A 53,947-nucleotide genomic window follows, 5' to 3' on the forward strand; every position below is an offset into this window, starting at 1 on the left:
CCAGGCCGACTCGGGCATCACCAAGCTCGAAGACCTTGCCGGCAAGAAGATCGTCGTCGGCCGCGGCACCACGGGCGAGACCTTCATCAAGACTGCCGTGCCGACCGCCGAACTGATCTATGTCGACCAGTTCGCGCCCGATGGCGTGCTGCAGTTGCAGCAGAAGCGCGTCGACGCCGCAATCGAAGACAGCTCGCTCCTCGACTACCTCGCCACCAAGAACCCCACCCTCGTGACGCTGCCGGGCCTCTACTCGAACGACCCGATCGGTATCGCCGTCGCCAAGGGCGATCCGGAGTTCGTGCGCTGGCTCGACATGTTCGTGTCCGATTACATCCAGTCGGGCGCGTATTCGGCCAACTACAAGAAGTGGTGGGGCGAGACCGCCAACCCGCCTGAGCTGATCGCGCTCTGGTAAGAACGGGCTGGGGCGGCGCCATCTCCCTTCGCCGCCGCTCAAGCCGACTGCCGGGCCGTCCCCCAAGACGGCCCGGAACCTTTTCAGCTCGTCTTCCGCGGCACAAACCGCGTCGGGATCAGCACCGGTGGCTGGCCTGGAACGAACGCCGTGGGGTCGGCGAGAAACCGCACCATCTGGCGCACGTAATCGGCCTTGTCGTAGCCGATGGACGAGATCGGGTAGGCATCGAAATCGGTCAGCGACAGGTTGTCGAAGCCGTAGAGCCGGAAGCGGGTCGGGCGGTTGCCGGGGAAGTCCTCGCGGCAAACATCGAGAATGCCCATCGCCATGGCGTCGGAGGTGCAGAACACTGCATCGGGGCACTCGAAGCCAACCACCGCGGGCGCCGCCGCGTGCCCGCTCTGATAGGAATAATCGCCCTGGACGGTCTGCACGAGTTCGATGCCATGCTTCTGGAACGCCGCGAGATAGGACGCGATGCGCGCCTGTTCGACCAGCGAGGAGGCACGGCCGGTGACCAGCGCCGCGGTCTTCACCCGATTGCGGGCCGCGTCCGCGATGGCCTGCTCGATGCCGACCGCTTCATCGGGGATGATAGCTGGCGACAGCTTGTCGTGGCGGCCGTTGAGCATCACCACCTGGTCGGAGCGGAACATCTTCCGCACCGTCTCGGCATCGGCGAAATCGGAAAACACCAGCGCCGCGTCGACGTGATAGGCGACGCCCTGGCGCAGGAACTCCTCGACCTTGTCGACCGAGCCGACGCGAATGAGGATCACCTGCTTGCCGATGGCCTGGGTCTCGGCCAGCAACAGGTCGAACAGGTCGAGATCGGAGAGATCGTGGATGTGATTGACCACCACCGCGATCAGGTTGACCGTCTTGGTGGTGAGGCTCTGCGCCAGGAGGTTCACCCGGTAGCCGAGTTCGGCCGCCGCCTGCAGCACCCGCTCGCGCTTTTCCGCGGAGACCGGGCGCTTCTCGGTCGACAGGGCGCGCGAGGCGACAGCGCGCGATACACCCGCCAGCGCTGCGACATCGTCGATCGTAGGGTTCGCCGGGCGGCTCTGTTCAACCATTGCGCGTCATCGCACCTTTCACGCTGGCCGAGTCGGCCGGGTACTACGAAGGTAGATGCCTGCTCCTTAGAAAGCACTCAACCCCGATGATTATCTGCTTCGATATTGGCGGCTCCGGCATCAAGGGCGCCGTCGCTACCAGTCCGTCCGAGTTGACCCCGCTCGGCCGCGTGCCGACACCGCTCGACGACTTCGGCGCCTTCGCCACCGCGATCCGCGGCGTCGCCAACAGTTCGGGGGCGCCGACCGATGCGCCGGTGGCAATTTCGATCACCGGCGTGGTCGATCCGGCCGATGGTGTCATCACCTGCGCCAACATCCCCTGCATCGATGGCCGGCGGTTCGCAGCCGAACTCAGCGAGCAACTCGGCCGCCCGGTGTTCGTCGCCAATGACGCCGACTGCTTCGCACTGGCCGAGGCCATCGAAGGCGCCGGCCGCGGCCACCGCATCGTCTTCGGCGCCATCCTCGGTACCGGAGTCGGCGGCGGAATCGTCATCGATGGACGCATCGTCAACGGTGCGGGTGGCTTTGCCGGCGAGTGGGGGCACGGCCCGGTGGCCGCCACCTCGGCGGGCAACCCGCCGGTCAATATTCCGCGTTTCCCCTGCGGTTGCGGCCAGATCGGCTGCGTCGACACGATCGGCGCGGCGCGCGGCATGGAACGGCTGCACAAGCACCTCCACGGCATCGAGCTCCCGAGCACCGTTATCGTCGAGGCCTGGCGCGCCAGCGACGCCAAGGCTGCGCGCACCATCGAGGTGCAGATCGACCTGCTCGCCGGTCCGCTGGCTTTGGTGATCAACGTGGTCGGCGCCGGCATCGTCCCGGTGGGTGGTGGGCTCGGCAAGGTGCCGGAGTTCATCGCGCTTCTCGACACCGCAGTGCGCCAGCGCATCCTGCGCCGGCTCAGTGAACCGCTGGTGGTGCCCTCGCGACTCACGGTAGAGCCCGGCCTCGTCGGTGCCGCCATCCTCGGTTTCACGGAGAACGCCTCGTGAGCGCCCGCCTGCTCGAAGTCTGTGTCGCCGATCCGCAAAGCCTGATCGCAGCTGTGGCCGGTGGCGGCGACCGGATCGAGCTCTGCTCTGCCCTCGAACTGGGCGGGCTCACGCCGTCCCCCGGCCTGATGCGGCTTGCCGCCGATGCGCCGATTCCGGTCTACGCCATCGTCCGCCCCCGCAGCGGCGATTTCGTCTGCGACGATGCCGATGTCGACGCCATGCTGGCGGACATCGACGCCATCCGCGCCGCTGGCCTTGCCGGCGTGGTGCTGGGCGCCTCGCGTCCCAATGGCGAGCTCGACGTAACAGTGCTGGCGCGGCTGATGGACCAGGCCGAGGGCCTCGGCTCCACGCTGCACCGCGCCATCGACCTGGTACCGGACTTCGCCGAGGCGACCGAAGCAGCGGTGGCTCTAAAGTTCGAGCGCATCCTCACCTCCGGCGGCGTGCACGTCGCGCTCGACGGCATCGACAACATCGCAATCGCCCACGCCACCGCCCGTGGCCGCATCCACATCATGGCCGGCTCAGGCCTCACCCCCGCCAATGTCGGCGCGCTACTGGCCGCGGTCCCGGTCGACGAAGTCCACAGCTCCTGCGCCTCACCGGGCCCGGCATCCAGCGCTCCGGCCGTGCGCCTGGGCTTCGCCGCGGAGACGCGCCGGCGAACCGATCCAGCAGTGGTCAGGGCATTCAAGGCGGCGATGTCGGCTTAGCCGAACAGCAGGATACCCCACAGCCCGATGGCGCCGACGAAGATCCGCCAGTAGGCGAAAATCGCGAAGCCGTGCCGCGAGATATAGTCGAGCAGATACCGCACCACGAAGAACGCGACGATGAAGGCCGCGGCAAAGCCGATGATCACCGCGGCGCCTAGTTCGGCCGTGATGAACTCGCGGCTCTTGTAGAGGTCGTAGAGAAACGCCCCGCCCATGATCGGCATGGCGATGAAGAAGGTGAACTCGGCCGCCGAGCGCTTGTCGGTGCCGAGCAGCAGCGCGCCGACGATGGTCGAGCCGGAGCGCGAGACGCCCGGGATCAGCGCCAGCATCTGGAACAGCCCGATATAGAGGCAGAGCAGCGGCGGGTAGTTGTAGATATCTGTGTACTTCGGCGTCAGCTTCAGCTGGTCGACATAGAGCAGCACGATGCCGCCGACGATCAGCGACACGCAGAACACCACCGGCGTCTCGTAGATCACCGTCTTGATGAAATCGTGCAGCAGCACGCCGGCAATCGCCGCCGGAAACGACGCTAGGATAACGCCGAGGATAAAGCGCAGAGCCCCGGGTTTCCGGGCGATTGCGTCCTTGGCGATCTGCAGCAGGCGCTGGAAATACACCACGACGATCGCGAGGATCGCGCCGAGCTGGATCAGCACCTCGAACACCCGCCCCGGACTCTGGAAGCCGAGGAAGTGTCCAGCGAGCAGGATGTGGGCGGTCGATGAGACCGGTAGGAATTCGGTAAGGCCCTCGATAATCCCTAGGATCAGCGGCACAAAAAGACCTTGATCGGCGTTCATCTGATCCCCTAACTCATCCCACCCGGCGGGGCGGCGCGGGCGGCATCTAGCCCGATTTGCCCGGCCCCGCCAAGGATCGGCAAGGACCCTTTTCCCGCATGCCAAGGTTGCTGCAGCACAGGCTCGACCCCTCCTCCCGCCTCGCCCGGCTGATGTTCGCCGAATACGGCGTCGGCATCGACCTCGAAGACATCAAGCCGTGGACACGCGAGCCCGCGCTGCTCGAGCTCAACCCCGCGGCAACCGTGCCGATCCTCGCCGAGAACGGCGAGCCGCCGGTGGTGGGGACACTCGCAGTGGTCCACGCCATCGAGGAGCGCTACGCGCCGACTGCGGTCGCGGGGCTGTTCCCCTCACAGCCGGCGCTGCGCAATGAGATGTGGCGGCTGCTCGAATGGGTGCTGGTCAAGCTCAACGACGAAGTGACCCGCTACGTGCTCGAGGAAAAGATCGTCAAGCGCGACCAGCGCGGCATGACGCCCGAGCCGGGCGTGCTGCGCGTCGCGAAGGCCAACCTCGCCGAGCACCTGCACTACTTCAACTGGCTGTTCGCCACCCGCCACTGGATCGCCGGCGACACCATGACGCTCGCCGACTTCGCGCTGGCCGCCCACCTCTCCAGCCTCGATTACCTGGGCGACGTACAGTGGGACAGCTCAGCCGAAACCCGGCAGTGGTACGCCCGCATCAAGTCGCGGCCAGCGTTCCGGACGCTACTCAACGACCGTGTGGCCGGCATGCCGGCGGCGACCGGGTATGCGGACTTGGATTTCTGACGCTGCCTCTGACTGTGCTACACCGCGCAGCGTGACAGACACAAAGCTCCTCGCCGAACTCCGCGACCGCGCCAAGGCCCTGGGCTTCGATGCGTTCGGCGTGGCGCGTGCCGATGCGCGGCCAGACCTGCCGGGAAAGCTCGACACCGCCCTCGCCCGCGAGTGGCACGGCGAGATGGCGTGGATGGCCGAGACCGCCGAGCGGCGCGGCGCGCCGGAGGCGCTGTGGCCCGAGGCGAGGTCGGTGGTGATGCTGGGCATGAACTACGGGCCGGACAGCGACCCGATGGCCGACCTCAAGCACCGTTCGCTGGGCAATATCTCCGTCTACGCTCGCAACCGCGACTATCACGACATCATCAAGGGCAAGCTCAAGGAACTGGCGGGGCTGCTGAACCGGCGCACCGGAGCCGAGGTGAAGGTGTTCGTCGATACGGCACCGGTGATGGAGAAGCCGCTTGGGGAGGCCGCGGGGATCGGCTGGCAGGGCAAGCACACCGTGCTGGTCAGCCGCGAATACGGCTCATGGCTGTTCCTCGGCGCCATCTTCACCAGCGCCGAACTGCCCGCCGACGCGCCGCATCCCGAAAGCTGCGGCAATTGCCGGCGCTGCCTCGATGTCTGCCCCACCAACGCCTTCCCCGCGCCGTTCCAGCTCGATGCGCGCCGCTGCCTCAGCTACCTCAACATCGAACATCCGGGCCCGATCCCGCTCGAGTTCCGCGCCCCGATGGGCAACCGCATCTATGGCTGCGACGATTGCCTCGCCGTCTGCCCGTGGAACAAGTTCGCGTCCGAAACGCACGAGATGAAGCTCCGCGCTCGCGACGAGCTCAAATCCCCCGCGCTCGCGGACCTCGTGCAACTCGACGATCCCGGCTTCCGCGCCCTGTTCGCCGGCTCCCCCGTCAAGCGCATCGGCCATGCGCGGTTCCTGCGCAACGTGCTCATCGCCGTCGGCAATTCCGGCGACCCCACACTCATCCCGCTGGCCGAAGCCCGTCTTGCCGATCCCGAGCCGCTGATCCGTGGCGCGGCCGTGTGGGCGGTGCGCAGGCTTGTGGCGAAAGATCGCGCGGATGCTCTGGCGCTTGCGTTTTTGCCCGATGAAGGCGACACCACCGTCCAGGCAGAGTGGAGCGCGGTCGTCCAGCCGGCGCGTGCGAATTAGAGTTCTAGAGAATGCGCCTGTTCTTTTTTGGCATGGGTTATTCGTCGCGCGCCACGGCGCGGGCATTGCACCTGCTGGCTGACCCCGCAATCCCGGTCGCCGGCACGACGCGCAGCACCGAAGCCGCCGAGTCGATGGCCGACTCGGCCTATCGCATCCACGTGTTCGACGGCGAAGTGCCCGGCACGACGCTCAGCGAAGATCTCCGCCAGGCGACGCACGTCATTCTGTCGATCCCGCCCGACGAGCGCGGCGATCCGGCGCTGAACCTCCATCGCGCCGATCTCGATGCGGCACCCAACCTCGAGTGGATCGGCTATTTCTCCACCGTCGGCGTCTATGGCGATTTCGGCGGCGAATGGATCGACGAGGACGCGCCGACCCGGCCGCAGAACGTCCGCTCGAAGCAGCGCGTCGAGGCCGAGGAGGCCTGGCGCGCCTACGCCAAAGAGCGCGGCGTGCCGCTGTTCATAGAGCGGCTGGCCGGCATCTATGGCCCCGGCCGGTCGGCCTTCGACAAGCTGCGTGAGGGGACAGCGCGGCGCATCGTCAAGCGGGGCCAGGTGTTCAACCGCATCCACGTCGCCGACATCGGCCGCATCACCGCACGCGCTGCACTGAGCGACCTCGATGGTACCTTCAATCTCGCCGATACCGAGCCCGCCCCGCCGCAGGATCTCGTCACGTACGCCGCCCACGTTATGGGCATCGAGCCACCGGCCGAAGTCCCATACGAGACCGCCGAGATGACGCCGATGGCGCGGAGCTTCTACTCCGACAACAAGCGCGTCTCGTCGAAGCGGGTGCTCGAAGCGCTGGGCGCCGATCTCCTCTATCCGACCTACCGCGAAGGTCTCGACGCCATCTGGAAGGGCCGCGCATGAGTGCTCCAAAGCCTGCCGCTCTACCCCAGCCGATCGTGCTCGATGGCCGCTACGCGCGGCTAGAGCCGATAGACGTGCGCCATGCCGCCGACCTGTTCGAGGCGACCGTGCCCGACCGGTTCGAGTATCTGTCGCAACATCCGCCGGTCGATGCGGCGGGGGCGTCCAGCTGGATCGAAAGCCTCGCCGGCTCGTCGGAACGGATCTATTTCGCGGTCGTCGACAAGGCGACCGGCCGTGCCGAGGGGCGCTTCGCGCTGATGGGGATCGTGCCGGAGCACGCCGTCATCGAGTTCGGCGGCGTCTACTGGGGTCCCCGGATCGCGCGGACACGTATCTCGACCGAGGCCCTCTACGTCACGGCCCGCCACATCTTCGAAGACCTCGGCTATCGCCGCTTCGAGTGGAAATGCAACGACCGGAACGAGCCTTCGAAGCGCGCCGCCCTGCGCTTCGGCTTCACCTACGAAGGCCTGTTCCGCCAGCACATGATCATGAAGGGCGAGAACCGCGACACCGCCTGGTTCTCGATGATCGACACCGAGTGGCCGGCCCGCAAGGCCGAGTTCGACCGCTGGCTTGACCCGGCGAACTTCGATGCGGATGGCCAACAGAAAACGGCGCTGCGCTTCTAGCCCGGCAGGCTGTCGCCCGGGAAACTCCGCCCCGAATACACCTCGAAGGTCAGCCAACCGGCTTTCACCGCGGGATCGTCGGCCATCAGCGCCTGCGTCTCCTCGATGCTGGTGGTGAACAGCCCCAGGCCGGCCATGTCCGTCTCACCCGCCAGCGGCACGACGATGGCGAGCTGCCCGGCGGCGCGCATGGCGAAGTTTCGGCGGGCGTGCTCCCAGACGATGCTGCGGTCGCCGTCCGCTTGATAGTTCGGCCCCTTCTTCAGGACCAGCACGCTGTAGGCGTGCGATTTGGCCAGCATTTCGCGCATGTAGTCGTCGGTGATCTCGGTCATGGTCCCCTCCTAAAGCTCCAGTTCCAGCTGCTCAGGCGGCGCCGTGAGTTCGCGCTCCACCGCCGCGCGCAGCAGTTCCAAATCCGCTTCGCGGCTCAACCGGTGATCCCCATCCGGCACCAGCGTGAAGGTCACCGGGTCGGTCAGCAAGTGCTGCACCAGCCGCATCGCGTGCTCGCGCGGTACATCGGGGTCCTTGCCGCCCTGGAGGATCGTCACGGGGGCGCCGACATCGATGCCGCGTCCGAACATCAGGTGATGCTGGTTGCCGTCCTCGATCAGCTTGGCCGTATAGGGATAGGGCTCATCCGAGTATTTCGACGGCCGCTGCACGATGCCGTCGCGCTTCAGCGCCGCCAGTTCGGCCTTGCTCATCCGCTTGGTCATCAGCTCGGCCGTCGCGTCCACCGCTGGCGCGATGAGGATCAGCGCCTTGACCCGGTCGCCCCCGCCCCGCCGGCGCAGTTCGCGCGCCATCAGCAGCGCCAGCCAGCCACCGAGCGATGAGCCCACGATCACCTGCGGTCCGGTCGTGGTCGCGAACACCGCGAGCGACTCCTCGAGCCAGCGCGTGATCGTGCCATCGAGGAAATTCCCGCCCGACTGGCCGTTGCCGGAATGGTCGAAACGGGTCACCGCGATGCCCCGCTCGGCGCCGAAGGCATCGAGCATAGAGGCCTTGGTGCCGGTCATCTCCGAGCGGTAGCCATTGAGCCAGAAGATGCCCGGCGTGCTGCCCGGCCGTCTCAGGACAGCGATGTGGCGCAAGTCCGTACCCTCACCGACCTCGACAAACTCCACCGATTCCACCTATGAGCCTTCCAGCAACCGATATTTCGCTGCTGCCTTTTGCCTGCCAGTTCACCTTGCGGCAACAGTTTGTCGCGAAAGCACGCCCGGCGCATGTTTCTTGTCCGGCGCGGTGTTGACTTATGCCTGTCCCGGCACGATTTTAGCGGTGATTTCCCGCCGCTCCGGTAACAATCGAAGGAACGCCTGCCATTCGTCGTCCCATGAGACCCGTTGCGCCCCAGAAAGATGGGCCGCAGTCTAACGAAGATATCTCCTCCCCCGACGTTCAGCTGATCGATGGCGAGGGCGCCAACCGCGGCGTCGTACGCACTCGCGAAGCTTTGACCGAAGCGCAGGAGCAGGGACTCGATCTCGTCATCATTTCCCCGAACTCGGTCCCCCCCGTCGCCAAGATGCTCGATCTCGGCCGCTTCAAATATGCAGCCCAGAAAAAGGCCGCCGAAGCGCGCAAGAAGCAGAAGGTGATCGAGGTCAAGGAAATCCAGCTGCGTCCGAACATCGATACGCACGATTACGAGACCAAGATGAAGGCGGTGCACCGGTTCCTCGAAGAGGGTGACCGGGTGAAGGTGACGATGCGCTTCCGCGGTCGCGAAATGGCGCACCAGGAACTGGGCATGCAGCTCTTGGTCAAGGTGCAGGCCGAACTCGAAGCCAAGGCGAAGGTCGAATCCTCGCCCCGCTCCGAAGGCCGCCAGATGGTCATGGTGCTGGCGCCGAAGTAACGGCGACAGCGATAGGGTTTGAAAGGGCGGTCCTCGGGCCGCCCTTTTCATTTCTTAGATTTCCGGAATTCTTTCCTGCTTTCCCGAAAGCTGTTTCCCTGGCGGGCGCGGCGGATTTCCCGGTCCGTTAAGCGTTTTCACCTAGCATCTTGCTCCGGCTGGTCGAGGGATGGACCGGGTGGGGGGATCGATAGATGCTGCAGCGGCTGAGCATTACGCAGAAGATTTATGGCGCATTCGGCGCGCTGGTGTTGCTCCTGGGCTTCCTGAGCGTTGCCGGCTATTTTGGGGTCCAGGCCGTGGCCGGGATCTTTGCCGACTATCGCCTCGCGGCGCACCAGTCGCTGGCCACCGGCCAGATCGTCAAGGAGATCGAGGCGCTGCGCATGGCGGCACTCCGCTACCGCGCCGACCGCACCACCGACACCGCCGCCGCGTTCGACGCGCGGCTGGGCAAGCTCAGCATCGACAAGGACGAGACAGCCGCCGAGTTCGCCGGCGACGAAGCGGCCAGTGCGCTGATCGCCAATGTGCGCTCGGTGGTGGGCTCCTACGGCAAGGCGTTCACGGCGGTGGTCACGCTCGACACCAGCCGGCAGGCCATCGTCGCCGAGATGACCGAAAAGGCGAAGGCCGCACGCGGGCTGCTCGACGAGCTCACCGCCTACGCATCCTCCACCAACGACCTGAGTTCGGTGAAGCAGACAGCCGATATCGGCGCCAATGTCCTCGGCATGCTGGGTGCAGTGGATCGCTACATGCTGGGCGGCAACGACGCCGACTTCGCACAGATCGGCGAAGCCGGCACCAAGGCCGCCGACCTCGCCAACGAGCTCGCGGTTTTCATCTTCACGCCCGAGCCGCAGGCCAAGGCCTATGCCACCGCAACGGCAATCACCGACTACCTGGCGTTGGCCGAAAAGGTGAAGGCCGCAACCGATGAACGCAAGGACGTGGAAGCCACGCAGCTCGATGCGACGGGGCTCCGGCTCGGCGCCGAACTCGAGAATCTGCAGGCCGGCATCGTGGCGCGACAGGACAAGCTCGGCGAAACCAGCACCAGCAGCACCGGCGCTACCCAGACCGTCCTCATGGCGGTCGGTGCGGCTGCCGTGCTGCTCGGCATCGCCATGGCGGTACTGATCGGCCGCTGGCTCTCGGGCACCATCCGGCTGATGGCCGAGGACATGCAGCGCATCGCCAATGGCGACCTCGACACCGAGATCGCGGCCGGTGGGCAGCGGCATGAGCTGGGCCGCATGGCACAGGCGCTGCAGGTGTTCCGCACCAATGGCCTCGCCATCCGCAGCATGGACGAGCAGAAGGCGCTGAAGGCCCTGCACGACGATGAACAGCGGGCGGCGAGCGCGGTGCTGCAGGCCGAAGTCGAGCGCGTCGTCGCCTCGGCGCTGGCCGGCGATTTCTCCGACCGGGTGAACGATGCCGCCACGGCCGCCGATACATCCGGTATCGCCAGCAGCCTCAACCAGGTGATGGCAACGGTGGAGCGCGGCGTCGGCGAGACCGCCGAAGTGCTCGATGCCTTTGCCCACGCCGATCTCAGCCGCCGGATGACCGGCGAATTCGCCGGCGCGTTCGGGCGGCTCAAGGCCAGCGCCAACGTCGCAGCCGAAAAGTTCTCGGACGTGGTGCGCCAGCTGCAGGGTGCCTCGCGCAACCTCCGCAACGCCACCGGCGAAATCCTCGCCGGTGCCAACGATCTGTCGCAGCGCACCAGCAGCCAGGCCTCGACCATCCAGGAGACCTCGGCGGCGATCAGCCAGCTGCAGGGCGCCGTGGCGGACAATGCCAAGAAGGCCGATCAGGTGGCGAGCCAGACCCAGACAGCGTCGCGCATGGCCGACGAGGGCGGCAAGGTGATGACCGAGGCGACCGGCGCCATGGAGCGGATCACCCAGTCCTCGGCCAAGATTTCCAACATCATCGGGCTGATCGACGACATCGCCTTCCAGACCAACCTCCTCGCGCTCAACGCCTCGGTGGAGGCAGCGCGTGCCGGTGAAGCCGGCAAGGGTTTTGCCGTGGTGGCCATCGAGGTGCGGCGCCTGGCGCAATCGGCGGCGCAGGCTTCGTCCGACGTGAAGCAACTGGTGGACGAAAGCGCCCAGCAGGTACGGGGCGGCACGCGTCTCGTCGAGGAGGCGTCGGCGAAGCTCTCGGCCATCCTCGCCGCAGTGCGTGAAAACAGCACGCTGGTGACCAGCATCTCGGAAGCGACGCGCGACCAGGCGACGGCCATCACCGATGTCAGCTCCGCCATCCGCAAGATGGACGAGATGACCCAGCACAATGCCGCCCTGGTCGAAGAGACCAATGCGGCGATCGAACAGACCGAGGCGCAGGCGGTCGAGCTCGACCACATCGTCGAGAGTTTTACGCTGAGCGGGGCGACGCGGATGCGGCAGGCGGCTTAGGGCCGACTTCCCCAAACCCCAGCCGCCGCGACCAGCGCCCAGCCCAAGATCAGCCCACCGCCCCCGATCGGCGCGGCCATCGGAAACAGCGCACCACCCAGCATCGACCGCGCCGCCAGATCCCCGGCGAACACCGCCAGCCCGATCAGCAGCACCACCCCGGCGGCTACCGCCACGCGGTTGAATGCCATCAAACTCAGCCCGATCAGCACGGGCGCATGCAGCAGCAGGAAGTTCGCCGCGATGCCCAGATTGTCGTCGGCCGAATGGCTGGCACGCGCCGCCGCGGCGACACCGAGCGCTCCGCACAGCCCCGCGGCAACCAGCAGCAGGCGCGACGCCATCCCGTTCCCAGCCATCGAAAATCTCCCCGCGCGCGAGACTCACAGCCCGCATCGGCGCCAGAGTACCTGCCCTCGCGCACAAACAGAAAGGCCGGGATCGCTCCCGGCCTTCTTCGTCTGCTGCACTAGATGCGATGTCAGGCGGCGAGCTTGAGCCAAGTCGGCGCAATGCCGGTGCCCTGGCCGAGGCCGTAGCCGAAGCGGATGTTCAGCATGCCGACCGGCTCGACCAGCCGGGCGCCATCGAGGCCGCCAACCTTCTCGACCGCAAAGCCAGAGGCCTTGACCAGATCGGCCACGGCGTCGACCGCGGCGGCGTCATTGCCGGCGAGGAACACCGGCACGTTGGCGGTGGCACTGACCGGGGTGTCGAACAGGCTGGCGAAGATCGTGTTGTAGCCCTTCACGACCTTGGCCGAGGGAGCCGCAGCCTGCAGCTCTTCGGCGGCCGACGTAGTGTGGCCGATGGCAAGGCCGGAGAAATCCGCCTTCACCGGGTTGGAGATGTCGACGACGACCTTGCCGGCGAGCGGGAGCTTGCCGATCAGGTCCAGCGCCGCGCCGTAGGGCAGAGCGAGGACGACGATGTCGGCGGCCAGCACGGCGGCCTTGTAGTCGGTGACGGTGGCGCCGACCGAGGCGGCGAACTCAGTGGCGGCGGCCGGGTTGGAGACCCCCAGCACCAACTGGGTCTTGCCGCTCAGGCGCTTGGCGAGGCCCTTGCCCATATTGCCGAGGCCGAGAATTGCGGTGGTGGTCATCTGGAAAGCTCCATCCTGCGATTGCGATGACCCCTATCTATGCGGTGACGCGCAGGTATAGAATTGCAGCAGTTTGCGCTTCACTCTTGCATCGAGGTATCGAATGGCCGAGCTCACCAACCTCGAAACCTTCGTCGCGGCGGTGAAGTCGGGCAGCTTTGCCGGCGCGGCGCGGCTGCTGTCGATCTCCCCGGCCATGGTCGGTCGCCGCATCCAGGCGTTGGAGGAACATCACGGCGCCCGGCTGATCGAGCGCACCACCCGGGCTCAACGGCTGACCGAACTGGGCGAGAGCTTCTTCGCCCAGGCCGAGGCGGTACTCGAAGCCGTCGCGGAACTCGACGACCTCACCCGCACCGAGCCGGGCAAGCTCTCGGGCCGCATCCGCGCTACCGGCCCCGCGACCCTCGGCATCCACCGGCTGGCAGGGATCATCGCCAAGTTCTGCGACGACAACCCGGCGGTGACCGTGGAGCTCAGCCTCAACGACCGCCGCGCCGACCTCATCGCCGAGGGGTATGACGTGGCGATCCGCGTGGGCGAGTTGCAGGCCTCGGCGATGATCGCGCGCCGCATCGGCACCTACCGTTTCCGCTGCGTCGCCTCCCCCGCCTACACCACGGCGTTCGGCCTGCCGGCGACGCCGGAGGAACTGCGGCACCACCGCTGCATCCTCAATCTGAACATGAGCCCGCGCAACCGCTGGCCCTTCATCGGGCCGGGCGGCGCCTCGGTCATCGCCGAGGTCGAGGGCGGGCTGCAGATCGACAATGGCGAGGCGCAGCTGGCGGCCGCGCTGGAAGGCGCCGGCATCGTCTACCTGCCGGTCGACCTGGTCACCGAGCCGCTGCGCGCCGGCCGGTTGGTGGAGATCCTGCCGCACTGGCAGCGGATGACCCTGCCAATCCATCTGATCTATCCATCGCGCCGCCTGGTGCCGCGCCGATTGAGCACCTTCATGGAAGCAGTCGCCAACGGCCTCAAGGGCTAAGCGATCCACGATATACAGACGTCACACAACGATTAACTTTACGAGCTAACCACTTGCGCATCCGGGTTTTCCCAATACTGGCGCGATGGACGGCATTATCGTAAAATGCCCGCATGAGTGTGGCAGTGAGTACCGTTTCGGCGTCCGAATACCTGCGCGACATCCTTTCGCGCGAGGCGGTCGATCGGCAACCGGGGTCGCCCCTGGTGCGGATCGACGCCAAGATCGCGGCCCTCTGCAATGCCTGGGGCAGCCGCCACATCGCCGACGTGGCGCCGGGCGGCGGCTTCGCCAGGTCCACCGCCAATCGCAGCGGCATCAATGTCGATTACGTGGTGTGGATCCATACCCAGTCTGAACGCCGCATCGCCGAAATCTACGAGTCGATGTTCTCGGCATTCCAGCGGCTCGGCCTCTCCCCGATCCGCCGCAACGTCACCATTGCGCTCAATGTCGGCAATGTCGTCGTCGACCTGCTGCCAGCCAAGCGCCTGTCGATGATCTCGGAAATCCACGAGATCTATTCGGCTCGTCGCAACGCAGCGATCACCACCAATCTCCACCAGCACGCGCTCGATAGCCGCGATGCCGAGCGCGAAGAAGAAGTGCGGATCCTCAAGCTCTGGCGCGACCAGAACGGGCTGGATTTCCCGTCCTACTATCTCGAACTCGCCACTTACGCGGCGCTCCGCCGTCGACCGGTGGGCGCACTGGCCGACAATGTCTGGGCCGTGCTGGGCTTTCTCGAACGGCTGCTGGTGCCGCGCGCCATGCTCGACCCGGCGAATGCCGCCAATATCGTCTCGGACGAACTCACCGCTCCGCAGAAGCGCACCGTCGCACTCGCCGCCGCAGCAGCCCGCAGCGGCCGCCCGTGGTCGGAGATCGTGCGGTAGCACCACCGGCGTCATTCCCGCGAAGGCGGGAGCCCAGTGGATATCTCAACCGCGGCATCGCACTAGGTTCCCGCCTTCGCGGGAATGACAGCGGCGAGGGGGGCCAGCAACCCTGCCTTAAGTCACAACACGCTATGATAGTGCCTCACCCCTCGGGGAGGAGGCCGTGTTCGACCACAAGGAAACTCTGTTTCACGTTGCGAGCCAGCTGGCCCGCCGTCTCGCCAACCACCTGCGCGAGACGCTGGAGCCATTCGGCCTTCATCCGGCGCAGTTCACTGCGCTCAGCGAAATCGCCGGGCGTGAAGGGCTGACCCAGGCGGAACTGGTCACCCGGCTCGACCTCGAGCAGCCCGGCGTCGCCCGCACCCTCACCGGGCTCGAAGCCGAAGGCTGGATCGAGAAAGCCACGATCGGCAAGGGCCGGGCCCAGGGCCTCTACCTCAGCGAGAAGGCCAAGACCGTGCTGCCGCAAGCCGCCGCTGCAGCCGCGGTGGCCGACCGGCAGGCCCTCAAGAGCCTCAGCAAGACCGAAGCCGCGCACCTGATCGACGGGTTGAGCGAACTCGCCGCAGCCAACCGCGGCTAGTTCTGCGCCGCAACGACGAGCGGCTTCGGCGCGTCGACTGCATCGGGCCGCGGCAGCAGCACCAGCACCGCCAGCGCGGCCAGCCAAATGGCACCGCGCAAGTGCGCCTTGGTGATCGGCAATCGCTGTGGCTCCGCGGACTTTACCGCGAATAGATCGGTCATGAGACGCTCCTTGGGAACGCGCCTCTTGCCGGCGCTTGCCAGCGATCACTGCAAACCGATATTACGCGCTGATGACGTCCGGCCCGGACTCCCCTTGCGTGTCCACCGGTTTCCCCCTATACACCCGCCTTCTCGACGGGCCGCCCGGCCAAAAGGCATGCCGTGGCGATCCCGAATGCAGGCTCCTAGAGCCGCCTCTAACCAGGACAGCAAAATGCCAAAGATGAAGACTAAATCGGGCGCCAAGAAGCGCTTCAAGATGACTGCGACCGGCCGCGTCAAGGCAGGCGTCGCAGGCAAGCGGCACCGGCTCATGAGCCACGACGCCGACTACATTCGCTCGCATCGGGGGACCAAGATCCTCAAGAAGGGCGATGAGTCGTTGGTCAAGTGGTACATGCCGTATAACCGTTAAGGAGCGCCGATAGATGTCACGCGTTAAAAGAGGCGTTACCGCCCACGCCCGTCACAAGAAGGTTCTTAAGGCCGCTTCCGGTTTTTACGGTCGCCGCAAGAACACCATCCGTACCGCCAAGGCCGCCGTCGACAAGGCCGGCCAGTACGCGTACCGCGATCGCCGCGTCAAGAAGCGCAACTTCCGCGCGCTCTGGATCCAGCGCATCAACGCCGCCGTGCGCGATCACGGGCTGACCTACGGTCGATTTATCGACGGCCTCAGCAAGGCTGAGATCGCCGTCGACCGCAAAGTGCTCTCCGATCTCGCGATCACCGAGCCCGCAGCGTTCGCCGTGCTGGTTGAGCAGGCCAAGAAGGCTCTGGGGTATCTCGGCAAGATCGAGACGACCACCCACGAGCGTATTTCGGCCTAAGCGTCTAGCCCCGGAAAGTTGCAAGACTTTCCGGATCAAGGCTAAGAGCCAGTAAGACTTCTCGCCTTTTCTGAGGCCCTAAGCTAAGCCTTGCGCCGCCCCGAAACCGGGGATGGCGCGGGGCTTTTTCATTTGGCCCTGAAACACAACCTGGAAATTCCCCGATGTCTCTCGACGCTCAGATCGCCACCCTCCGCGCCGAAATCGCCGCCGCTACCGCTGCGGCCAGCGACGAAACCCAGATCGAAGCCGTGCGCGTCGGCGCCCTGGGCAAGAAGGGCTCGGTCTCCGCCCTCCTCGCTACCCTCGGCGGCATCGCGCCGGAAGAGCGCAAGTCTGCCGGCGCCGCCATCAACGGGCTGAAGACGGAAGTGACGGCACTGATCGAAGCGCGGGCCGCGGATCTCGCGAAAGCCGCGCTCGATGCCCGCCTCGCGTCCGAGCGCGTCGACGTCACCCTGCCGGTTCGCGCCGCGCCGACCACCGAAGGCCGCATCCATCCGGTCAGCCAGGTGATCGACGAGATCACCGCGATCTTCTCGGACATGGGTTTCTCGATCGCCGAAGGTCCCGATATCGAGACCGACTGGTACAACTTCACCGCGCTCAACTTCCCCGAGGGGCACCCCGCGCGCGAGATGCACGACACCTTCTTCATGGCGCCGTCGCCGGATGGAGTGAAGCGCGTGCTCCGCACCCACACCTCGCCGGTGCAGATCCGCACCATGCTCAAGGGCAACGAGAAGCCCGCCGCGCCCTACCTCACCCCGGCGATCGATCCGCCGATCCGCGTGGTGATGCCGGGCCGCACATACCGGCACGACTCGGACCAGACGCACACACCGATGTTCCATCAGGTCGAGGGCCTCGTCATCGACAAGTCGAGCCATATCGGCCAGCTGCGCTGGGTGCTCGAGGAGTTCCTCAAGGCCTTCTTCGAGGTCGACAACGTGACGCTCCGCTTCCGGCCGAGCTTCTTCCCGTTCACCGAGCCGTCGATGGAAGTCGATGTGCAGTGCGACCGCTCGGGCGCCGAGGTGAAGATCGGCGAAGGCAGTGATTGGCTGGAAATCCTCGGCTGCGGCATGGTGCACCCGAACGTCTTGCGCAATTGCGGGCTCGACCCCGATGTCTACCAGGGCTTCGCCTGGGGCATGGGCATCGATCGCATGGCCATGCTGAAATACGGCATGAACGACCTCCGCGCCTTCTTCGACGCCGACAAGCGCTGGCTCGATCACTACGGCTTCCGCCCGCTCGACCTGCCGACGCTGTTCGGGGGGCTGAGCAGCTGATGTCTGCCAACCCCGCGGCATCGTTGCGCGAGCGCGTGGTGCGCGTCCTGCACCGCGAGATCGATGCGATCCTCGCCCCCGCTGGCTACATCCAGGCCGGTGGGAGCTGGAACCGCACGACAGCGTTTGCCCGCGCCTGGGTCGAGATCCAGCGCAGCAGCTCGGGCCTCGCCTGCTACATCAACCTCGGCCGTTTCCAGCGCCTGCTCAAATGGGAGTGGGTGCCGCCCGGCTACTACTCTTCCGGCTGGCGCATCGGCGACTTCACCGACAGCACTGAAGAGCACAATGGCCTCGATGCCCTGCCCTATGCCGAGCTCGACGGCGACAGCCCGCTGCGCAAAAAGGTGATGACGCTGCTCGCCGAGCGGGCACTGCCCTTCCTCAAGGCGTCGCACAGCCCGTTCGGCTCTTCGATGCTCCCTCCCCGCCGCGCCGCACTCCGGAAGGGTCGATCATGAGGTGGGCCAAACGATCGCTGCTCGCCCTCGCGGCCATGATGATCTGCTCCCCGGTTCTGGCCGAGGAGGTGGTCGTCTGCACGCCGGAGTACTATTACAATTCCAGCGAAACCCCACCGGTCATCGTCCCGATCGACGCGCCGCGGGCGGCCGGATCACGCGTCACGCGCATCGACCTCGAGACCGGCGACTACGCGGAGCATTTCATCGGCTCTGACAGCGATGTCCTTCGGACCGGCAGCCTCACGGTCGTCAATCCCGGCTCATTACGGGAGCGGATCGACTTCGTGGCGCTCGACCCCGCTACGGCGCTCCTCCTCCACATCAGCCTGATCGACGAGGGCCTGCCCTTCGTTCGCGTCGACGAGGAGGGCACGGTGGCCTCGGGCCACTGCAGCTACGCATCCGATATGGTGCAGAAGTGAGCCTCCAGCCCCCCATAGCGCCCGGCGCGTCGGACCTCTGCACGTTCGTCGTCACCGACATCGAGTCCGACGGGCATAACCCCCTCGAAAGCTCGATGCTGAGCTTTGCCTCGGTGGCGGTCGATATCTCGGGCAAGGTGCTGTCGGAGTTCGAGGCGGTGCTGACGCCGCGCACCGACCGCAAGGCAGATCCCGACACCCTGGCGTGGTGGGAGACGCAGCCCGAGGCGTGGAAGCACGCGACCGAGAACCCGGAAGACCCCGCGTCGGTGATGCCGCGCTACGCGAACTGGGTGGAGACGCTGCCCGGCTTCCGGGTCTTTGCGGCGGCGCCGATGATCTTCGACGGGCTGTGGATGGACCACTACCTCTCCACCTTCGCTAGCACCCGCGTGCTCGGCGGGCCCTACAAGAGCCGGCAGATCTTTCGCGGCGGTGGGGTCTGCCTCTACACCATGGCAGGCACGCTGCGCGGCGCCGAATACACCAAATGGGGCATGCAGCGCGTGCCGCCCGCCTGGTACGGCCACATCGAGCACACCCACCGCGCCATCGACGATGCGCGCGGCTTCGCCAACGTCCTCGCCAAACTTTTCGAGATCAGCGGGTCCCTGCCCAAGATCGAAGCGACCGAAAGCATCTACAAATGAAGTTCACCCTCGACTGGCTGAAAGATCACCTCGACACCGATGCGACTGCCGAGGACATCGGCAAGGCGCTGACAATGATCGGGCTCGAGGTCGAAGAGATCGTCGACCCCTCGGAAAAGCTCCGGCCCTTCGTCGTCGCACATGTGGTCGAGGCCAAGCCGCACCCGAACTCGGACCACCTCAAGGTCTGCAAGGTCGATGCCGGCACCGGTGAGCTGATCGATGTCGTCTGCGGCGCGCCCAATGCCGTCACCGGCATGAAGTCGGTGTTCGCCTTCCCCGACACCTACATCCCGGGCAAGGATTTCACCCTGAAGGCCGGCGTCGTCATCCGGGGCGAGAAGTCGAACGGCATGCTGTGTTCGGCGGCCGAGCTCGAGCTTTCGAACGACCATGACGGTATCATCCGGCTGCCGGACGATGCGCCGATCGGGGTCGCCTATGTCGACTACGCCAAGCTCGGTGGCGCGGTGATCGACATCTCGATCACCCCCAACCGCGGCGACGCCACCGGCGTCTACGGCATCGCCCGCGATCTCGCGGCGTTCGGCGCCGGCACGCTCAAATCCACCGACATGTCGCCGGTGCCGTCGAAGGGCCCGAGCCCGATCCCGCCGCTGCCGCATCAGTTCTCGGCTGATGAGCCCAAGGCGATCCGCAAGTTCGCCGGCCGCTACTTCAAGGGCATCAAGAACGGCCCGTCGCCCGATTGGCTGCAGCAGCGCCTGCGCGCCGTCGGCCTCCGCCCCATCAACACCGTGGTCGATATCACCAACCTCGTCTCGCTCGGCTGGGGCCGGCCGCTCCATGCCTATGACGCCGACAAGGTCACCGGCGAGATGGTGCTGCGCAACGCCCGTTCCGGCGAAGTGCTCGATGCGCTCGACAACAAGCACTACCCGCTCGACGAGACCATGACGGTGATCGCCGACGATCTCGGCCCGCTGTGCCTCGGTGGTGTCATCGGCGGGTATCGCTCCGGCTGCACCGACGAGACGGTCAATGTGTTCATGGAATGCGCCAGCTGGGATCCGGACCTGATCGCGCAGGTCGGCCGCAAGACCGGCATCGTCTCCGACGCCCGCTATCGCCTCGAGCGCTCGGTCGATCCGGCGCTCACTGAACCCGGCCTCGAGCTCGCCACCCGGCTGATGCTGGAGCTGGTCGGCGGCGAAGCCATGGAGCCGGCGATCTCCGGCGAAGACGTGTTCCCCAACACCGTCGTCGATTTCCCGCTCAGCGAAGTCGAGCGCCTCACCGGCCTCGAGACTTCGGCCAGCGAGATCGAAGCGATCCTCACCCGCCTCGGCTTCAAGCTCGACGGCGCCGGCCTCACCCGCACCGTGCATGTCCCCTCGTGGCGGCCCGACGTCACCATGAAGGCCGACCTCGCCGAGGAAGTGATGCGCATGGTCGGCGTCGACAACGTCCCCACCGATCCGCTGCCGCGGCTCAACCACGTCGCGCCGCGCATGCTGACGACGCTGCAGAACCGCCGCCGCCTCGCCCGCCGCACCCTTGCGGCCCGCGGCCTCGACGAAGCGGTGACCTGGTCGTTCATCCCAGAAGCCGAGGCGGTGCGCTTCGGCGGCGGCGCGGCCGAGCTGAAGCTCGCCAACCCGATCGCGTCCGAACTCACCGACATGCGGCCCTCGCTGCTACCGGGCCTACTCGGCGCGGCGCAGCGCAACACCAATCGCGGCCTGAGCGAGCTGAAACTGTTCGAAGTCGGCCAGGTGTTCCACTCGGTGCAGCCTGAGGGGCAGCGCACCTATGCCTCGGGCATCCGGCTCGGCGGCTCGCGCCACTGGCAGTCGGCGAACGGCAAGGTCTCTGTATTCGACGCCAAGTCGGACATCGCAGCGCTGCTCGACGCCATGGGCCATGACATCGACAAGCTGCAGCTAGTGGCCGAGCCTGCGTCCTGGAGCCATCCCGGCCGCGGCGGCCGCGTCCAGCTCGGGCCGAAACTCACCATCGGCTGGTTCGGCGAGATCCACCCGACCGAACTCGAAAAGTTCGACCTCACCGGCCCGATCGCGGCGTTCGAGCTCGATCTCGACGCCATCCCCGAGCCGCGCAAGAAGCCGACCCGCTCCAAGCCGGCGCTGAAGCTCAGCGACCTGATGCCGCTGAGCCGTGATTTCGCCTTCCTCGTCGACCGTACTGTCCCGGCTGCAACGATCCTCCGCGCCGCCAAGAACGCCGACAAAACGCTGATCACTGAAGTCTCGGTGTTCGACGTGTTCGAGGGCAAGGGCATCGCCGACGACAAGAAGTCGGTCGGCATTGCGGTGACGCTGCAGCCCACCGACAAGACGCTGACCGACGAAGAGATCGAAAAGGTCGCGGCCAATGTCGTCGCGGCGGTGACCAAGGCAACGGGCGGCGTACTCCGCACCTAGGAAATGCAATGACGGCTGACGGCAAACGCGAAACGATCGGCGACACAGCCCCGCAAGGGCTTGATGTCGCCGACTTGCCGCTGGCGCCGCTCAGCCCCGCCGCGGCCAGCGAAGCGCTACTGCGCCGGGCCATGCTGGTGGTCGCCATCGGCGTCTCCTGCATCCTCGGCTACTTCACCACCTTCGCGCTGCTGGCCATCGCGCTCGCGGTGTTCGCCTACTTCGCTGCGCGGCAAAAGACGCTGCAGATCCCCTTCGACCTGCCGGCCAAGCTGTTCCTCGGCGCCTTCACGCTGCTGTTCATCAGCGCCGTGGTGACCATGCGGCAGCCGTCCGACCTCTTACAGACGCTCAACTTCTCGGCCATGCTGCTCTATGCGCCGCTGGCACTGCTGTTCCGCCGTGCCGCCGGGCCGGCCAATAGCCGCAAGCTCGCCGACTTCGCGCTGTTCGGCACGGCCGCCGGCCTGCTGATGGCGCTCTACTTCAACTATGTGGAGGGGATGGAGCGGGCTGGGCTCGGCTCGCCGATCACCGATCCGATCCGGCTCTCCAACACCGCGCTGCTGCTCGGCTTCTTCGCCATGATCGGTGCCGCGGCCGCCACCGGCCGGCAGCGCTTCATCTACCTGCTGGGTCCGTTGATGGCGCTGGCCGTGATCTTTGCCTCGGGCTCGCGTGCCGCGCTCGTCGCCTTCCCGGTGCTGCTGTTCGTCGCGGCGCTGCTGCTCGTGCGGCATAAGCTGCTGGCTGCGGTAGTCAGCGTCGCCGTGCTCTCCGGGTTCGGCCTCATCGCCTATTTCGCCGATCTTGCCGGCGCCCGCTCATCGTCGATGTTCGATATCCTCGGCCGGTTGGCGGGCGGCGACAATCCCGCCGATCTGGGCACGGCCATCCGCTTCGTCCTCTACCGGGCCGGCACGTCGGCCTTCCTCGATGCCCCGCTTTTCGGCCATGGCTGGGGCCAGCTGATGACGGCGATCGTCCCCTACCTGGCGGTCTACGAGCTGGTGCACGCCCAGCTGCCACACCTTCACAACGACGCGCTGAACTTCGCCGTTGCTTCGGGGCTGTTCGGGCTCGCGGTCTACCTGCTGCTGTTGGTGCTCCCGATTATCAGCTGCCTCTTCAGCCCGCACGACAGCCAGTATCGCACCCGGCTCTACGGCTGCAGCCTGCTCTCGGTCAGCTACCTGGTGCTGGGCCTCCCCGACACCATGCTGAGCTTCCCGTTGCACAACACGCTGTATGTCGTGCTGACGGCCGTGCTGCTGAACTACTGCAGGGACGAGCGGGCTTAGCTGCTGCCAGCCACAACCACCGGGCTCATCTCCCCCTAGGCGGGGGAGCAAGCGAAAACTTGGGCTTAGCGCAGCTAAGTCCTTAGTTTTCGCCAGAGAGGGGGTGCGGAGCCATCGTGCCCTCCACGTTCCCCTCTCTTGCGAGATCGAGTTCCAGGCCTTGGACGACCTCTCCCCTCAAGGGAGAGGTAATCAGCGCCCCGGACGACTATCGATCATCCCGCCCTTGGCGGCCGCGTCGATCGCTGCGATCTCCTCGGCCGACAGCTCCAGGTTGTCGATCACACCGAGACAATCCTTGAGCTGCTCGAGCGTCCGCACCCCGATCAGCGCCGAGGTCACTTCCTTCTTCCGCAGCACCCAGGCCAGCGCCAGCTGCACCATGGTTTGCTTCCGCGCCTTGGCGATCTCGCCGAGCTTGTCGACGGCCTCGAGAATGCGCGGCTCCAGCCGGTTGGCCGAGAGCGAGTAGTTCTCCGAAGCGCGAGTGCCGCTCAGATTGCCCTTCAGGTTGTTGTACTTGCCCGACAGGATGCCCTGCTGCAGCGGCGAGAAGGCGATGATGCCGACGCCCTCGTCGGCGCAGGCGGCCATCGTCCCGTCTTCCTCGATCCAGCGGTTGAGGATCGAATAGTTCGGCTGATGGATCAGGCAGGGCACGCCCATATCCCCAAGGATCCGCACCGCCTCGCGCGTCTGCTTCTCGGGGTACATCGAGATACCGACATAGAGCGTCTTGCCCTGCCGGTAGAGCTGCGCCAGCGCGCCCATCGTCTCCTCGAGCGGCGTCTCGGAATCGTAGCGGTGCGAGTAGAAGATGTCGAAGTAGTCGAGCCCCATGCGCTTGAGGCTCTGGTCGGCGGACGCGATGACGTACTTGCGCGAACCGCGGTCGCCATAGGGGCCTTCCCACATGGTCCAGCCGGCCTTGGACGAAATGATCATCTCATCGCGATAGGGGCGGAAATCGCGCGCCATCACGTCGCCGAACAGCTCTTCGGCGGCACCCGGCGGGGGCCCGTAATTGTTGGCGAGGTCGAAATGGGTGATGCCCTTGTCGAAGGCATAGCTCAGGATCTCGAAGGCGCTGGGATAGTCGCGCGTGCCCCCGAAATTCTGCCACAGCCCCAGGCTGATCACCGGCAGCTTCAGGCCCGAGCGTCCGGTGTAACGATATTGCATGTCGCCATAGCGAGCGTCGCTGGCCCGATAGGTCATCTCATCCTCCGAATTTAGCCGATTTGCTCGTTGCAGCCGCCGGATGCTACACCCGCCGCGATGTCCGAGCTTTTAGAAACCGCCGCCAATCTGTTCGAACGCCTGAACCGTTTCAAGGTGCTGGCGCTGTACAAGTTTGCTGATTTCAAAGATTGCGCCGAGCTGAAGCCGGAGCTGGCGCTGTTCTGCTGCGCGCGCGGCATCCGCGGCACCTTCATCCTCGCCCCCGAAGGCATCAACGGCACCGTCGCCGGCATACCCGCCGCAATCGACGAGCTGATGGCGTGGTTCGAAACCGCCCCACTGTGGGCCGGACGCCTCGCCGGCGCGGAAGCGAAATTCTCCGCCGCCAGCGAGATGCCATTCCTCCGCATGAAGGTCCGGCTGAAGCCCGAGATCGTCACCCTGCGCGCCCCCGAGGCCGACCCCAACCGACAGGTCGGCACCTATGTCGAAGCAGGAGACTGGAACAGCCTGATCAGCCGCAACGACGTGACGCTAATCGACACGCGCAACGACTACGAAGTGAAGCTCGGCACTTTCGCCAACGCCCGCGATCCCAAGACGCAAAGCTTCACCGAGTTCAAGGACTACGTGGCCAAGCTCGATCCGGCGCAGCATCCGAAGGTCGCGATGTTCTGCACCGGCGGCATCCGCTGCGAGAAGGCCTCGAGCTACCTGATGTCGAAGGGGTTCAAGGAGGTGTTTCACCTCAAGGGCGGCATCCTCAAGTACCTCGAAACCGTCCCCGAAACCGAAAGCCGATTCAACGGCGAGTGCTTCGTGTTCGACGAGCGCGTCTCGGTGGTGCACGGCCTCAAGGAAGGCGAAGCCCTCCTCTGCCGCGCCTGCCGCAACCCGATGATGCCCGACGAGGCCGTCGGCTCGCTGTGCCGCGAATGCGCGGAGGCCGCTCCCGCCGGAGCGACGGAACGCGAGCGGCAGATGGAACTGGCCCGGGCGAGGGGAGAGGCGCATCTCGGCGATGACGCGGCGGCCACCGCGGCGCGGAACAAGGCAGCGAAGCTGGCACGGCGGAGGCAGTCGGCCGACTGAGAAATAAGGGCTCCGCTCACCCCTACCCATCCTCCCCCGTCAGAGGGGGAGGTGCCGCATCCAGTTTGACACGCTATCCAGCCAATATCACCGGCCAGCACCCTCCCCTTGACGGGCAGGACTGGGGTGGGTGCGAGGAGCGCGGATGCACAAGGCGCACGATCGTTGGCTCCTATTGGTCAGCCACACTGACATATTCTTATTGACAAGCGCCCTCAGCACTATCAGCATATCCAATGTGAAAGCCTCATCCGAGGCCGCAGGGCACAGTTCTCATAAGCCGAGCCGATCCATGGACCTCGACCAGATCAAGACGTTTGACCGGATCGCGCAGGACCTGAGCTTCACCAAAGCCGCGGCCAAGCTCAACGTCACGCAGGCCACGGTGTCGATGCGCATGCGGGCGCTCGAGGACCTGCTCGGCGTGCCGCTGTTCCATCGCGGCCGCAACATCGCGCTCACCGACCAGGGCATGACGTTCCTTCCCTATGCCCGCCGCATCCTCCAGGCTGCGCAGGAGGCGAAGGAAGCGCTGCGCCGGGTCGAGCGCGGCCGCGTCTCCATCGGTTCGCTGCGCAGCCTCGTCTCACCGCTGGTCACCGAATCTCTGCTGCGCTTCCAGCAGAAATACCCCTCGGTCGACGTAGTGATCCACGAGGGCCGCCAGAGCCAGATCGCCGCCATGCTGCGCGAGCGCGACATCGAGCTCGGCATCCTCTGCTGGCCCAATCTCGATCCGCTGATCACCGATCTCGTGCCGCTGCTGGTCATGCGCGAACGCGTGCCGATGGTGACGACGCCGCAGATCGCCGCCGAACTGGGGCTCGAACCCAAGATCGAGGACGTGCTGAAGCGCGTGCCGCGGCTCATTTCGATCAACTGGTGGCAGGTCTTCCCCGACGCCGCGCTGGCGCTGTTCCGCCGCGCCCCGGTGTCGGTGGAACTGCCCACGGGCCCCGCCCGCCGCATCGCCATCCGTGGCGAGGGCGTCGGCTTCTTCGTCTACTCGGCCGTCGCCGACGACATCGCCGCCGGCCGCCTCACCGAAATCACGCCATCCGACGTCGACCCGGTGCACCGCGACATCGCCATGGTGGTCCGCAACGCCTCGGTGCTCGACCGCGAGATGCTGCGCGACTTCGCGGTGGAGATCGCCGCCGAATGCACCAGGAACGGCACGATCCTCGAATCGACGCTGCTGCCGCCAGAGGCGGCAAACGCGGCCTGACGGCTTGCCGGCAGCGAGGCCGGCACTACCCCACGCTCGGTCCCTCCCCGCAAGGGTGGGACGTGCGCAGCAAGGCTCGGCATGGTCCGACTTGCACCCGCCGCAAGCCTCCGCTCTAGTGACGTCATGACCGAGGCGCGCGACTTACAGCATGAGCTGTTCGATATGTTGATGGAGAGCCAGTATTGGTCCCCATCGCAGATGCAGGCGTATCAGCGTGGCCAGATCGAGCAGTTGCTCAGGCACGCCAAGACCCAGGTGCCATTTTACGAGAATCGGCTCGATGCAGTGTTTGCGCGAGACGGCTCCATCGACTGGGACAAATGGACCGAGTTGCCGATCGTCAAGCGCTCGGATCTGATCGATCATCGTGACGCCATGCAGGCCAAGTTGTTGCCGCGAGGACATGGTCCCGTCGGGACCATCCAATCGTCGGGATCGACAGGTCATCCGGTCACGACCACCCTCACCAAACTCACCAAGATAAGTTCAGATGCGGCGCGCTGGCGGGCCAATGTCTGGGCTGGGCTCGACTTCAGCCAAGTGATGTGCCTCCGCAATGGCGTCGAGACAGACGTCGTGCCGCCAGATGGAGTCGAAGAAGGGTTTTGGGGGCCGCCTTGGGATCCAGCGGCCAGGCGTGGACGCATCTTCCGCATGACCAGGAAGTGGTCCAGCGCGGATCAGCTCGACTTCGTTATCCGCACCGGTGCACCCTATGTTGCGATCGGCAGCACGAAGGTTGGTCGTATCCTTGGCCTCGAGGCCCTACAGCGCGGCCTACGTCCAGCGGTTTCACATATACTCGTCAACGGTGAACCCGTTGATAGTGAGGATCGCGACGTGTGTCGCCGCGCCTTCGGGGCCGAGATCGTTGACCTCTACAGTTCGAAGGAGGGGGCGCACATGGCGCACCCCTGCCCCGTCGGCCATGGCTACCATGTGTGCGCGGAGCGCGTTCTGATCGAGATCGTGGACGCAGTGGGACGACCGGTCCCACCAGGTGTGAGCGGACGCGTCGTCATCACACCGTTCTACAACACCGCCCAGCCGCTGATCCGTTACGATCAGGGCGACATGGCTACATTTGGGCCGCCATGCGACTGCGGTCGCAACCTGCCGGTGTTGCATTCGCTGGATGGAAGGGTGGTTCACATGTTCAGGCACCCAGATGGCCGGAGGCGCACCCGCGGCTTCCCCGAGAAATACCATCAGACACTGGACGCCCGGATGTGGCAGTTCGCCCAGGTTGGCCCACTTGACTTCGAAATCCGCTACGTCCCTGTCGATCCCGATCGGCGCGGAAACGAAGCCGAAGTGGCCACTGCCTTCCGGGAGTGGTTCTTCGACGACGCCAAGATCGTGTTCAAGCGCCTCGACGCCATCCCATTGACAGCGTCGGGGAAATACATGGAGTACCTCTACGAGGCAGACGAGACGCCAGCGCGCTAGCTAAGCTCAGGCGGGAGGCATCTCGCGGCACACAGATGCCTCGAAGTCCCACCAGAAGCCGGCGTTCTGGCATGCCACTTCTGTGTCGAAGTCCTCGGGCACCGGATCGTGCTCCGCCGTAACCAAATCCCCAGCCGCGCTGAACAGATCCAGCGCGCGGTTCGGCGGGTCGTCCTGGCGGTGGCGGTCGATGAGGCTCTTGTCCGGGTCGCCGAGGTAGCCCTTGATGCCGACGCGGAAGCTGTAGGCGCCGGTGTCGTAGGCGCGCACTTCGCCGACGCCGGAGAGCGGCAGGCCAAAGCCGGTGAACTGGTATTCCGTCGCGAGCTTCAGCGACTCGCGGCCGAGGATCGAGGCGGCACCGAGGCTGACGCGCCAATCGTCGGTCGGGTAATAGGCAATGTCGCCGATGGCGAAGAAGCCGTTCTCATCCGGCATCAGCACGTCGTCATAGTCGATCGCTGCCCAGCCGGCCCAGCCTTCGAGGCTGATGCGGTCGAGATAGAGTTCCGCCTCGGGGCCGATTGCCGCGAGGCGCGAGCCATCGGCCACCACCACGCCGGCGGTGACGCCGAGCAGGTAGGACGAAGGATCGCGGGTGAAGGCGTGGAGCGCACCGCCTGCCAGCCACTCACCGTCGATGTTGCCGACGGCGACGTCGCCCTGCACGCCGAAGCGCTCGCCGATCGGCACCGATACCGACGCGGCCGCGCGGAACGTAGCGCTCGCCGGGTCGCTGATGCCGCCGAAATCAATTTCCAGCTTGCCGTTGATGTCCGAAACCGCCGGCAGCACCAGGTCGACATACTGGTCGGCAATCGGCTCGGGCGAGAGAATCAGGTCGGCGGCGTTTGCCGCAAAACCAAACGGAATCGAAAACACGCTGGCGAGCAGCGCTGCTTTAGTCGCTCGTACAACTGACATGGTCCGCCCTCAACAACTGCGCTAAAGATTTGCATTGCCCATGAAAACTGGCAAGACGGCTGTCGCTTTTACTCAGATATTTCATCCAGTGCGTTGCCGAATTGCTGCAGGCCGACAACGATAGCGGCCTATCCAACGCCCCGCAGGCCCGCTAGAACGGGCGCCGTGCAGGGTGGTGCGCATGGTTAAACGCAGTTTCGAATTCGTCATCTGTGGTGGCGGGTCGGCGGCATCGGTTGCGGCGATGCGGCTGGTGCGCGACTTCGATCTCTCGGTCCTGGTGCTGGAGCGCGGTCCGCGTTCGACCAACCGGATCATGGCGATGCCGGCCGGCTACATGAAGTACCTGGCGCAGGACACGTTCCTCGAGATGCATAAGACGGTGCCACAGCCACAGCTCGGCGGCCGGGCACCGATCGTGCCGGTGGCCAAGGCGCTCGGCGGCGGCAGCTCGGTCAACGCCATGGTCTACATGCGCGGCCAGAAGGAAGACTATGACGGCTGGGCGGCCGGGCTCGGAAACGCCACTGAGTGGTCGTACTCGGACATGCTCGGGCATTTCAAAGGCCTCGAGCGCAACGCCCGCTTCAATGACCACTATCACGGCATCTCGGGGGACCTCCGCGTCTCGGACCCGGGCCACATCTCCGACACCACCGAGGATTTCCTGCTCGCCGTGCAGGGGCTCGGCCACCGCTACAACCCCGATTTCAACGGCGAGCGGCAGAACGGGGTGGGCATCATGCAGCACACCTACGGGCAGTGGGGGCGCTACAAGGAGCGATCGGACGGCAAGAAAGCGTTCCTCGATCCGCTGACGCACGACAAGCGGCTGACCATCGTCACCGATGCCCAGGTCAATCGCATCCTCATCAAGAACGGTCGCGCCGTCGGCGTCGCCTATACCCACGATGGCGATGAGCACGAGGCGTATGCGGCGCGCGAGGTGCTGGTCGCCTCCGGCACCTACAACTCGGCCAAGCTGATGATGCTGAGTGGCATCGGGCCGGCCGATCACCTCGCCGATTTCCAGATCCCGGTGGTCGCCGACTTGCCCGGCGTGGGTTCGAACCTGCAGGATCACCACGAGGTCCCGGTGATCGCGACGACCAAGGGCAAGTCGGGCTATTTCGGCGAGGACAGGGGCTGGCCGATGGTTCGCAACGGCCTGCAATACATGCTGTTCAACTCGGGGCCAGTCACCACCACGGGCATCGAATCCTGCCTGTTCTACGATCCGGATGGCGGCGAGCGCCCCACCATCCAGCTCTATTGCGCGCCGATCGTCTATCAGGATCGCGACGTGGCGAAGGCCAAACCCACCTGGGGCGTCACCTTCACCTCGTGCCTCTTGCGCCCCAAGGCCCGCGGCAGCGTACGCCTGCGATCGGCCGATCCCGGCGCCCAGCCGCTGGTCAACTGCAACTTCTTCGGCGATCCCGATGATCTGCGCCTGACGCTCAAATCGATGCGTTTCGCGCGCAATATCCTCGAGACCGAGCCGTTCCTGTCGAAGATCAAGGAAGAGATCCTGCCTGGGCCCGGCGTCACCGACGACGACGGCCTGACCCGCTTCGCGCAGGAAACGGTGAAGACCAACTACCACCCGTCGGGCTCGCTGAAGATGGGGCGCGACGACGATCCGATGGCCGTGGTAGATGCCCGGCTCAAGGTCCGCGGCATCGAGGGCCTCAGGGTCATCGATTGCTCGATCATCCCCGCCATCCCTTCGGCCAATACCAATGCCATTGCCATGGCGATCGGCTCGAAGGCCGCCACCCTGATCGCAGAGGACTACGGCCATTGATCGAGACGGTTGAACTGCCCGAGATGGTCGCCATCGGCATCCTGGTCGAGGCGCACTGGAACGACCTGCCCCGCGCGATCCCCGCCGCGTGGACCCGATTGTTCGAGACCGATACCGGCGCCACCTCGTTCCTCGAAGTGTCGATCTCGCGTGAGCATGGCGTCTATCGCGAGCTGGTCGGCTATCTCGCAGCCAAGAAGACCGAGGTGCCCGAGGGCATGACGCGCCTCGTCATCCCGGCGCAGCGGTACCTCCGCATCACGCATGACGGCCCGCTGGTCGATATCGCGGCCGGGTTCGAGAAGCTTTATGCCCACGCCGCCGTGGCCGGCCTCAACGCCACCGACTACAAGCTCGATTTCGGCTATGCGCCCGGCCTGCCGCCGGGCCGGCATGAGCTGCACGTGGCGCTCGAACCGGAACCGCTGCGGATCGCTTAAGCCCCGGTTCAGCCACCATTGCGTAACAAGGCCATCCAGCAGCGTTTTCGAGGCACCCGATGTACCAGCCACCAGCCTTCCGCGAGACCGACGTTCCCACCCAGCACGCCTTCATCGCGGCGCACCCGCTCGGGCTGCTGATTTCGAACGGCGACGGCCTCCTCGCCAACCCGATCCCGTTCCTGATCTATCCGGAGGAAGGGCCGTTCGGCACACTGCGCTGCCACATGTCGCGCGGCAACGCGCAATGGAAAGCACTGCTCGACGCGCCGCAGGCGCTCGTCGTGTTCCAGGGCGCCGAGCACTACATCACCCCTAGCTGGTATCCGCAGAAGGCCGTGGACGGCAAAGTCGTGCCGACCTGGAACTACGCCATCGTGCAGGCTCGCGGCGCCGCCCGGGTGATCGAGGATGCGGCATGGCTCCACGCCAACGTCTCCGCCCTCACCGATCAGCACGAGGGCCGTCGCGCCAAGCCCTGGGCGGTCAGCGATGCGCCCGATGCCTTCATTGCCGGCCAGCTCAAGGGCATCGTCGGCATCGAGATCGAGATTTCGGCGATCGAGGCCAAGTTCAAAGCCAGCCAGAACCGACCGGAACTCGACCGGGTCGGCGTCGCCCACGGGCTTGCATCGGAAGCCGATGCACAGGCGCCGGCGATGCGCGAGCTGGTGAAGGCGCGCGGCGGCGTCTGAGCCGACCGGCCGCACTTGCGCTTCGGCGTCGCGGCCTCCACCTAGGGCCTTTCCATAGCGAAAGCCCCCGCACGATGACGAGTTTACCCGCGCGCCGCAGGGCACTGATGCTAGTCAATCCCAATGCACGGCGCGGCACCGAATCCCTCGATGCCGTGGCGGCGCGGCTCGAGGCCGGCGGCATCGACGTGGCGATCGAGCGGTTCAGCTCGCCCGGCGAGGTTGCAGCCGATATCGTCCGGCGCCGGCACGAGGCCGACCTCGCCATCGTCTGCGGTGGTGATGGCACCATCAACGCCGCGGCCAATGGCGTCGTCGCGGCGGGCCTGCCGATGGGCATCCTGCCGATGGGCACCGCCAACGATCTTGCCCGCACGCTAGAAATCCCGACCCAGCTCGACCTCGCCGCCGATATCATCATCGCCGGCAACCAGCGCCGGGTGGACCTCGGCGACGTCAACGGCCATCCGTTCTTCAACGTCGCGACCATCGGCGCCGATCTCGCCATGGGGCTCAGTGCGGAGACCAAGCGCCGCTGGGGTCGGCTCGGCTATGCCATCGGCGCGCTCAAGGTGTTGATGCAGGCCCGTCCGTTCAGCGCCACCATCATCAACCGCGAAGGCACCTCGCAGGTCAAAACCTACCAGATCGCCGTCGGCAACGGCCGGCACTATGGGGGCGGCACGGTGATCGAGCAGGATGCCAGCATCGAGGACGGCACGCTCGACCTCTATAGCCTCGAGATCGACAATGTCTGGAAGCTGGCGCTGATGCTGCGCGCCTTCCGCTCCGGCACGCATGGCGCGTGGGAGGAAGTGCGCACGGCCCGCTGCATCGAGTTCGACATCCGCACCAAAAAGCCGCGGCCGGTAAATCTCGACGGCGATATCGTCACCCAGACCCCGGCCCACTTCCGCATCCGGCCCGGCGCGATCACGGTGTTCGCGCCACCTGGCTAGGGTGTTTGTCGCGCGCGCCGGCGGTGCTATTATCGCCGCAGCCGGAGCCTCCGCTGGCCCCGGCGTGATGACGGGAGGCCTCGTATGCAAGGTATCCGCCACGAAAATCTCGACCACGGGCTCGAGACCCAGCACGAGTTGCATCTGCTGCCATGGCCGTTCCTGGTCGCGCTGTTTGCCGTGCTGTTCTTTGTGGTTTTCTTCGTCGTCGCCAACTGAGCGACGCGCATAGCCGGCGGCCCGGGCTCCGAGGCCGCCGCCGGACTCAAGCGCTGCCGATGATAATTCCGGCGGCAAAGACCAGTGCGCCACCCACCACCACCTGCAATGCCGCGCGCCAGAACGGAGTCTGCATGTAGCGGTTCTGGATGAAGGCGATGGCCCAGAGTTCGATCACCACCACTGCCGCCGCGACGCCGGTCGCGGTCCAGAAATGCGGGATCAGGTAGGGCATCGCGTGCCCCAGCCCGCCCAGCGTCGTCATTGCCCCGGTGACCACGCCGCGCGTCAACGGCGAGCCGCGCCCGGTGAGCTTGCCGTCATCGGCCGCCGCCTCGGTAAAGCCCATCGAGATGCCGGCGCCCACCGCTGCCGCGAGGCCGACGAGGAAGGTGGCCCAGGTGTTGCCGGTGGCGAAGGCCGCGGCGAACACCGGCGCCAGGGTCGACACCGAGCCGTCCATCAGCCCGGCCAGCCCGGGCTGCACATAGGTCAGGAGGAACTGCCGGTGCTCTTCGCTCTTTTCCGCCGCCCGCTCCTCTGCCCCCAGCGCCTGCTCCTCCAGCTTTCCGGCGAGGTTGGCATGCTCGCGCTCCTCTACCGCGAGGTCGCCGAGGAGTTTTCGCACCTCGACGTCGGTCGTCCGCCCGGCCGCCTCGGTGTAGAAGCGCGATGCCGCCGCCTCCATCTCGAACGCCATCTGGCGCACCGCCTCTAGGCTCATGGTCTCCATCAGCCAGACGGGCTTGCGCTCGATGAAGCCGCGCACATGCTCGCGCCGGATCGGCACGAGGCGCGAGCCGAACTTTTGCACGTAGAGGTCGAGCAGCCGGCGCCGATGCCCGTCCTCCTCCACCGCCATGCCCTCGAACACCTTGGCGGTGGCGGGATAGCGCGAGGCGAAGCGCTCGGCGATCTCGGCATAGATCGCCCCATCCTCCTCCTCGGCGGCAACCGCCAACGAGAGGATCTCGCGTTCGTCCAGCGAGCTGAAGTCACGCCGGTTGGGATGCAGAAGTCGTGCAAACATAATGCTCTAGCCGCTTAGTTTAGAACTATTCTAATGCCTGATCACTGGCCGGACAAGCCTGGTGCATTCCCTTCGCTGATGTCGAGCAAAGGCGTATCCTTGGTTGCCGCGGTCTAACGTCGCGCGCCGGACCGCGAAGCGGCGAAGTCCGGCCAACACGTGATAGCGGAGGAATGATCATGCTCCTGAAATTGAGCCTCGCACTCGGCCTCTCACTTGGCTTCTTGGTCGCCGGCACGCTCTCTGCCTCGGCCCAGACCGCCACCGAAGCCTGGCGGCTGGGTGGCTTCAAGACGCCGGAATCAGTGATCTTCGACAAAGCCAACAACCGCCTGATCATCGACAATATCGGGGCCTTCGGGCCGGATGGCGGCACCGACGGCTATCTCTCCATCGTTTCGCCGGAGGGCAAGCTGGTGACCGAGCAATGGGTCACCGGGCTTTCCGATCCCAAGGGCATGGCGATCATCGGCGACAGCCTGTTCGTCGCCGACACCACCGGCCTCGTCGAGGTCAAGCTCTCGGACGGCTCGATCGTCGCCACGCACCCGCTCGAGGGGGCGATGATGGCCAACGACGTCGCCACCGACGGCACCGTCATCTATGTCAGCGACACCTTCGGGCAGGCCATCTTCCGAGTGGAAGGCGGCAAGGCCGAGAAATGGCTCGCCGACGAGAAACTGATGTCGCCCAACGGGCTGTTCATCGATGGCGGCCAGTTGCTGGTCGGCGGCCTCGGCTCCGGCCTCAAGGAGGACTTCTCGGTCACCACCAAGGGCGGCCTGCTCTCGGTCGATCCGGCCACCAAGACCCTCACGCCTTCCGCCGGCGCCACCGAGCTCAGCATGACGGACGGCGTTGCCAAAGTCGGCGACGCCATCATCTTCGACGACAACCCGTCGGGCACCATCTACCGCTACGCCGACGGCAAGGCGACACCGATCACCACCCTCGTTGCCGGAGCCGCCGACCTCTGGGCCGAAGGCAACATGCTCTATGTGCCTCTGATGCAGACGGGTGAGCTAGTGGCGCTGAAGCTGGAGTAAGCGACTGCGCGGGGGATGGGCTGGTGCGTGTCCCGCACCAGCGTCTCCCCCGCTACAGAGCCCCTCACCCCTCTCGCCGCTTCACCTGCGCCACATATCCCTCCGCCGAGTCCGGCACCTCGGCCCGCAGCCACTCACGGAACAGCCGTACCTTCTTCGGCTCGCGCCGCCCCTCGGCGACGATCAGCCAATAGCCCAGCTCGCTCTCCACCGACACATCGAACGGCCGCACCAGCCGCCCGTCGCTCACTGCGTCGGCCGACATCATGTCGACCGCCATCAGCACGCCCTGCTCCGATATCGCCGCATCGAACGCCAGCGCCGGATCGTCATAGCGCGGTCCCGCCAGTTCGATCGGCGGCGTGCCGGCGGCCGCGAACCACGGCTCCCAGGGCAGCATCGAGGCGGTGTCGCGGATCAGCGGCACCTTCGCCAGATCGGCCGGCGAGCGCAGCAGCTTCGCCAAAGGCGGCGCCGCCACCGGGCTGTAGCGCGCGCCGCCCACCAGCTCCGCCTTCAGCCCGGCCCATTTCCCGCGGCCGAAACGGATGCCGACGTCGATGTCGGAGTGCACGAGGTCGATCATGTTGCCGGTCACCACCAGCCGTATCTCGATCTCCGGGTGCAGCTTGTTGAACTTGGCGATCCGCCAGATCAGCCAGCGCGACGCGAACACGCTGCCCACGGTCAGCGTCAGCACGTTCTCATTGCCGGCCCTGAGGCTGCCGACCGCATCGGCCAGCGCCGTGAAGCCGCTCGACAGCTGCGGCAGGATCTGGCGCAGCGCGGCGGTCGGCTTCAGCCCCTGCGGCGTCCGCTCGAACAGCTCGAGCCCCAGCCGCTCCTCGGCCCGCCGCAAGTGCTGGCTCACCGCACCGGGGGTAACGCCAAGCTCCTCGGCAGCCGGCGCCAATGCCCCGCGCCGCGCCACGATCTCGATGGCACGGACGGCATTGAGCGGAATCGAGAATGGATTTGCCATATAGTTTTTCTACACCCCGGACCAAGTCTTGTCGATTGGCGCGGGCCGCTTCATGGCTCATAACACGGTCACACCCTCAGGAAAGGAGGCTTGGAAATGTACAAAATGTTCATCAGCATGCGTATCTGGCTGGCGCGCTTCTTCGAGGTGGAGGCCGTCGCCGATCAGCGCAGCGACCCGCTCAGCAGCATGAGCCCGACCGAACTGGCCGACTTGCCGGTGTATCATCCGAGGCTCGACGACTGCATCGGCGCCTGAGGCGCCCCGAAGCCTGACAACCCAGTTCATGACGCGTTCAGCGGCCGGTCACTAGATCGGCCGCCCTAGCCGTTTCCGATAACGGCAATTCCCGATCCGGGAGAGAAGAGATGAAGATGAAAGACCTGTTTTCGAAGCTGCGTAGCCGTTCGCCCAACAAACCCAAGACCCGCGACTGGTCCAATAGCTGGACGCCACGCGACTGGGCCGACCTGCCCACGCACCATCCCCGCCGCGAAGACGACGCGCTCTAGGCTGTGCGATGAGCGCCGCCCCGCCCATCCTCATCCGACCGGCGCGGCTGGCCGACGCGCTGGCGATCGCCGCGCTGCACCACGTCTCGGTGCACGCGCTGGCCGCGCCGTTCTATCCGCGCGAAGTGCTGGAGCGCTGGAGTCCGCCGGTAACGCTGGCGAGCGCCGAGCAGCGCTATCGCGAGAGCCAGGAAGATGGCGGCCTGACACTGCTGGCCGAGCGCGGCGGCGAGCTGGTCGGCTTCGGCATCGTCATGCCGGAAGCGGGTGAAATCCTCGCCTGCTACGTGGCGCCCGACGCGGCGCGGCAAGGCATCGGCCGAAAGCTGCTCGCCGCCATGGAAACGGCGGCCGCGGCGCAGGGCGTGCATGACCTGCGCATCCGCGCCTCGCTCAATGCCAAAAGCTTCTACTCGGCCTTCGGCTACCACGTCAGCGGCCGCGCCGAATACCAGTTCGAGGACGGCACGCCGATGGTGGTGGCCTACATGCGCAAGGACAACTCGCCGCTGGTGTGAGGTTAAGTCGGGAGCAGCAATTGCCCCAGCGTGTACTCGATCCAGTCTGCGTATTGCTCCGGCGTAAGGCCCTCGATCCCGGTCAGCATCAGGAACAACTCCGGGCTCGCCAGGCGCCAGATCTGCGCCAGGGCCTGAGCCTCAGTCATGCCATCCCGCAACGGCCCGTGTGCAACCAGCGCCTTCGCCACCAGCGCAAGGTTCTCGCGCCGCCCGGCATGGATGGCGTCGTACACCTTCGCCACCTCGGGATCGGACTGCGCCGCGACACGCATCACCGCCACGATCTCGGCCACTGCGGAGAGCACTTGCGCGATATCGCGTGAGAACAGCCGCAGCACGGCAGCCTGGTCGGGAGCGGCAGCGACGGCCCGCGGCCCTGCCTGCTCGACCAGCGGCGTCGCCGGATCGCCGCGACGCACCGCCGCCTGGATCACCCCGAGCAACAGTGCGGATTTGTTGCCGAAGACCGCATAGACGCTTTCCGCCGATACCCCCGCCTGGCGGGCCACCGCCGCGATCGTCGTGCCCTGCCATCCCTTCGCGACGAACAGTTCTCGCGCTGCGGCCACCATAGCCCCACGCGTATCGGCCGCCTGCTGCTGGCGCAGGCGCGACTGGTATTTCCTGCGAGGTTCAACCGGCTCGATCAATTGGATACGTCATCGCTATATTGACTACAGTGCCACTGTATGTAATTACTCCCCCATCGTCGAGAGGAGCACTCATCCTATGCCTGGCCTCGGCTATCTATCCACCACCGGACAAGTGCTTTCCCTGCTGCTTGTGGGCCTGTTGGCCGGTAGCATGTACGGAATCTGGTTCGGCTACGATGTCACCCGCTATTCCCCCACGACCTTTGTCGAGGTCCACCAGGGCGCGGTGCGCGGCCTCAACACGCTCTTGCCGCTGATGGGCCTCGCGGCGATCGTGCTGCTGGTGGTTCTCGCGGTGCTGTCGCGACAGCGGCCGATGGTGCTGGCGCTTTACGCCACGGCGGCCCTCGGCCTCATCGTCGCCGGGCTCATCACCCGCTTCCTCAACCAGCCGATCAACGACACCGTCATGGGCTGGTCGGCCACCACCCTGCCCGCCGACTGGGAGCAGCTGCGCAACAGCTGGTGGAGCTGGCACGCGGCCAGGCTGGGCGCGACGATCGTAGCGCTGCTGCTGCTGATTGCGGCCGTGTTCACCGACCGCAGCGCCTGATGGGGCGAACAACGGTACTGGAACTCGTTCTCTCCCACCCACCCCGCCGAAGGCCGAGGCCCATCCTGAGGTCTCTCCGCGTTCAGTGAGAGTGGCGGCCGCGATGACGTCCTGGGTGACGAAGGTTCACTCGCACATCCGCGCCGTGCAGGTCTTGCCGTGGCACCCGAGATCCACATGCAGGTGGTCGTGATGCTCTGCGTTGGCCTCCGGCCCGAGTACCGTGGTGAAGTGCGCGCAGGCGGAATCGTGGGCGAAGCGCAGTAGCCGGCCTTCCGAAGACAGCGCATCGGTCCAACCGCCCTCGACGGTGACGAAGCGGCCGTCCTCCAGCTTGAAGCCGACCACATCGAGCGCATCGGCGAGGGCGTGGAAGCTGAGGTTGCCGCCGCTACCATTGTTGACGTTGCGGCACATGTACGACGTGCCGACCACCACTTCGGCGATCCGCGTATTCTCCTTGGCGAGCGCGTAGCTGTCGATCTGTTCGATCCAGCCCGATAGCGCCGACGCGACGCCGCAATCGGTCTGGACGCCGCCCGACACCGGCACCATCCGTCCGTTCGCCAGCACTCCCGTGACCGAGAGGGGCGACTGCATCCCACACTGCGCTTCCGAGATCGGCGGCAACGCCTTGGCCTCGACCCGGCCGAGCAGCACCGCCGGACAAGCGGTCTGGTAGACGCGCGGCGGGGCGACGGGGTCCGCAGGCACGTTCGCCTTAGTGATATGGATATCGGGGTCGATCGGCGGCCCGACGACCACGGCGGCGGGCCCTTTCTCCGGCTGATCCGGCTTGTCGGCCGGCGCCGCGGGGCGGTGCCGCGGCAACTTCACGGCCGGCTTGGCGGAGAACTCGGCGGGCCGCGGCTTGGGCAGGGGAACGGCCGTGCCGGCCCCTTCTTGGGCCAGGGCGGCAAAGCACGAGGTCGCGAGGAGGATGGCAAGGATGAACCGCATGAAGCCCGAACGCGGCGACCCCGCATCAGGTTGCGCGGTCGATCCGCAGGGTGAAGCAGTTATTGGTGGCCGAGCGCATGTGGACATAGGCGACATCGGGCCGTTCGAGGATCGCCTGCGCCTCAGCCTCAATGCGATCACTCCCCACCACGATACCGGTTCCGTAGACGATCCTGTCGTCTCTGCCATAGCCGCGCAAGATGCGTCCGCTCCTGCCATGCCTCTCGCGCTCAGGCAGCCCCTCGGCCGGCGAGTAGGCTGGGCATTCCTCGGCATGGATGAACACCGGTCCCACCTCGGCATAGGGCTGCGGCCCCGGAAACGGCCTATAGCCCAGAACCAGATACGCCTCGCCGGCCCCGACATTTTCGAGGCAATGGCGGCAGGGCACCCCATCACCATCCGAAACCCGCCGCTCCGGCACCTGCCCATTGGCATCCGGAGCCCCGGCCCGATAGGCGGCAGCGAGGTGAGAGGGCATTCCTGAAAACAACAGCGTCATGGTGGTTCTCCTCGGCTCTGATGGCCGGAAAGAACCATGCGCCCGGGCCAAGACGCGACCCGGATTGACGGTCTCAGGTCCGCGAACTAGCGCAGGCTGAACGGCGGATAGACATCCGTGACGAGCAGGAAGGCATAGGCCCAGACCCGCGCTGCCCACCTGCCGACGCCGACGACGAAGTCGAACATGCCGCGCGGGTAGTTTCCGGTGAACAGGATCGCGAACCACGCCACGATCGTCGCCAGCAGCACGACGACGCCGAGCACCGCCAGCACGATGTAGTGGGGGATGGCCAGCAGCCATTTGACCAGCGGCAACCACCGGTTGAGCTTTTCCGCCTCGGGATAGTCGACCTCGAGATGAACGGACTGGGCATCGACGGTGGAGGGGTACTTGTCGGTCAGGAGGAACAGATAGGCGCCGACCCGCGAGCTGAAGCGCGCCAGTTCCACCGCAAAGTCGAACCACCAGCGCGGATATCGCTGCCGGAACACCAGCATCAGCACAGTGGCAAGGAACAAGCCCGCAGTGATGCCGCCGCCCGCCGATCGCACCGCCTGGCCGGCCGCGTCATAGTAGTAGTAGCCGCCGCTGTCGGAGAGGAGGCCGAGGACGATCGCGATCGGGATCACCCAGATCAACCGGAAGAACGTGGTCAGCCGGTCCATGGGACCGGGGTAATCGACCTCCAAACGTGCCGCGTAGTCGCTGCCATCTGCCATTGTCCGTCCCCCGCCTGATGTGGACGCGCCCCCGCGCCGCGCGCGCATCCTAGCATGCTCGAGGGGAGCAGGGCGACATCAACTCCCGAGGGCTGCGACTTAGTCTGGCCGCCGGAACTCCATGATCCAGTTGGTCTCCCAGCTGGCGCCGCCATCGTAGGAGAAGGCCTGGCTCCAGCGCGGCGTTTGGGTATCGGTGCCGCTCCAGTCGAACAGCACCTTTACCGGCCGGCCGTCATCCATGTCGTCGCCGGCGAAGGTGCCGCGACCGTTCTCGAAGCGGCCGAACACCGGCGGCTCCAGCACGCCCTTGGCCGAGTTGATCCAGTAGATCGCCCACTCGTCCCGCTCGGGGTTGTAGATGCGCAAGGTCATGCCGCGGAAACCCTTGGTCGGGAAATCGCTCTCGTCCACCGACACCATGCCGCCCAGCATCAGCTGCGCGGTCTCGTACGAGGTGAACACGTCCCACTCGGTGGAGCCGACGCCCCGCTGCTTCAGCCGCCGGTTGGTCACCACCCAGTCGCCGTGGTTGAAGGCAAAGCCCTGCTGCGTCTCGCTAGCCATCCGTCATCTCCCCGCCGCCGCCCGATCGCGACGACACGGGAACAGCAATACCGCAGACTCCCGCCACCCGATGTCAGGCTTTGGCCCTCAGCCGCAGCTGTCGAGCACCTTGGTGATCGCCGCCGACGAGCCGTCTGCCCCGAAATCGTTGCTGTCGAAGAATGCGTGCTTCCCCTGCGCATCGGTCCGCACATAGGCGACGCGGATGTTGCCCTTGGCGCGCTGCGCGATCCGAGCCCACTGCCGCGCCACCGGACCACGGACGATCACCGAGCTGCCGTCGCTGTGGATCAGCGGCATGTCTTGGGCAAAACTGGTGGCCCCGGCTGGCGGATCGGGGGTGATCGCGAGGCTCATCGCACGCGCCCCGCTCACCTGCTTATGCGGGGCCCGCACCCAGAATCCCATCGCCAGGTCGCCGCCGCGGCAGGCGAACTGAAACTGCGCGTCGCCATTGTCGAAATAGGCGATCGGGGTGCCGCCGTCCTCGTAGGCCCACTCTGCGGCACCGGCAGCCGTCGCCAGCAGCAGCACCAGCGCCGTCGAAAACACTCTGAGCATACGCATCCCCTGAAACACCGGCGATGTGTAGTCGACTCGCCGCGCGCCTCGCAAGCGCGACGCCCCCGCGTTAACCCTGCGCCTCCCGCACTGTTAACCCCCGATAAACCATCTTTGCCCGCCGCCGCCCGTCTGCTATCAGCCGGACATGTCCGTGCCCCTCGACCATATTCGCAATTTCTCCATCGTCGCCCATATCGACCATGGCAAGTCCACGCTGGCCGACCGGCTGATCCAGCTGACGGGCGGCCTCGAGCTGCGCGAGATGAAGGAGCAGGTGCTCGACTCGATGGATATCGAGCGCGAGCGCGGCATCACCATCAAGGCGCAGACCGTCCGGCTGAGCTACAAGCACACCGACGGCGAGACCTACGTCCTCAACCTGATCGACACGCCGGGCCACGTCGACTTCGCCTACGAAGTGTCGCGCTCGCTGGCCGCCGTCGAGGGTTCGCTCCTGGTCGTCGATGCCAGCCAGGGCGTCGAGGCGCAGACGCTCGCCAATGTCTACCACGCCATGGATGCCAACCATGAGCTGGTGGTGGTGCTCAACAAGATCGACCTGCCCGCCGCCGAGCCCGAGCGCATCAAGCAGCAGATCGAGGACGTCATCGGCATCGATGCCTCAGACGCAGTGGAGATTTCCGCCAAGTCCGGGCTCAACATCGACAAGGTACTGGCGGCCATCGTCGAGCGCCTGCCGGCGCCGAAGGGCGACATCAACGCGCCGCTGAAGGCGCTGCTGGTCGACAGCTGGTACGACACCTATCTCGGCGTCGTCGTGCTGATCCGCGTCATCGATGGCACGGTGAAGAAGGGCCAGAAGATCCGCATGATGAATGCCAACGCGGCCTACGAGCTCGACCGCGTCGGCGTGTTCACCCCGAAACTCGTCGATATCGGCGAACTCGGCCCCGGCGAGATCGGCTTTTTCACCGCCTCGATCAAGGAAGTGGCCGATACCAATGTCGGCGACACCATCACCGACGATCGGCGCCCCACCGCCAGCGCCTTCCCCGGCTTCCGCCCGGCGCAGCCGGTGGTGTTCTGCGGCCTCTTCCCGGTCGACGCCTCGGATTTCGAGGAACTGCGCGCCGCCATGGGCAAGCTCCGGCTCAACGACGCCAGCTTCAGCTACGAGATGGAAACCTCCGCCGCGCTCGGCTTCGGCTTCCGCTGCGGCTTCCTCGGCCTGCTGCATCTCGAAATCATCCAGGAACGCCTCAGCCGCGAGTTCAACCTCGATCTCATCGCGACCGCCCCGTCGGTGGTCTACGAGGTCCACCTCACCAATGGCGAAACGCTGATGCTGCACAACCCGGCCGACCTGCCGGACGTGGTGCGCATCGACCACATCAGCGAGCCGTGGATCAAGGCGACCATCCTCACCCCCGATGAGTATCTCGGCTCGATCCTCAAGCTCTGCCAGGACCGGCGCGGCATCCAGCGCAACATGACCTATGTCGGCAACCGCGCCATGGTCGAGTACGACCTGCCGCTCAACGAGGTGGTGTTCGATTTCTACGACCGGCTGAAGTCCATATCCAAGGGCTATGCCAGCTTCGACTACACGCTCGCCGATTACCGCGAGGGCGACCTGGTAAAACTCTCGATCCTGGTCAATTCCGAGCCGGTCGACGCGCTCTCGATGCTGGTGCACCGCAACGTCGCCGAAACGCGCGGCCGCATCATGTGCGAAAAGCTCAAGGACCTGATCCCGCCGCATCTGTTCGTGATCCCGATCCAGGCCGCCATCGGCGGCAAGATCATCGCCCGCGAAACCGTCCGCGCCATGCGCAAGGACGTGACGGCCAAGTGCTACGGCGGCGACGCCACCCGTAAGCGCAAGCTGCTCGAGAAGCAGAAGGCCGGCAAGAAGAAGATGCGCCAGTTCGGCAGCGTCGAAATCCCGCAGGAAGCCTTCATCAAGGCCCTCAAGATGGGCGACGAGTAAGCCTCGACGCCCCCAAGTGCACCGCCGCGCCCCCTCTCCCTCTGGGGGAGAGGGTTGGGGTGAGGGGGCCTCGCCCCGAACTCCGAGCGCAGTGAAGGCCCCCTCACCCGGCCCGATGGGCCGACCTCTCCCCCGAGGGGAGAGGTGAACCAGTCCCCCTTAGAACGCCTCAGCCAGCTTCAGCTGGCACGCCTGCGCCAGGTCCGTGTTCGGCTTTTCCGCGCCCATCGGCGTCGCCCAGCCGGCTTTCTCGATAATCCCCTTGCGCGAATAGGTGGAGGCCGCCTTGAGCTCGGTCATCGTCGTCGCGGTTGCCGCATCCGCGCCGCCCGCCCGCTCGACGCAATAGGGCGTCAGCGCCGCTGCGACCGCGACGTTCGATTGCTTGGTCGCCATGTCCTTGGCCGATCCGCCGGTCACCCAGCCGCCCCAGCTGAACCCCACGATCGCGAGGGCAATCGCGCCTACACCCGCGCCCAGCAGGGCGGGTTTCAACCAAGTCGGAAGTTGCATGAAAGTGTCCGATCATCTGTCAGACGAGCGCGCCCATTGCGCGCAAGTGGTCGAGGCTAGCACACAAAGCCGGCGCGCCAGCGACAAAACCCGGCCCCCTCGATTTCATCCCCGGTTCACGTATCCTCGGCCAAACCTGATGCCCCCGCCCCCGGATCCGAACCCGATGACCACGCTCGCCGCCCTCGCCGTCTCGCTCCCCCTCGAAACCCTGCCGCCCGGCGCCCAGCTCACCAGCGAGGGCAGCTATTCGGGCCGGCTCTATCTGCTCGAGTCCGGCCGCCTCGCCGTATCGCGCGAAGGCGTGGCGCTCGCCACCATCGACGAGCCCGGCGCCATCATCGGCGAAATGGCGGTGCTCCTGGGCATCCCGCACAGCGCCACGGTCACCGCTGAGGTCACAACGCAGGTCCGGGTCATCGACGAAGCGCTCGACGTCCTCGGCGCGAACCCCGATTTCGCCCTCCACCTCGCCACCCTCGCCTGCGCCAGGCTCAACGCGACGTCGGCCCTACTGGTCGAGCTCCGGCGGGAGGCAACGGGCAAGAAGCAGGAACAGGCGCTGATGAGTAGGATACTGGGGGCGATGATGGCGACGCCGACGCCGGTACGGGCCCGGCGGTGGGGGGATCATGAGTGACGGGGGGCCACTTAGCTCGGAGTGAGTATTTCGTCCTGCGCCATTGTCTGAGCTGAGCTGTTGTATGCGTAGGTGCTCCAGTCGGGGCGATAGCCTTCATCGGCTTGGTTACCCCACGACCGCCAGCCCGATCGCGTGCCTCTAGAGAATAGTTCAATGTAAGGACCAGGCGAGCAACTCTCAATCAAGTCGTATTGCTCATCAGGCTTTCTGGAATGCTCCCGCTTGCGAGTGCCTAGGTAATTTACTTGGCTCCTGCCGGGAGGCAATGTCCTCGCGTTCTTGCCACGCGTTCCAAACAACAGTAGCTCTGTAACATTTCTGAAGTAAAATCCGACGCCTCGACCATCCGACCCACCATCTTTTCGTAGCTTTCTCCAGACAATGTTTGTTTTGTATGTGAACCCCCACCTATTCATGACTGCTAGCCCGTCAGGCAAGAGAGCGTTCGGTACCCACAGATACAAATGCGCCGTCCCTTCAACAACACTATCTACAGGAAGCTCGGATATCTCATCGGTACTCATGGTTTGGTACCGACTTAGCCTCCAGTGCTCGGGCGCGATTTTTCCTGTCCTGTTCTGAAACTGCCACGGCGGGTCAGCCAAAACAGTTGCAAATCTGGAACCTTGCGCAAAGGTGGTGAGGTCGGCTGGAGCGTCGGTCATCTTGGTATCCGGAGAGTTGCCGAGATAGCTCAACACATATCGAGTTCACAAAGCGTATAGGCGCTAGCCCCCTAGGCTCCATATGCCGATGCGCTCTGCCTGCGATATTGTCGGTGTGCCACCGGGCCTTTTAGCCAACCAGGCTTTTAGAGAGCCGGGATCAGGCGTCGCAGATGCCTTTAGCTCCTGAAGGGCGAGGTCGACGTCGTACCACAAGTCCGTAAAGTCCTGCGCGCCCTGTTGGTTTTGGTCCAGGAAGCCGCGCTTGGAGGCGAGTTCCATCAGCCATGGGTCGAGTTTTCCGCTACCCGCAGCTATGCCCGCATCGACAAAGCCTGAGCCGACAAAGGCCGTGGCCAGTCTGAGTAAAATAAACGCACGAGATAACATGTCGAGCGCTCCGGCGGGATCCTGCCGTTGAGTTGCAAACTGGAACAAGGCCGGTTCGATGCGCTCGGAGCGACCGGTCAGAAACTCCAGGGAAGCGATATCCCTGATCGCTTGGGGCAATTCATCATATCGCCGCGCTATCGCGCCTTGGTCGTATGCCACTCCTTGCCCTAAAGAGCGGTGTAGCTTCCAAAGCACTCGCCGCACGATGTGTCGGTCAAGAAGATCGAAACGAGAGACGGACGTGGGATCGTAGAGCCGCCACGTTTGGTCGATGTACCGAAGTGCGCCAGGCGTATCCTGCATCAATGGATTTAGTGCCTGGGGATTGTAACTCGATATGTTTCTACTGCGATGTTCTTCCTTTCCCCGCCGGAGATCCACCCCAAGTAGATCAATTATATCGGAAGCAATGGCTCGCGATGAAGCTCCCGGGAATATGGCCTCTACAATGTCGAGTAGGCGATTGCCCCGCACCCTCAGAGCATTGAGGAAAGCGGTCGCTGCCATGGGCTCGTCTACCCAGATGGCTAGGGCGTCCCAGACAACAGCGTGCGTACCCAACCCCCTCTCAACATCATTGCGAGACGTCGACGGGTCGAGTCGCTCGATCCCGCCGCGAGCATTTACAATGAAGTTGATGCCATTGAAGACGCCAACACCAAGGCTGCCCAGTACGCCGAGGCCCGCGCGTAGTTGGGCATAGTATGCGAGGTGGCGGGCGCTGTGATAGTCACCGCAAAGGACTGCGGACATGCTTCTTGCTAGATAGGTCCACCCGTCAATGCAGTGATTGGGTGTGGACACGGCTATGGCATCTACCACATCCTGCGGCGCCAAGCGTCGCACTGCGGACCATTTGCTAGGCAGCGTCCCGTACTTGGCTGGATGGCCTGCCCGCAGCCAATCTCCTGCCGTTCTGTCCGCAAAATCTGAGTACTTCCCAAGAACAGGGCCACTATCTGCACGTCGGATTACCGCCTTCGAGATGGCCACGTCTACGCCTCTTCAAATACTATTTGACGCGCCACCGCACCGACCTCGGTTTGCGCCTTACTGACTTCCTTCAATATGTCTAACCTGAGACTCGAGTAGCCTCCGCTACCCCTGTAGGATCGTTTGATTATCGCCAGATCCTCATCATCCTTCACCCCTGGACCGTCAAGGGAGCGCCAATCGAACGACGTGAGTGCATTCGCCAGGTCAGAGATGGCCCCTCGGAATCCCTGTTGCCCCAACGACTCCAGTGCAAATGTGACGTCATCGAGAGTGGTGTCTGCCCCCAACGGAGCCTGCATATACCAGTCGTCTAAATTCCACTCGCTTGAATAGGAATAGAAAATGTCATTCGTGACAGCTAGTACTGCTCTAACGCCTTGGTCTTGATTGACTATCGAGCTTCGATCCCCAAACGCTCTCTCGCCGTCATAGCCATATCCGCGCATCCAATACGCCGAATGAGCGACTCCAGCGGCCTCGAATGACGCCCGCAGATCTTCCCATACCTGCAGAAGGAACGCCGCCTGCTGCGCACGACTCCATTCGAGCGGCGCGTCATCATATTCTAAGTTCGCCTGGAACAATCCCTTACGCCCACTACCCCGACCGGTAGCAAGAAAGCTCCCTAAAAGTCCTCTGACCCATGACGCCTGGGTGACGCCGGATCCGCCTCTCTCACCGAGCATATTGATGCGACTGTTCCAGACACTTGCCGGATGCGCATACATGATCTCGGTAAGTTCTTGAGCCCGCGCCTCCCGATATACCGAAATATCGCCCGTCCTTTCGAGCCAATCTCTCGTTCGCAAGAGCGGGTACAGATCAAATGCGTGACTTGGGTTTATCTTCTTTGGAGATACGTTAATTGACCAAAACAAATATGCTTGCCACGCCACATCTAGCCCATGATAGGCAACGACGGGTAGTTCAAAATCATCCGGTACAGGATCCTCCCCCTCCCCTTCTTCGAACGCCCACAAGCGATGTTGACCGTCAATTACTTCCAGCGGCGCGAGATCACTATTCTCGAGAGACGCGGCGCTAGGCAGGGTGAGCGAAAATCGGCCGCCCTCTTGTTCCACCTTGATCAGGTGGTCCGCAGACACGGCGCGGCCGCGTCGAAGATCATTCTCGGTTAGGATGTTGACAACAATGGCGGTTGGCAGCCAGCCCGGCTTTAGAAGTGACTTCGCATCATCGCTTTGTTGGGCCGGCTTTAGATCACCATAGGGATATCCGTACCTGACGTAGCGCTTTATTCGTCCCGTGCGTGATGGGTCGCGTTGTCTTTGAATACCCTCCGCGTTGGCCCCGTCGCGGGTTCGCCTATAGACATCGCAGAGTTTGCGCAGTTCTGCAGCACGCATTGAGAACAAGTATAGATGCTGGCCCGGCCGCCTACCTTGGGCAGCATCGTCGAACGGATACGCATCCCAGTCTGCGAGCCATTGCTTGAAGCGAAGCGCGGGGACCCGCGCTCTTTCGTCATTTTGATCTGTTGTCATTTTAGTCCCCCATCTCAGTTGTAGGCAATGATAGGGCGATTTGGCAATTCGACCCTTATCCCCGCTCCCTCCGCACCCCGTATCCTCCTCGCAAACCCACACGCGAAAGGACACGGCATGCCGAAACCCAGCTCCACCCTCACCCCCGAGATCATTGTCGCCCATGAGCGGCTCTACCCGCGCCTTGCCTCCCTGTTGAAGCAGGTCGAGCGCGTGGCAGCGCAGCGGCCGACGCAGCCGGTGCCCGCCGAGAGCGTGAAGCTGGCGCGGGAGCTTTGCCAGGAGGCGGGGCAGTTGCTCGGCAAGCAGGGCCGGGGGATCGGGGTGCCGCGCGGCGCTGCTGGGGCGCTCGATCATGCGAGCCTCGCCGTGGCGCTCGGGCAGGCGGTGGCCGGGCTCGAGGCGTTCGAGGGCGAGCATGCGCAGTTGAGCGCCCGACACCAGGCGATCTGCTGGACGCTGCCCGATGGCAAGCGCCAGCCCGTCGCACGCCTGCTGCCGCTGACGCCGCCCAAGGGCGCGACCATATGGGACGAGGAGGAGCGGGAGTTCACCAAGGAGCGGCACGCCGCCGTCGTCCGCCGGCTCATCCATCGGGAGAACCAGACCTACCTGGTCGGCTACCGCGACGGCCGCGCCGGCAGGCCGCCACGCAAGCCACTCGAGAAGATGGCGACCGTGAACTGACGCCTTCTCCGCCCCCAAGCAGCGCAACCGGTGGCCGTGCACGCCGCCGCTACATCCGGGCGCCTCACCCCCCACCCCATCCCTCCCCGCAAGGGGGAGGGTGTCGCATCGTGCTTGTGGCACCTTCGGGCGCCACCCCAACGGTGTCACCCCGGCGCAGGCCGGGGCCCATCCTGAGGTGCCCAAGCTCGAGCGCAGGATCCGACACATCTCAGGATGGATCCCGGCCTCCGCCGGGATGACATCAAAAAACTCAGTCATTTCAGCCACTTAGCCGCTTCCCGAAAAATCTTCTCCCCGCGTCTTCCACGCCCCTTACCCTCTCCGCATCTCTCCACACGGGGACGGGGTCGCGACGAACGGTCCGTGGGGAGGGGTCGGGTGGTGGGGGAGTCGTTCTCCACCAGGCGGAAAGCATGACGGCCTGGGCCGGTTCGCCGGTCAAGCCGCTAGCAACGCGAAGTGGCGCAGATGCATGCGCTGCACGGGGTGAAGGCTGCCAGGCATAAGGTGGCCGGGGCAAAGGGTGGGGCGGCGCTGGCATTCCGGCCGCCCTCCGGCGCTCCATCGCTCTCGCGATGCGGTAGGGGATGCGCCCCAGCCCTCGTGCCATAGGCCCAAAATCCCGATCGGCCGGCGAGGCAGCGCTTCGCCACTCACTGCGGACTACCGCTCGAGGCAATGCCTCGCCGGCCAGTTCCCGCCCATCACACTCCGGAGCCCCGTGGGCTGCCGGACGCTTCGGCACGCCCCGGCGCGCCCTTGCGCTGCCCCACTGCCAGGGGAGTGACCGCCCGCCTTCCGTCCGGTACTCTGGGCCTCGACTGAGCGAGAGGAAGCGGGTCCGTGATGCGGACGTTCCGCGCAACGATGGCGGCGCTGCTGGCGCTGGGCGTCATAGCCACAGCGCCAATGCCCGCGAACGCCGATGCGCTCACCTACGGCGGCGACCTGCTGCGCACCGGCTGGTACGCCGACCAGCCCGGGCTCGGGCCGAGCGCGGTATCGGCGGCCGATTTCGGCCAACTCTGGTCGGCCGAAGTCACCGGCCAGGTCTACGCCCAACCGCTCGTCAGCCATGGCACGGTGCTGATCGCCACCGAAACCAACGACATCTACGGGCTCGACGTGCGGGACGGCTCACAGAAGTGGACCCGCAAGCTCCACGCCCCGTGGAAGGCGATCGACATCGGCTGCCCGGACCTGGTCCCGGACGTGGGCATCACCGGCAGCCCGGTGATCGATCCCGCCACCAACACCGCCTACTTCCTCGCCAAGACCTACGCCAGCGGCACGAGTGGACCGGCCGCGTGGTACGCCCACGCCATCGACGTGGCGACCGGAGCGGAGCGTGACGGTTTCCCGGTGGCGATCGTGGGCACCGCGGCCAATGCGCCGGGCACGCAGTTCAACCCGACGACCCAGGGCCAGCGCGCCGGCCTGCTGCTGATGGACGGCGTAGTCTACGCCGCCTTCGCCGGCTACTGCGACGCGCCGCCATTCCAGGGCTGGGTGGTCGGCATCTCGACGCTGGGCGCGGTGCCGACGCTGTGGTCGGCCGTCGCCCACGAGACTGGCGGCGAAGGCGCGGGCATCTGGCAGTCGGGCGGCGGGCTGGTCAGCGACAAGCCCGGCTCGATCGTGTTCGCCACCGGCAACGGCACCACGCTCACGGCACCCACGACCAGCGCGCAACCACCCGCGACCGGGTACGGCGAGGCGGTCGTCCGGCTGAACGTGAAACCGGACGGGTCGCTCACGGTCGCCGACTTCTTCATCCCCTACGACGCCGCGTATCTCAACACCTTCGATGGCGACCTCGGCTCCGGCGCGCCTATCGGGCTGCCGCCGGCCTACTTCGGCACGCCGGACGCACCGAGCCTCCTGCTCGAAGTGGGCAAGGAGGGCTACCTCTACGTGATGGATGCCAGCAACCTGGGAGGCTACAAGCAGGGCTCCGCCGAAGGCGATGCGGTCATCAACCGGATCGGCCCCGACGGCGGCGTGTGGGGCAAGCCGACACCGTGGGGCGGCAACGGCGGCTACGTCTATGTCCCGACGGCATCGCCTGGTCCGACAAGCTCGGGCAGCAGCGGGTTCCTGCACGCCTACAAGTACGGCCTCGATGGCGCCGGCAAGCCCACTCTGAGCCTCGTCGGAAGCTCGAGCGACGGGTTCGGCTTCGGCTCGGGTTCCGCGGTCGTCACGTCCGACGGCGACGCGTCGGGATCGGCGATGGTCTGGACCATCTGGCGTCCGAACATCACTGACGATGCGCAGCTCAGGGCCTACGACCCGGTTCCCGTCGACGGCGTGATGCAGCTGCGGCGGAGCTTCCCGATCGGCAGATCGACAAAGTTCTCCGTGCCGGCAGTGTCGGACAACAAGCTCTTTGTCGGAACCTATGACGGGCATGTGCTCGCCTTCGGCCGTCCGGTGAACGCCGTGCTCACTGCCGCGCCGCTCACCTTCCCGGCAACGACGGTCGGCCAGTCGGCGACACTGGACGCGACCTTCACCGCACAGCAAGCCACGACAATCGAGAACGCAACGATGGATGGAGCCGGGTTCACGTCGGGCCCGCCGGCGCCCGCCTACGGCACCGCGCTGACTCCGGGAGATACGCTCACGCTGCCGGTCACGTTCACGCCCGCCGCAGTCGGCAACGCCTCCGGGACGCTCACGCTCGACACGCCGCAAGGTATCGCCACCATCGCCCTGTCCGGCGCCGGGCAGTCGCCGAGCCCGCTGCTGACGATCAACCCGACCGCGATCAGCTTCGGCGGCATCGCAACAGGCGCGACGCGCACCGCCTCGGTGATGCTGGCCAACGCCGGCGCCCAACCCCTGCAGCTCACGTCGCTGGCCCCGCCGGGCGCGCCGTTCGACGCGAGCGGCCTGCCGCAACCTGGTACCGAGATTCCGAGCGGCGGGGAGGTTCTGGTGACGCTCGGCTTCTCGCCAACGGCGAACGGACTGTTCGCCGATCAGCTCGTCGTAGAAAGCAGCGGCGGCACGATTGCCGTCGACCTCACCGGGTCGGCCGGCTCCCCCGCCGAGCTCGCCGTGTCGTCGACCACGATCACGCCTCCCGATACCCCTGTCGGCGGCTGGGCCGAGCAATCGTTCACCGTCAGCAACACTGGCGGTACCGACCTCACGATCACCAGGTCGAAGCCCCCGACTGGCGCGTTCACCGCGCTGACATCGCTGGCCGAAGGCAGCCGCATCGCGGCTGGCGCCTCGGTCACACAGCGCGTTCGCTTCGCGCCCGCCGCCGCCGGCAGCTTCTCGGGCACGTGGGAGCTCAACGGCGACGGCGCGTCAACCGTAACGCGCGTCGCCTTCACCGGCACCGGAACACCGAGCACGGGCATCCCGTCCCCGATCGGGGGCGCGTGGACACTGAGCGGCAGCGCAACGCTCGAGGGCGATCAGCTCGTCCTGACGCCGACTACGCCGCAGGTCGCGGGGGCATCATTCTGGCCGACGGCGGTCGATCCGTCGGCACTGACGGTCACGTTCGACCTGACGATCGACCAGGGAGAAGGTGCCGACGGCGCGACCTTCGCCATCATCCCCGGCACCGCCAACCCTTCGGAGGTCGGCAACCCCGGCCAAGGGCTCGGGTGGGCCCCGCTTGGCGGCGTCGCGGTTGTGTTCGACACGCACCGGAACGAGAACGACCCGGCAGACAACTTCGTCGGGATCGCGCACCTTGAGGGAGGGGCTATCGTGCTCGACGCGATGAACTCGACGATCCCTGCGCTGCTCAACAGCACGCGGCACGTCGTCATCGCCAGCGCCGACGGACGGTTGGCCGTGTCGATCGATGGCGTCCAGTATCTCGAAGCCGTCATCGCCTTGCCGCCGAGCGCGCTGGTCGGCTTCACCGCGTCGACGGGCGGCCGCACCAGTCGTCACGCCATCAGCAACGTGTCATTCGGCTCGGCCGCGATGGCCCCGCCGATCCCTCTTCCACGCCCACGTCAGTAGCTCGGGCACGGTCAGCCCTGCGCGTCCCGTACCTGCCGCATGAATTCGGCAATGAGCGCTTCCATCTCGGCCGCCGGCAGCCCATAGCGCCCCTCGGCATCGTCGATGCCCATGTTGCCGCTGATCACGAAGGCCCGTAACCCCTCGCGCGCCAGCCCCACTGCCCTGGCAATGCTGAGCCCGCCGACGACCTGCACCGACACGTCACTACCCACCGCCCGGTGCACGGCGATCGCCACCTCCGACAGGTAGTCCGAGGCGAACAGCGCCGGATCGGCACGGCGGGCATCGAGCTGCAGGTGCAGCCCCACCCCGTCTAAACCGGCGTCGACCATGCGGCGGGCCACGTCGACCGCAACGTTGGCCGGCCCCTGCTGCGGCACGAGGATATCGGCAAAAGCCAGCCGCGGCAGCGCCGGGTCGGCCGCGCGGAACTCGTCGCGCACGGCGCAGATGCCGCGGGCACTGGCCTCCCCGGCCAGCGCCAGGAAATCGATGATATTGCCGCCACCCCGATACACCGCGCGGGCCTCGAAGGCGCCTCCATCCATGGTCTTCATGTCCGCCAGCAGCAGGGCATCCGGAAATGCCCGCCGGAACGCCGGCACTGCGTTGTAGACGCCGGCGCATTTAAGCAGCGGCGTGCCCATCTCCACCAGCGTTATCCCGGCCGAGAGAGCCGCTCCAGCCACGGTCAGACCCTGTGGCATGTTGTCGACATCCACCGAGATCTGGAAGGTGAACTCGCGGCGCAACTGGTCGAGCACGCGCTGCGACGCAGCATGGTTGGTCGACGTCATGGCAGAACTCCCCAATGACCTGCTCCCCGCAGGCAGAAGAGATCCGGCAGCATCCCGCCGGACCCGATCACGATCGCTGTCGCTCAGTCGAAGAAGTCGGCGTCGCCCTCGGTCAGGTACTTCTTGGCTTCCTTGGGGATCAAATTGACGCCCAGGCCCGGGCGATCCGGCACGTCGATCATGCCGCCCTTCACCGGAAAGCCGTCGAAGCCCTCGGTGATGTCGTACCAGAACGGCTCGAAGCGCGCCGGGTACTCGAAGGCGATGAAGTTG

The 53,947-nt window shown here is 65.7% G+C and carries 60 protein-coding genes (2 of these 60 cut by a window edge); 37 read left to right on the top strand and 23 right to left on the bottom strand.

What is annotated here, in order from left to right; all coding sequences use genetic code 11:
- A protein-coding gene (locus tag AC1DV8_RS06865) for a transporter substrate-binding domain-containing protein (RefSeq protein WP_477156939.1) crosses the window boundary here: on the top strand, positions 1 to 418 show its 3' portion. Its footprint begins 374 nt before the window's first position; the window shows 418 of its 792 coding nt (coding positions 375-792); its start codon lies off the left edge, out of view; it ends in the stop codon at positions 416 to 418.
- Positions 419 to 501: 83 nt separating this feature from the next.
- Here the strand turns inward: AC1DV8_RS06865 and AC1DV8_RS06870 are convergent, their stop codons facing one another.
- On the bottom strand, positions 502 to 1,500 hold the full coding sequence (locus AC1DV8_RS06870) for a LacI family DNA-binding transcriptional regulator (RefSeq protein WP_477156940.1): 999 nt from the start codon (positions 1,498 to 1,500) through the stop codon (positions 502 to 504).
- An 86-nt stretch (positions 1,501 to 1,586) separates the two neighbouring features.
- On the opposite strand from AC1DV8_RS06870, the gene AC1DV8_RS06875 reads away from it, so the two are divergent.
- A complete protein-coding gene (locus AC1DV8_RS06875) occupies positions 1,587 to 2,501 on the top strand; it encodes an ROK family protein (RefSeq protein WP_477156941.1) in 915 nt (304 codons plus the stop codon).
- Positions 2,498 to 3,220, top strand: a complete 723-nt coding sequence (locus tag AC1DV8_RS06880) for a copper homeostasis protein CutC (RefSeq protein ID WP_477156942.1) — start codon at positions 2,498 to 2,500, stop codon at positions 3,218 to 3,220. The genes AC1DV8_RS06875 and AC1DV8_RS06880 overlap by 4 nt, the downstream gene beginning before the upstream one ends.
- Here the strand turns inward: AC1DV8_RS06880 and AC1DV8_RS06885 are convergent.
- Complete coding sequence (locus tag AC1DV8_RS06885; RefSeq protein WP_477151493.1) at positions 3,217 to 4,029, bottom strand: undecaprenyl-diphosphate phosphatase; 813 nt, start codon at positions 4,027 to 4,029, stop codon at positions 3,217 to 3,219. The two genes, AC1DV8_RS06880 and AC1DV8_RS06885, sit on opposite strands and share 4 nt — an antisense overlap.
- 98 nt (positions 4,030 to 4,127) lie before the next feature.
- Here AC1DV8_RS06885 and AC1DV8_RS06890 point away from each other — a divergent pair, with 98 nt between their 5' ends.
- Genes AC1DV8_RS06890 through AC1DV8_RS06905 form a run of 4 tightly spaced genes read left to right on the top strand, consistent with a single transcriptional unit; the run spans position 4,128 to position 7,495 of the window.
- Positions 4,128 to 4,805 (top strand): glutathione S-transferase family protein, encoded by a 678-nt coding sequence (locus AC1DV8_RS06890; RefSeq protein WP_477156943.1) that lies wholly within the window; start codon positions 4,128 to 4,130, stop codon positions 4,803 to 4,805.
- Positions 4,786 to 5,976: a tRNA epoxyqueuosine(34) reductase QueG gene (gene queG / locus AC1DV8_RS06895; protein ID WP_477156944.1), complete on the top strand. Its 1,191-nt coding sequence runs from the start codon at positions 4,786 to 4,788 to the stop codon at positions 5,974 to 5,976. Before AC1DV8_RS06890 ends, queG begins: the two co-directional genes overlap by 20 nt.
- A gap of 11 nt (positions 5,977 to 5,987) precedes the next feature.
- Positions 5,988 to 6,860, top strand: a complete 873-nt coding sequence (locus AC1DV8_RS06900) for an NAD-dependent epimerase/dehydratase family protein (protein ID WP_477151490.1) — start codon at positions 5,988 to 5,990, stop codon at positions 6,858 to 6,860.
- Entirely contained in the window at positions 6,857 to 7,495 is a 639-nt protein-coding gene (locus AC1DV8_RS06905) for a GNAT family N-acetyltransferase (protein WP_477156945.1), read from the top strand. The genes AC1DV8_RS06900 and AC1DV8_RS06905 overlap by 4 nt, the downstream gene beginning before the upstream one ends.
- Here the strand turns inward: AC1DV8_RS06905 and AC1DV8_RS06910 are convergent.
- Both AC1DV8_RS06910 and AC1DV8_RS06915 read right to left on the bottom strand, forming a co-directional pair.
- Positions 7,492 to 7,830, bottom strand: coding sequence for a YciI family protein (locus tag AC1DV8_RS06910; RefSeq protein WP_477156946.1), 339 nt, complete (start codon positions 7,828 to 7,830; stop codon positions 7,492 to 7,494). The two genes, AC1DV8_RS06905 and AC1DV8_RS06910, sit on opposite strands and share 4 nt — an antisense overlap.
- A gap of 9 nt (positions 7,831 to 7,839) precedes the next feature.
- Positions 7,840 to 8,598: an alpha/beta hydrolase gene (locus AC1DV8_RS06915; RefSeq protein WP_477156947.1), complete on the bottom strand. Its 759-nt coding sequence runs from the start codon at positions 8,596 to 8,598 to the stop codon at positions 7,840 to 7,842.
- A 233-nt stretch (positions 8,599 to 8,831) separates the two neighbouring features.
- Here AC1DV8_RS06915 and infC point away from each other — a divergent pair, with 233 nt between their 5' ends.
- Together infC and AC1DV8_RS06925 are read left to right on the top strand one after the other, a co-directional pair.
- Positions 8,832 to 9,368, top strand: a complete 537-nt coding sequence (gene infC / locus AC1DV8_RS06920; RefSeq protein ID WP_477151560.1) for a translation initiation factor IF-3 — start codon at positions 8,832 to 8,834, stop codon at positions 9,366 to 9,368.
- 194 nt (positions 9,369 to 9,562) lie between these two features.
- On the top strand, positions 9,563 to 11,803 hold the full coding sequence (locus AC1DV8_RS06925; protein WP_477156948.1) for a methyl-accepting chemotaxis protein: 2,241 nt from the start codon (positions 9,563 to 9,565) through the stop codon (positions 11,801 to 11,803).
- On the opposite strand, the gene AC1DV8_RS06930 is transcribed toward AC1DV8_RS06925, so the two are convergent.
- Positions 11,800 to 12,162, bottom strand: coding sequence for a DUF423 domain-containing protein (locus AC1DV8_RS06930; RefSeq protein WP_477156949.1), 363 nt, complete (start codon positions 12,160 to 12,162; stop codon positions 11,800 to 11,802). The two genes, AC1DV8_RS06925 and AC1DV8_RS06930, sit on opposite strands and share 4 nt — an antisense overlap.
- A gap of 122 nt (positions 12,163 to 12,284) precedes the next feature.
- Positions 12,285 to 12,908, bottom strand: a complete 624-nt coding sequence (locus tag AC1DV8_RS06935) for an NADPH-dependent F420 reductase (protein WP_477156950.1) — start codon at positions 12,906 to 12,908, stop codon at positions 12,285 to 12,287.
- Between the two features lie 103 nt (positions 12,909 to 13,011).
- Here AC1DV8_RS06935 and AC1DV8_RS06940 point away from each other — a divergent pair, with 103 nt between their 5' ends.
- From AC1DV8_RS06940 to AC1DV8_RS06950, 3 genes are all read left to right on the top strand, one after another.
- Positions 13,012 to 13,899: a LysR family transcriptional regulator gene (locus AC1DV8_RS06940; protein ID WP_477151483.1), complete on the top strand. Its 888-nt coding sequence runs from the start codon at positions 13,012 to 13,014 to the stop codon at positions 13,897 to 13,899.
- Positions 13,900 to 14,024: 125 nt separating this feature from the next.
- The gene (locus tag AC1DV8_RS06945; protein ID WP_477156951.1) at positions 14,025 to 14,795 is read left to right on the top strand and encodes a hypothetical protein; all 771 of its coding nucleotides are present in this window, start codon (positions 14,025 to 14,027) and stop codon (positions 14,793 to 14,795) included.
- Positions 14,796 to 14,961: 166 nt separating this feature from the next.
- Positions 14,962 to 15,384 (top strand): MarR family winged helix-turn-helix transcriptional regulator, encoded by a 423-nt coding sequence (locus tag AC1DV8_RS06950; RefSeq protein ID WP_477151481.1) that lies wholly within the window; start codon positions 14,962 to 14,964, stop codon positions 15,382 to 15,384.
- On the opposite strand, the gene AC1DV8_RS06955 is transcribed toward AC1DV8_RS06950, so the two are convergent.
- Positions 15,381 to 15,548 carry a hypothetical protein gene (locus AC1DV8_RS06955; RefSeq protein WP_477156952.1) on the bottom strand — a complete coding sequence of 56 codons (168 nt, stop codon included), beginning with the start codon at positions 15,546 to 15,548 and terminating at the stop codon, positions 15,381 to 15,383. The genes AC1DV8_RS06950 and AC1DV8_RS06955 overlap by 4 nt on opposite strands.
- 214 nt (positions 15,549 to 15,762) lie before the next feature.
- Here AC1DV8_RS06955 and rpmI point away from each other — a divergent pair, with 214 nt between their 5' ends.
- The 8 genes from rpmI to AC1DV8_RS06995 all read left to right on the top strand — a co-directional run bounded on the left by rpmI (position 15,763) and on the right by AC1DV8_RS06995 (position 22,915).
- Entirely contained in the window at positions 15,763 to 15,963 is a 201-nt protein-coding gene (rpmI, locus tag AC1DV8_RS06960) for a 50S ribosomal protein L35 (RefSeq protein ID WP_069908210.1), read from the top strand.
- A 13-nt stretch (positions 15,964 to 15,976) separates the two neighbouring features.
- Entirely contained in the window at positions 15,977 to 16,378 is a 402-nt protein-coding gene (gene rplT, locus AC1DV8_RS06965) for a 50S ribosomal protein L20 (RefSeq protein ID WP_055873058.1), read from the top strand.
- A gap of 164 nt (positions 16,379 to 16,542) precedes the next feature.
- Positions 16,543 to 17,673, top strand: coding sequence for a phenylalanine--tRNA ligase subunit alpha (gene pheS, locus AC1DV8_RS06970; RefSeq protein WP_477156953.1), 1,131 nt, complete (start codon positions 16,543 to 16,545; stop codon positions 17,671 to 17,673).
- Positions 17,673 to 18,134, top strand: a complete 462-nt coding sequence (locus AC1DV8_RS06975) for a hypothetical protein (protein WP_477156954.1) — start codon at positions 17,673 to 17,675, stop codon at positions 18,132 to 18,134. Before pheS ends, AC1DV8_RS06975 begins: the two co-directional genes overlap by 1 nt.
- Positions 18,131 to 18,559: a hypothetical protein gene (locus AC1DV8_RS06980; RefSeq protein ID WP_477156955.1), complete on the top strand. Its 429-nt coding sequence runs from the start codon at positions 18,131 to 18,133 to the stop codon at positions 18,557 to 18,559. The genes AC1DV8_RS06975 and AC1DV8_RS06980 overlap by 4 nt, the downstream gene beginning before the upstream one ends.
- Positions 18,556 to 19,209, top strand: coding sequence for a DNA polymerase III subunit epsilon (locus tag AC1DV8_RS06985; protein ID WP_477151476.1), 654 nt, complete (start codon positions 18,556 to 18,558; stop codon positions 19,207 to 19,209). Before AC1DV8_RS06980 ends, AC1DV8_RS06985 begins: the two co-directional genes overlap by 4 nt.
- A complete protein-coding gene (gene pheT, locus AC1DV8_RS06990) occupies positions 19,206 to 21,614 on the top strand; it encodes a phenylalanine--tRNA ligase subunit beta (RefSeq protein ID WP_477156956.1) in 2,409 nt (802 codons plus the stop codon). Before AC1DV8_RS06985 ends, pheT begins: the two co-directional genes overlap by 4 nt.
- 8 nt (positions 21,615 to 21,622) lie before the next feature.
- Entirely contained in the window at positions 21,623 to 22,915 is a 1,293-nt protein-coding gene (locus AC1DV8_RS06995) for an O-antigen ligase family protein (RefSeq protein ID WP_477151474.1), read from the top strand.
- 192 nt (positions 22,916 to 23,107) lie between these two features.
- On the opposite strand, the gene AC1DV8_RS07000 is transcribed toward AC1DV8_RS06995, so the two are convergent.
- On the bottom strand, positions 23,108 to 24,133 hold the full coding sequence (locus tag AC1DV8_RS07000) for an aldo/keto reductase (protein WP_477151473.1): 1,026 nt from the start codon (positions 24,131 to 24,133) through the stop codon (positions 23,108 to 23,110).
- A gap of 60 nt (positions 24,134 to 24,193) precedes the next feature.
- Here AC1DV8_RS07000 and trhO point away from each other — a divergent pair, with 60 nt between their 5' ends.
- From trhO to AC1DV8_RS07015, 3 genes are all read left to right on the top strand, one after another.
- Entirely contained in the window at positions 24,194 to 25,189 is a 996-nt protein-coding gene (gene trhO, locus AC1DV8_RS07005; RefSeq protein ID WP_477156957.1) for an oxygen-dependent tRNA uridine(34) hydroxylase TrhO, read from the top strand.
- 292 nt (positions 25,190 to 25,481) lie between these two features.
- A complete protein-coding gene (locus AC1DV8_RS07010) occupies positions 25,482 to 26,417 on the top strand; it encodes a LysR family transcriptional regulator (RefSeq protein ID WP_477151471.1) in 936 nt (311 codons plus the stop codon).
- 126 nt (positions 26,418 to 26,543) lie between these two features.
- Positions 26,544 to 27,869, top strand: a complete 1,326-nt coding sequence (locus AC1DV8_RS07015) for a phenylacetate--CoA ligase family protein (protein WP_477156958.1) — start codon at positions 26,544 to 26,546, stop codon at positions 27,867 to 27,869.
- A gap of 6 nt (positions 27,870 to 27,875) precedes the next feature.
- On the opposite strand, the gene AC1DV8_RS07020 is transcribed toward AC1DV8_RS07015, so the two are convergent.
- Complete coding sequence (locus tag AC1DV8_RS07020; RefSeq protein ID WP_477156959.1) at positions 27,876 to 28,793, bottom strand: hypothetical protein; 918 nt, start codon at positions 28,791 to 28,793, stop codon at positions 27,876 to 27,878.
- A gap of 181 nt (positions 28,794 to 28,974) precedes the next feature.
- On the opposite strand from AC1DV8_RS07020, the gene AC1DV8_RS07025 reads away from it, so the two are divergent.
- The 5 genes from AC1DV8_RS07025 to AC1DV8_RS07045 all read left to right on the top strand — a co-directional run bounded on the left by AC1DV8_RS07025 (position 28,975) and on the right by AC1DV8_RS07045 (position 32,913).
- Positions 28,975 to 30,600: a GMC family oxidoreductase gene (locus AC1DV8_RS07025; RefSeq protein WP_477156960.1), complete on the top strand. Its 1,626-nt coding sequence runs from the start codon at positions 28,975 to 28,977 to the stop codon at positions 30,598 to 30,600.
- Complete coding sequence (locus AC1DV8_RS07030) at positions 30,597 to 31,040, top strand: GyrI-like domain-containing protein (RefSeq protein ID WP_477151467.1); 444 nt, start codon at positions 30,597 to 30,599, stop codon at positions 31,038 to 31,040. The genes AC1DV8_RS07025 and AC1DV8_RS07030 overlap by 4 nt, the downstream gene beginning before the upstream one ends.
- Before the next feature lie 59 nt (positions 31,041 to 31,099).
- On the top strand, positions 31,100 to 31,735 hold the full coding sequence (locus AC1DV8_RS07035) for an FMN-binding negative transcriptional regulator (RefSeq protein WP_477151466.1): 636 nt from the start codon (positions 31,100 to 31,102) through the stop codon (positions 31,733 to 31,735).
- Positions 31,736 to 31,809: 74 nt separating this feature from the next.
- A complete protein-coding gene (locus tag AC1DV8_RS07040) occupies positions 31,810 to 32,694 on the top strand; it encodes a lipid kinase (RefSeq protein WP_477156961.1) in 885 nt (294 codons plus the stop codon).
- A gap of 84 nt (positions 32,695 to 32,778) precedes the next feature.
- Entirely contained in the window at positions 32,779 to 32,913 is a 135-nt protein-coding gene (locus AC1DV8_RS07045) for a hypothetical protein (RefSeq protein WP_477151464.1), read from the top strand.
- Positions 32,914 to 32,959: 46 nt separating this feature from the next.
- Here AC1DV8_RS07045 and mbfA read toward each other — a convergent pair whose 3' ends face one another.
- Positions 32,960 to 33,943 (bottom strand): iron exporter MbfA, encoded by a 984-nt coding sequence (mbfA, locus tag AC1DV8_RS07050; RefSeq protein ID WP_477151463.1) that lies wholly within the window; start codon positions 33,941 to 33,943, stop codon positions 32,960 to 32,962.
- Between the two features lie 179 nt (positions 33,944 to 34,122).
- On the opposite strand from mbfA, the gene AC1DV8_RS07055 reads away from it, so the two are divergent.
- Entirely contained in the window at positions 34,123 to 34,989 is an 867-nt protein-coding gene (locus AC1DV8_RS07055) for an SMP-30/gluconolactonase/LRE family protein (RefSeq protein ID WP_477156962.1), read from the top strand.
- Positions 34,990 to 35,053: 64 nt separating this feature from the next.
- Here the strand turns inward: AC1DV8_RS07055 and AC1DV8_RS07060 are convergent, their stop codons facing one another.
- Complete coding sequence (locus AC1DV8_RS07060; RefSeq protein ID WP_477156963.1) at positions 35,054 to 35,971, bottom strand: LysR substrate-binding domain-containing protein; 918 nt, start codon at positions 35,969 to 35,971, stop codon at positions 35,054 to 35,056.
- A gap of 96 nt (positions 35,972 to 36,067) precedes the next feature.
- Here AC1DV8_RS07060 and AC1DV8_RS07065 point away from each other — a divergent pair, with 96 nt between their 5' ends.
- From AC1DV8_RS07065 to AC1DV8_RS07075, 3 genes are all read left to right on the top strand, one after another.
- Positions 36,068 to 36,229 (top strand): hypothetical protein, encoded by a 162-nt coding sequence (locus AC1DV8_RS07065; RefSeq protein ID WP_477151460.1) that lies wholly within the window; start codon positions 36,068 to 36,070, stop codon positions 36,227 to 36,229.
- Positions 36,230 to 36,339: 110 nt separating this feature from the next.
- On the top strand, positions 36,340 to 36,483 hold the full coding sequence (locus tag AC1DV8_RS07070; protein ID WP_477151459.1) for a hypothetical protein: 144 nt from the start codon (positions 36,340 to 36,342) through the stop codon (positions 36,481 to 36,483).
- Between the two features lie 8 nt (positions 36,484 to 36,491).
- Complete coding sequence (locus AC1DV8_RS07075) at positions 36,492 to 37,001, top strand: GNAT family N-acetyltransferase (protein WP_477156964.1); 510 nt, start codon at positions 36,492 to 36,494, stop codon at positions 36,999 to 37,001.
- A 2-nt stretch (positions 37,002 to 37,003) separates the two neighbouring features.
- Here AC1DV8_RS07075 and AC1DV8_RS07080 read toward each other — a convergent pair whose 3' ends face one another.
- Positions 37,004 to 37,654: a TetR/AcrR family transcriptional regulator gene (locus AC1DV8_RS07080; RefSeq protein WP_477156965.1), complete on the bottom strand. Its 651-nt coding sequence runs from the start codon at positions 37,652 to 37,654 to the stop codon at positions 37,004 to 37,006.
- Between the two features lie 79 nt (positions 37,655 to 37,733).
- Between AC1DV8_RS07080 and AC1DV8_RS07085 the strand changes: the two genes are divergently transcribed.
- Entirely contained in the window at positions 37,734 to 38,210 is a 477-nt protein-coding gene (locus AC1DV8_RS07085) for an anthrone oxygenase family protein (RefSeq protein ID WP_477156966.1), read from the top strand.
- A gap of 126 nt (positions 38,211 to 38,336) precedes the next feature.
- Here AC1DV8_RS07085 and AC1DV8_RS07090 read toward each other — a convergent pair whose 3' ends face one another.
- From AC1DV8_RS07090 to AC1DV8_RS07110, 5 genes are all read right to left on the bottom strand, one after another.
- Positions 38,337 to 39,170 (bottom strand): extensin-like domain-containing protein, encoded by an 834-nt coding sequence (locus AC1DV8_RS07090; protein WP_477156967.1) that lies wholly within the window; start codon positions 39,168 to 39,170, stop codon positions 38,337 to 38,339.
- A gap of 25 nt (positions 39,171 to 39,195) precedes the next feature.
- Positions 39,196 to 39,672 carry a DUF1203 domain-containing protein gene (locus AC1DV8_RS07095; protein WP_477156968.1) on the bottom strand — a complete coding sequence of 159 codons (477 nt, stop codon included), beginning with the start codon at positions 39,670 to 39,672 and terminating at the stop codon, positions 39,196 to 39,198.
- Between the two features lie 86 nt (positions 39,673 to 39,758).
- Positions 39,759 to 40,394: a DUF4389 domain-containing protein gene (locus AC1DV8_RS07100; RefSeq protein ID WP_477156969.1), complete on the bottom strand. Its 636-nt coding sequence runs from the start codon at positions 40,392 to 40,394 to the stop codon at positions 39,759 to 39,761.
- A 99-nt stretch (positions 40,395 to 40,493) separates the two neighbouring features.
- A complete protein-coding gene (locus AC1DV8_RS07105; RefSeq protein WP_477156970.1) occupies positions 40,494 to 40,961 on the bottom strand; it encodes a DUF1579 domain-containing protein in 468 nt (155 codons plus the stop codon).
- 87 nt (positions 40,962 to 41,048) lie between these two features.
- Positions 41,049 to 41,522, bottom strand: coding sequence for a hypothetical protein (locus AC1DV8_RS07110; protein ID WP_477156971.1), 474 nt, complete (start codon positions 41,520 to 41,522; stop codon positions 41,049 to 41,051).
- 148 nt (positions 41,523 to 41,670) lie between these two features.
- On the opposite strand from AC1DV8_RS07110, the gene lepA reads away from it, so the two are divergent.
- Complete coding sequence (lepA, locus tag AC1DV8_RS07115) at positions 41,671 to 43,476, top strand: translation elongation factor 4 (RefSeq protein ID WP_477151450.1); 1,806 nt, start codon at positions 41,671 to 41,673, stop codon at positions 43,474 to 43,476.
- 159 nt (positions 43,477 to 43,635) lie between these two features.
- Here the strand turns inward: lepA and AC1DV8_RS07120 are convergent, their stop codons facing one another.
- Complete coding sequence (locus AC1DV8_RS07120; protein WP_477151449.1) at positions 43,636 to 43,989, bottom strand: hypothetical protein; 354 nt, start codon at positions 43,987 to 43,989, stop codon at positions 43,636 to 43,638.
- 166 nt (positions 43,990 to 44,155) lie between these two features.
- On the opposite strand from AC1DV8_RS07120, the gene AC1DV8_RS07125 reads away from it, so the two are divergent.
- The gene (locus AC1DV8_RS07125; protein WP_477156972.1) at positions 44,156 to 44,629 is read left to right on the top strand and encodes a Crp/Fnr family transcriptional regulator; all 474 of its coding nucleotides are present in this window, start codon (positions 44,156 to 44,158) and stop codon (positions 44,627 to 44,629) included.
- Positions 44,630 to 44,640: 11 nt separating this feature from the next.
- On the opposite strand, the gene AC1DV8_RS07130 is transcribed toward AC1DV8_RS07125, so the two are convergent.
- The 3 genes from AC1DV8_RS07130 to AC1DV8_RS07140 all read right to left on the bottom strand — a co-directional run bounded on the left by AC1DV8_RS07130 (position 44,641) and on the right by AC1DV8_RS07140 (position 48,191).
- The gene (locus tag AC1DV8_RS07130) at positions 44,641 to 45,297 is read right to left on the bottom strand and encodes an MT-A70 family methyltransferase (protein ID WP_477156973.1); all 657 of its coding nucleotides are present in this window, start codon (positions 45,295 to 45,297) and stop codon (positions 44,641 to 44,643) included.
- Positions 45,298 to 45,360: 63 nt separating this feature from the next.
- Positions 45,361 to 46,443, bottom strand: coding sequence for a hypothetical protein (locus AC1DV8_RS07135; RefSeq protein WP_477156974.1), 1,083 nt, complete (start codon positions 46,441 to 46,443; stop codon positions 45,361 to 45,363).
- Between the two features lie 242 nt (positions 46,444 to 46,685).
- Complete coding sequence (locus AC1DV8_RS07140; protein WP_477156975.1) at positions 46,686 to 48,191, bottom strand: DGQHR domain-containing protein; 1,506 nt, start codon at positions 48,189 to 48,191, stop codon at positions 46,686 to 46,688.
- Positions 48,192 to 48,308: 117 nt separating this feature from the next.
- Between AC1DV8_RS07140 and AC1DV8_RS07145 the strand changes: the two genes are divergently transcribed.
- Both AC1DV8_RS07145 and AC1DV8_RS07150 read left to right on the top strand, forming a co-directional pair.
- Complete coding sequence (locus AC1DV8_RS07145; RefSeq protein WP_477156976.1) at positions 48,309 to 48,878, top strand: hypothetical protein; 570 nt, start codon at positions 48,309 to 48,311, stop codon at positions 48,876 to 48,878.
- 849 nt (positions 48,879 to 49,727) lie between these two features.
- Positions 49,728 to 52,874: a choice-of-anchor D domain-containing protein gene (locus tag AC1DV8_RS07150; protein ID WP_477156977.1), complete on the top strand. Its 3,147-nt coding sequence runs from the start codon at positions 49,728 to 49,730 to the stop codon at positions 52,872 to 52,874.
- An 11-nt stretch (positions 52,875 to 52,885) separates the two neighbouring features.
- Here the strand turns inward: AC1DV8_RS07150 and AC1DV8_RS07155 are convergent, their stop codons facing one another.
- Positions 52,886 to 53,674 carry an orotidine 5'-phosphate decarboxylase / HUMPS family protein gene (locus tag AC1DV8_RS07155; protein WP_477156978.1) on the bottom strand — a complete coding sequence of 263 codons (789 nt, stop codon included), beginning with the start codon at positions 53,672 to 53,674 and terminating at the stop codon, positions 52,886 to 52,888.
- A gap of 83 nt (positions 53,675 to 53,757) precedes the next feature.
- Positions 53,758 to 53,947: the end of a mandelate racemase/muconate lactonizing enzyme family protein gene (locus AC1DV8_RS07160; protein WP_477156979.1), read on the bottom strand. Its footprint extends 1,016 nt past the window's final position; 190 of the gene's 1,206 nt are visible here — the last part of the coding sequence; its start codon lies beyond the right edge, outside the window — the gene reads right to left on this strand; the stop codon is at positions 53,758 to 53,760.

The organism is Devosia sp. P3_B2 (assembly GCF_056402875.1).

Coding starts and splice junctions, on each gene's coding strand:
- AC1DV8_RS06975 (WP_477156954.1), top strand. CDS start 17,673: ATGTCTGCCAACCCCGCGGCATCGTTGCGCGAGCGCGTGGTGCGCGTC.
- lepA (WP_477151450.1), top strand. CDS start 41,671: ATGTCCGTGCCCCTCGACCATATTCGCAATTTCTCCATCGTCGCCCAT.
- AC1DV8_RS06940 (WP_477151483.1), top strand. CDS start 13,012: ATGGCCGAGCTCACCAACCTCGAAACCTTCGTCGCGGCGGTGAAGTCG.
- AC1DV8_RS07100 (WP_477156969.1), bottom strand. CDS start 40,394: ATGGCAGATGGCAGCGACTACGCGGCACGTTTGGAGGTCGATTACCCC.
- AC1DV8_RS07040 (WP_477156961.1), top strand. CDS start 31,810: ATGACGAGTTTACCCGCGCGCCGCAGGGCACTGATGCTAGTCAATCCC.
- AC1DV8_RS06875 (WP_477156941.1), top strand. CDS start 1,587: ATGATTATCTGCTTCGATATTGGCGGCTCCGGCATCAAGGGCGCCGTC.
- AC1DV8_RS06885 (WP_477151493.1), bottom strand. CDS start 4,029: ATGAACGCCGATCAAGGTCTTTTTGTGCCGCTGATCCTAGGGATTATC.
- AC1DV8_RS07065 (WP_477151460.1), top strand. CDS start 36,068: ATGTACAAAATGTTCATCAGCATGCGTATCTGGCTGGCGCGCTTCTTC.
- AC1DV8_RS06930 (WP_477156949.1), bottom strand. CDS start 12,162: ATGGCTGGGAACGGGATGGCGTCGCGCCTGCTGCTGGTTGCCGCGGGG.
- AC1DV8_RS07125 (WP_477156972.1), top strand. CDS start 44,156: ATGACCACGCTCGCCGCCCTCGCCGTCTCGCTCCCCCTCGAAACCCTG.
- AC1DV8_RS07110 (WP_477156971.1), bottom strand. CDS start 41,522: ATGCTCAGAGTGTTTTCGACGGCGCTGGTGCTGCTGCTGGCGACGGCT.
- AC1DV8_RS07015 (WP_477156958.1), top strand. CDS start 26,544: ATGACCGAGGCGCGCGACTTACAGCATGAGCTGTTCGATATGTTGATG.
- AC1DV8_RS06925 (WP_477156948.1), top strand. CDS start 9,563: ATGCTGCAGCGGCTGAGCATTACGCAGAAGATTTATGGCGCATTCGGC.
- pheS (WP_477156953.1), top strand. CDS start 16,543: ATGTCTCTCGACGCTCAGATCGCCACCCTCCGCGCCGAAATCGCCGCC.
- trhO (WP_477156957.1), top strand. CDS start 24,194: ATGTCCGAGCTTTTAGAAACCGCCGCCAATCTGTTCGAACGCCTGAAC.
- AC1DV8_RS07025 (WP_477156960.1), top strand. CDS start 28,975: ATGGTTAAACGCAGTTTCGAATTCGTCATCTGTGGTGGCGGGTCGGCG.
- AC1DV8_RS07010 (WP_477151471.1), top strand. CDS start 25,482: ATGGACCTCGACCAGATCAAGACGTTTGACCGGATCGCGCAGGACCTG.
- AC1DV8_RS07130 (WP_477156973.1), bottom strand. CDS start 45,297: ATGACCGACGCTCCAGCCGACCTCACCACCTTTGCGCAAGGTTCCAGA.
- AC1DV8_RS07090 (WP_477156967.1), bottom strand. CDS start 39,170: ATGCGGTTCATCCTTGCCATCCTCCTCGCGACCTCGTGCTTTGCCGCC.
- AC1DV8_RS07000 (WP_477151473.1), bottom strand. CDS start 24,133: ATGACCTATCGGGCCAGCGACGCTCGCTATGGCGACATGCAATATCGT.
- AC1DV8_RS07135 (WP_477156974.1), bottom strand. CDS start 46,443: ATGTCCGCAGTCCTTTGCGGTGACTATCACAGCGCCCGCCACCTCGCA.
- AC1DV8_RS07145 (WP_477156976.1), top strand. CDS start 48,309: ATGCCGAAACCCAGCTCCACCCTCACCCCCGAGATCATTGTCGCCCAT.
- AC1DV8_RS06890 (WP_477156943.1), top strand. CDS start 4,128: ATGCCAAGGTTGCTGCAGCACAGGCTCGACCCCTCCTCCCGCCTCGCC.
- AC1DV8_RS07140 (WP_477156975.1), bottom strand. CDS start 48,191: ATGACAACAGATCAAAATGACGAAAGAGCGCGGGTCCCCGCGCTTCGC.
- AC1DV8_RS07155 (WP_477156978.1), bottom strand. CDS start 53,674: ATGACGTCGACCAACCATGCTGCGTCGCAGCGCGTGCTCGACCAGTTG.
- AC1DV8_RS07105 (WP_477156970.1), bottom strand. CDS start 40,961: ATGGCTAGCGAGACGCAGCAGGGCTTTGCCTTCAACCACGGCGACTGG.
- AC1DV8_RS06935 (WP_477156950.1), bottom strand. CDS start 12,908: ATGACCACCACCGCAATTCTCGGCCTCGGCAATATGGGCAAGGGCCTC.
- AC1DV8_RS06955 (WP_477156952.1), bottom strand. CDS start 15,548: ATGACCGATCTATTCGCGGTAAAGTCCGCGGAGCCACAGCGATTGCCG.
- AC1DV8_RS07055 (WP_477156962.1), top strand. CDS start 34,123: ATGCTCCTGAAATTGAGCCTCGCACTCGGCCTCTCACTTGGCTTCTTG.
- pheT (WP_477156956.1), top strand. CDS start 19,206: ATGAAGTTCACCCTCGACTGGCTGAAAGATCACCTCGACACCGATGCG.
- AC1DV8_RS06980 (WP_477156955.1), top strand. CDS start 18,131: ATGAGGTGGGCCAAACGATCGCTGCTCGCCCTCGCGGCCATGATGATC.
- AC1DV8_RS07120 (WP_477151449.1), bottom strand. CDS start 43,989: ATGCAACTTCCGACTTGGTTGAAACCCGCCCTGCTGGGCGCGGGTGTA.
- AC1DV8_RS06900 (WP_477151490.1), top strand. CDS start 5,988: ATGCGCCTGTTCTTTTTTGGCATGGGTTATTCGTCGCGCGCCACGGCG.
- rplT (WP_055873058.1), top strand. CDS start 15,977: ATGTCACGCGTTAAAAGAGGCGTTACCGCCCACGCCCGTCACAAGAAG.
- AC1DV8_RS07020 (WP_477156959.1), bottom strand. CDS start 28,793: ATGTCAGTTGTACGAGCGACTAAAGCAGCGCTGCTCGCCAGCGTGTTT.
- AC1DV8_RS07095 (WP_477156968.1), bottom strand. CDS start 39,672: ATGACGCTGTTGTTTTCAGGAATGCCCTCTCACCTCGCTGCCGCCTAT.
- AC1DV8_RS07035 (WP_477151466.1), top strand. CDS start 31,100: ATGTACCAGCCACCAGCCTTCCGCGAGACCGACGTTCCCACCCAGCAC.
- AC1DV8_RS07150 (WP_477156977.1), top strand. CDS start 49,728: ATGCGGACGTTCCGCGCAACGATGGCGGCGCTGCTGGCGCTGGGCGTC.
- AC1DV8_RS06910 (WP_477156946.1), bottom strand. CDS start 7,830: ATGACCGAGATCACCGACGACTACATGCGCGAAATGCTGGCCAAATCG.
- rpmI (WP_069908210.1), top strand. CDS start 15,763: ATGCCAAAGATGAAGACTAAATCGGGCGCCAAGAAGCGCTTCAAGATG.
- mbfA (WP_477151463.1), bottom strand. CDS start 33,943: ATGTTTGCACGACTTCTGCATCCCAACCGGCGTGACTTCAGCTCGCTG.
- AC1DV8_RS07075 (WP_477156964.1), top strand. CDS start 36,492: ATGAGCGCCGCCCCGCCCATCCTCATCCGACCGGCGCGGCTGGCCGAC.
- AC1DV8_RS07045 (WP_477151464.1), top strand. CDS start 32,779: ATGCAAGGTATCCGCCACGAAAATCTCGACCACGGGCTCGAGACCCAG.
- AC1DV8_RS07070 (WP_477151459.1), top strand. CDS start 36,340: ATGAAGATGAAAGACCTGTTTTCGAAGCTGCGTAGCCGTTCGCCCAAC.
- AC1DV8_RS07085 (WP_477156966.1), top strand. CDS start 37,734: ATGCCTGGCCTCGGCTATCTATCCACCACCGGACAAGTGCTTTCCCTG.
- AC1DV8_RS07060 (WP_477156963.1), bottom strand. CDS start 35,971: ATGGCAAATCCATTCTCGATTCCGCTCAATGCCGTCCGTGCCATCGAG.
- AC1DV8_RS06870 (WP_477156940.1), bottom strand. CDS start 1,500: ATGGTTGAACAGAGCCGCCCGGCGAACCCTACGATCGACGATGTCGCA.
- AC1DV8_RS06905 (WP_477156945.1), top strand. CDS start 6,857: ATGAGTGCTCCAAAGCCTGCCGCTCTACCCCAGCCGATCGTGCTCGAT.
- queG (WP_477156944.1), top strand. CDS start 4,786: ATGCGGACTTGGATTTCTGACGCTGCCTCTGACTGTGCTACACCGCGC.
- AC1DV8_RS06995 (WP_477151474.1), top strand. CDS start 21,623: ATGACGGCTGACGGCAAACGCGAAACGATCGGCGACACAGCCCCGCAA.